The sequence below is a fragment of the Mucilaginibacter sp. P1_D10 genome (genome assembly GCF_056406215.1).
On record NZ_JBFUAP010000021.1, the window covers coordinates 1 to 57,671 of the forward strand.

Sequence of the window (57,671 nt, forward strand, 5' to 3'; positions counted from 1 at the left end):
ATTTCTGTCCGTCGGACCGAGAATTTGCCGCCGGCTTCTTTCAGATTCCTCCTCACGAAGGACACCCTTGCCTTAAGCTAACGCTTCCCACTACCAAGGCGCGCTCGGGACTTGCACCCTATAGTTTGCRCCCATGCCGGGCACACAACAATAAAGGCCACCCTTAAACGGATGGCCTCTTCTTTTTATGTTTGTATTTTCGAAAACTTCGGCAAGCTGCTTACATCACCGCTTTAACCTTCAGCTGCCCGCTGGACAAGGTGCGGATAATCAGCTTTTCGCTGGTGGGGTAAATGGCCATGATATCCATGTCGCGTATGGCAACCTCAGGGCGGATATTTTTATTGGCGTTGCCGGCAATTTCGGTTTGTATCCTGGTTTTGCTATCGGCAATAAACTGGCTTAAATTATAAGCAGCCTTTTGGCGTATCATATCGGTTATTTTGCCGTTGAACATCCACTTGGCGGCTTTAAGCATCCATGCTTTAGTCTGCAGGTCGAAGGTAAGATCGGGGAACGACAGTTCGTGCGTGGCGGCGTTGTAGGTTGGCGTACCAACCAGGTAAATGGTGCCGGTGTTCGAACCTTTAAAATCAACCTGCATGGCTATCTGCTTTCCAATGCCATATATTTCGGTATTGTCTACAATAAAATCCTTACCCGCTATCTGTGCGCTTTGGCCAACGATTTGCTTGTTTACCACATCGGTAAGGTGATTGTAATTCTCCAGCAGATCAAGGTAAATGCTAAAACCATTTGCCGGGGCATAGGTGGTTAAATTAGGTAATGGCTTAAGCGGCAGGTTTGCGCTTGCAGTGGTTACCACAGGCTTTGCAGACAGGCCCACCGAAAAATTAAGCACTGAGCCATTCACACTGAATTTACTTAACCTAACCGTTTGCGGGTTGATGGAAAGGTATCCCACATCGCCAATTTTTACTTCGGAAGCCATATTTTTCCATATCTGTTCAACCAAAGGCCTGATGTTGTAAGCCGCAATTTTTGCGTCGACCTGTTTACCAAGGTCATTTAGCGGCCCGCTCACGTATTCTATCAGTTTATTGGTTACATCAATATTCCCCATTAAAATATTGCATCGGTCAATTGGTTTAGGGGCAGGATACAACACGGTTTTAGAACTCAAATGAAAATCGGGCGAGATGCTGAAGGTTGATTGGTAAGATATCTCCATTTTTCGTGGAGGTTCGGTGCCCCATCCGCATTGCGCAGATAGCGTGGGCACCATGCACTTTGTGTCGCCGCCAAACAAACTACCGCATTTGGCACAGTAGGATGCATTGATACCATAGCTGCCCACGAATTTTAAATTGACAACATTGCTGCTGCCCGTAATATTAAAGGGGCTACGCGTAAAAGTATAGGCGTATCGCAAACCCTCGCAAGGCTGCTGATTATCTGTGTACTTAACCGGTACAGAATTTTCGGCCTGCACAAAATAGCTTTTCAGGTCTACACTAACGGGAACTTCTATATTCGATACGGGCTGTATAAGTTTAGGGATGTCTTCAGCTGCGAGGCTTACGGGGGCAGGCGGTTTTACCACGGAACAGGAATAAAACATAAGCGACAGCAACATGGCTGTAAAAAGGGGTTTAGGGGCAAACTTCATGTGAAAGGTTAAAATATTTAATACGGGAATAATCAATGCGGCAAAAATAATAAAGCAATTGGGCATTCCCGTATATTTTTGTGAGGATAGTTGGGATCCGGTAAGTATGGATGCGTGGCTACACATTATTGTATTATCAACATAAGCGTTCAATCTTCGTTATAAATAGTTAAGCCCCGCACCTCATCGGCGCGGGGCTTAATCTTATGTATCTTTTATTTATTAAAACTGGAAATAGATAAACGATTTGCCCGATTCCTGGCTGAGGACAATCATCACCAGCATAAAGCCCCATACCATCGCCACGCCCCACCAGGGCATTTTAGCTGCGGTTTTTAACACGCTGTTTTTGCGCATGGTCCATTGCACTACCAGCATCAGCGTAATTACTACTGCTACTTTAATGATGGCTATACTAGTGAGCAGCGGTGTAAGGCCCGCTTTGGGCGCAAACATAGCATTGAGCAGTCCCCAGGCGCCGCCAAAAGTAGCCGAGCATTTAAAGTATAGAAAATCCCCCCCCCCGAAAACCTGGCCGAGCTGGAGCAATTTAAATCTATGACTTAGGGTGCTCAGCAACGTTTTCAGGTTTGCTTTAGACGGCGATATGCGCGCCGTCAAGCTCTATTTTGAAATGGTAGGCAGCATCAATGAACAACACGCCAACAAAGTAGTGACCGACCAAAACAACTCAACATCCAAATAAACAACACAATCCTAAGGCAGGAAGACATTAATCGGTCCAGCATCGAGCAGCTAAACCAGATAGAAAATATTATCAGGAAAGAGGTGACGGCGAGGATTGGTTAACTAACTCCCCTGTAAGTGACGCAAGTACCCTGTCCTGATCGGCTGGGGCTACTCTCTCATACTGAGGCAGTCATCAGCATGTGCAGCGGTTGCCATCGCTGCATATGCCAAGGGGCTTTTGTTTTTGATATGACATGGTTACAAAAATCACCTCATTTTGCAGTTTTAAGGCTTTTTATCAAATCACAATTATTTTCGTTTTATTTTTTCGTCCGGCATAATTGCATCTTTAGTAGTACTAACTTCTTGCTGTTTTTTTTGTTTTTTCTTTATTAGATGAGTAATGTTTTTTTTGCTTTGGTCATATTCAAATATTAGTTTGGAATTAAACCTTACATCACGATTAAGGCTGTTTGTAATATCAATTATTTTTTCATACATATTATCTGATTCTGTTGAAAACTTAGCAATAATATTAGTAGACTGCGCTGTAATATAAATTAAAGGAAAAGACTCGAGACCTTCAATCCTAGACCAAAATTTAAATTCTTCTGATTCTTTGAACTCTTTCATCTCTTGGTTAGCTATTTCCACATAATAAAAATCCACATTTTTTGCAAATTTAGTATTCTCTAAATGTTTTTTCAATCCTTTACAAGGAGCACACCAGTCTGCACTAATTATAAAGACAGAAATTTTTCCAATTTGTGATATTTGACTCACTGGAACGATTTTTCCATTGGTATATATTTCTTTAAAGACAGTTTGGGAAAAAGATTTTGCTGAAAAGAATACTAAAAAAATTAAAAAAAATGTCCGTGTCATGACTTAAATTCTTTAATTGTAAAATTCCTATTGCATGGAGAATCTACCTGCATTTTACAGGGCAATATTTCTGTAAATTTTAAATTTGTGGGAACACCATCATGAACTCTTTGACCATACGAATTTGTCTGTGGATTCCTCTCGCAGAAGACATTGTAATAAAATTCTTTCTCCGCACGATCGTAAATGCTATCTCCTTCATAATAAAACTTTTGAGTCACATATTCTTGAGAACAGAATTTACACCGTGACGCATATGGATGACTTGACGGCCTGCCATAACAAAAATATTCTTCTAATTGAGTGTAAAGTATAAATGCGCTATGACAGTAATAAAGTGTCGCCCCAGAATGGATTAACTCGTTTGACTTATTCTTAGTTATAAGTTGAGGTCCGATAAAAATACCACTTTCTTTATTATTCACATCTTGAAAAAGCCTTCCCTTGTTTGCATGAGGAAGATTTACATTGTTTTTTGTATTCGCATTCTTTTTTTGTTTAAATGCTAACGCTGGAGTTATAGGAGGTGACGATCGCTTTCTCAAAACCTCGTCTATTGCGCCGGCATAGTAATCAGTCATAACTCTATTTGGAATATCACCGACTTTTAATTGATAATTTATTGCATCAGAGATTTTTATTTTTCCAGTATTCAACTTATCTTGATAATCTTTTTTGTAAGTCTCAAAGTCAATGAAGCCTGAATCATTTTCAGGAAAAAGATATTTTGCAAAAGTCAAATTCGGTACTAACACTATTCCTGCACCTATAGTGAATGAATTGAGTAAAAAGTTTCTTCTTTTCATTGTTTCACTTTTTAAATTAATATTTTTTTAATTCATCAATAAGATTATTGAGCGAGTCTTGTATAGTCTCTCGTTTGGGGTATAATTTGTAAAAATTAATTAATTCTGTTATAGATTGTTTTCGAATTTTTTCAGGACAAACAGGAATGCTTTTTTGATTTTTTAATTCGTAAAGCATTTCAATACCTCTTCTAGCATAGTTATAACTGAGTTCGACTTCATTATCGTTAACAGGCCCATTTTTTAACAAAACGTCTTTACCCTTGTCTAAATATTCCCGGGCTTTAGTCAATTTATCAAACGAAGCCGTGTCAACGTAGTATTGATAGCCACCAAATAAAATCCCTACTATTGCAATGATACCAGGTATTGCAATTTTCAACCAAGTTTTCATATTCATGATTTATTAGTTTTTTTATTACTGCCGAATCTTATATCTATTATTATAATCTCAATAAATATAAACAATAAAAAACGAATAAAAAAACGTATAAATACCTGATTTTTATCTATTTTTAAACATCATTAAATGCACGTAATTTAGCCCATGGTCGGTGTTATCACCGCACCATTAACCTACAAAAACACGAGGTACAAAAACCCTCGCTCTTGGCCGTGAGCATCCGCGCTGACCTTGTCAAGCACTACTCGCACCCAAGCCGCCCGGCGTTTGTTACCGTCCCGTCCCCCCCCTACCCAAAGCACGCCAAATTCCTTACTTAAGCATGATAATCAGCATTTTACCTTCCCTTATTTAGTACTTACCTTTATAGTACTAAGAAAATATCATAAATACAGAAAAATCCATTTTGGCCGCTGCCTGTTTTTTGGGAGTAGAAGAACTTTTCAGGACCCAGCGCGGCGTTATATCAATAGCACCCGGTTTATCTACAAAAAAGCCCCTACGGTTATAACTGCCTTTACGAAAGGCCGGAGTGGGTGTTGGGATAATCGGCCCGTCAACAAAACATCAGTATAAAACCCTGTAGGTATGAGAGGGCTTTTTGCTTTCCAAACGTTGTTATCAGTTCCAAACTCACATTAGTATAATATAAGCCAGGTATACTTTCATTTTACTTTTTAATTAATTTTTATAAATAACCAAATATATAAAACATTGGAATATAGTTATTTATAATAAAATTCAAAACACAAAAGCGTGTCTTAATTATTATTTAATATTATTCGAATGGCCGTTCAGTTGCTGAAGACTTATTGTATCACAAATCCGTTACAAAGACTTTCAAAAAATAATAGGTGTTAAAACATGAATTTGCCTCCTGGCGGGCTGACTCAGCCGACGAGCCGGCCCAATTATTTATCGTTGCGCCGCCTTTATAAAAGCTAAATACAGCTAAATTAGGCCGTTTAAAATATATTGCCTTTATGGATACTATTTGCCTGGTTGAGGATAACGAGAAGGTGTCGTCGTTTATAAAAAAGGGGCTCAACGAGCATAAATACAATGTAGACGTTACCGCCACCGGCGAGGCTGCCCTGGAAATGCTGCTGCAAAAAAACTATAATCTGCTTATATTGGATGTGATGCTGCCCGGAATGAGCGGTGTAGAATTATGTCGGCAAATACGCAAAACCCAGCCCCTTATACCCATCCTGATGCTGAGCGCCCTCGGCACCATAGACGACAAGGTGAATGGCCTGAAATCGGGTGCGGACGATTACCTGCTCAAACCTTTCCATTTCAACGAGCTGCTTGCGCGCATAGAGGCCCTGTTGCGCCGCAAAAAAGTTGCCGACGAAGAAGAGCATATCCTTAGTTTCGGCGGCCTCAAACTAAACACCTGGACCAAAACCGCCGAGCGCGAGGGCCAACAGATCATCCTCACCGCCAAAGAATACAGCTTACTTGAACTTTTCATACAGCACCCGGCCAAGCTGCTATCCCGCGAGTTTATTATGGAGAAAGTATGGGGCATCAGCTTTGATACGGGCACTAATATGGTTGATGTGTACGTAAATTATCTGCGCAATAAAATACAGAAGGGTTTCGATAAAAAACTTATCCATACCGTTATCGGCATGGGCTATATACTGAAAGATTAAGTCACACCATGAAAATAAAAACACGCCTTTCCTTATACTTCACGCTTATCAGCTCCGGTGCCTTGCTGCTGGTGCTGATTGCCGTGTACGTGGCGGTTTTCTCTTTCTTCAATGCCGATTTTTACAACAGGCTGCGCGAACGCGCCAAGCTGGCCTCGCAATTCTACCTAAAAGCCGATGAGCTGGCCACCGATTCGCTGGTGCGGGTGCAGCAAAAATACCTGGAAAAACTGCCCGACGAGGTCATCCGCATTTATGATGATTACAACCTATCGGCCTTCAACACCAAAAACAACGTGTACTGGACCAAGGAAATCATCGAACAAGTACGCTTGGATGGCAGCATACAATACGAGGAAGGCCGGCGCAAGGTAGTAGGCGAGTACTATAAAGATAACCAGGGCAATTTCGTTATCCTGGTATCTGCAGTTGATGCCAACCTGGAGCACCGCACCTGGGTGCTGGCAAAAATCACGGGCGTGCTGTTTCTTATTTTCGGTACCTGCTTATTTTTTGCCGGCCGTGTATTTGCGCAGCGGGCATTATCGCCCGTAGATAAAATTATAGCCCAAATAAATAATATACAAGCCAGCAACCTGCATTTACGTGTCGATCAGGTGAACAGCCGCGACGAGATTGCCGAACTGGTAAACAACTTTAACCGCCTGCTGGAGCATCTGCAGAACGCCTTCGAACTGCAGCAAACCTTTGTGGCCAACGCTTCGCACGAACTACGTACCCCGCTTACCAGCATCATGGGCGAGGTGGATGTGGCCCTTACCAAAAAACGCAATATCGTTGAATACGAGCGGGTACTGCGCTCTATCGCCAACGATGGCGGCCGCCTGCAGGAAACCATTACCAGCCTGATGGAGCTGGCCCAGGTAGACCTCAACTACACCCGCGCCGCCCTTACCCCCGTGCGCGCCGACGAGCTGATATGGGAACTGGAAGAATACTGGGCCACCAAAAAAGGCCCCGGCATGCTCAGGATACAATTAGGTACTTTGCCTGAGGATGAAGAACTGCTCACCCTGCCCGCCCATAAATCGATGCTGTACATCGCCTTGAATAATATTATCGATAACGCCTTTAAATATTCTGACAACCAGCAGGTTACATTAAGTTTCCGGGCAGATGTGGCGCGTATCAGGATAGCCATTGCCGATAAAGGGCAGGGCGTCAGCGCAGCCGATGCCGAAAAAATTTTCCTGCCATTTTTCAGAGTAAACAAAGATAAAAGCATATCAGGCAGCGGCATAGGCTTGTATATCACCAGTAAGATCGTCGAACTATTCAAGGGCACGATAAGGGTACAGTCGGAGTTGGGTAGCGGCAGCACCTTTATCGTCGAGTTTTTAAAGTAGCAAGCGCTTGCTGCAATTCTAATGCTAATCTAATTTGGTTTTAATGCGTCTCTAATTTGAGTGAAATAGGTTTGTGTCATCAAATTCTATTGAACTCATGATACGCAGCTATTTCCGAACCGCCCTCCTGTTGGCCCTGCTCATTGCGGCGGGCCAGGGCGCAAAAGCACAAACAGACACGCTCAAAATCACCTTTAAAGATGCCGAAAAGGCCTTTTTAGACAAAAACCTAAGCCTGCTTGCTCAAAAATACAATGTAGATGCCGCCCAGGCATTAGTCAAGCAGGCAAAGCTTTGGGACAACCCCGTACTGAGCACCGATCAAAACATCACCGATGCCGGCCATAAATACTTTGCCCACAGCAACGGGCAGGGCCAGGTTTTGGTGCAGTTAAGCCAGTTGATAAAAACAGCAGGCAAGCGCGGCAAGCAGATACAGATAGCTCAGGATGGCGTGCAGATACAACAAGCACAATTCAACGATCTGCTGCGCAACCTGCACTACAACCTCCTGTTAGATTTTTCGCAGGTGGCCAGCCTGATGGAACAGCGCAAGGTGTACCAAACCGAGATAGCATCTGCCACGGCAATGGTAAACGCTATCGAAAAATCGTACCAGGCGGGCAACAACTCCCTTAAAGATGTTATCCGTTTAAAGGCCTTGAATTTCGGCTTGCAGAACGATTTGGTAGAGATAGACCGCCAGATAAACGATTTGCAAAGCGAACTGAAAACCCTGCTGGCAGCCAACGAAACCCAATTTATTGCGCCGCAGGTTACCTTCACCAATACCGATACCACCTTAAACGCAGCTGCCCTTTCCGAGCAGGCCAAAGCCAACCGAGGCGATTATCTGGCAAGCAAATACCTGCTTGATCAAGGCAACCACAACCTGGCCCTGCAAAAAGCACTGGCTGTGCCGGATATCACCATCGGTAGTACTTACGATCAACATAGTAGCTATGCCAGCAACTACGTGGGCCTGGAGATTAGCCTGCCCCTCCCCTTCTTCAACCGCAACCAGGGCAACATCAAAAACGCCAAACTGAGCGCGCAAAGCCAGGAAGTTACCGTGCAAAGTAACGAGGTGCAGTTAAAGAACGAGGTGTATTCGGCAGTAAACCAGTACAACCTTAGCCAGCAACTGCTGGGCAACAACCAAACCGACTTTTACAGCAAGTACGACCAACTTTATGCCAGCATGCTCAAAAGCTTCCGCGAAAAACAGGTTGGTTTGCAGGAGTTCATCGATTTCTTCGACTCTTACCGCGAAACCAAACTGAAGATATTACAGCAGCAGCTTAACCTGCAAAAAGCTATCGCCGATCTTAACTACGCCGTAGGTACCACCGTAATTACGCCATTATAACACACAGAACAAAAAACACAGCATATACAGCAATAACATGAAAAAGGGACTAATATATATCGCGGCAGCATCCATAGCACTTGCATCCTGCCAGGAAAAGAAAACCGGCACTATGGCGGTAGAACAGGTTTGCGTAAGCGATTCCATGGCCAAACTCATCCAGATAGATACCGCCAAAACCACCCGTATGGAAGACGAACTGGCACTTACCGGCCAGGTATCTTTCGATGAAAACAAAGTAGTAAAGGTGTTCCCCTTTACCAGCGGGCAGGTAACCGAAGTAAAGGTTTCCCTGGGCGATAAGGTAAGCAAGGGCCAAACCCTGGCTATACTGCGCAGTGCCGACGTGGCAGGCAGCTATACAGACCTCAGCTCTACCAAAGCCGACCTCGCCATAAGCAAACGCCAGATGGAACAGGCCGAATACCTATACAAAAACGGCATCTCCAGCGAACGCGATTACATAGAGGCAAAAGAAAATTACAACAAGGCGGTAGCCGCAAACAGCAGAATACAGCAGCAGATAGCCATCAACGGCGGCGGCAATACCAATGCCAGCGGTACGCTTATCATCAAAGCACCTGCCGATGGCTTCATCGTGGAGAAAAACATCAGCGCGGGCAACTTCATCCGGCCAGATAACAGTAGCAGCCTCTTCACCATATCAAACATGAAGGATGTTTGGATATGGGCCAACGTGTTCGAAACCGATATTGCTAAAGTAAAGAAAGGCTACGATGCGCACATCACCACCCTGGCCTACCCCAATAAGGTATTCACCGGCAACGTAGATGAAGTAAGCACAGTATTAGACCCCGACAATAAGGTAATGAAAGTGCGCATAGCCCTCAGCAACAACGATATGCTGCTGAAGCCCGAGATGTTTACCAATGTATTGATAACCAACAAGGAGGCTTCAAGCTCGGTAGCCATACCCGCGTCTGCCGTGATATTCGACGATAGTAAAAACTTCGTGGTGGTGTACAACAGCAAATGCAACCTGCGCGTGCAGGAGGTAAGCGTAATTAAAACGGTAGATAATATCACTTACATATCTATGGGGCTTAAACCCGGCGACAAGGTGATATCGCAGGGGCAGTTGCTGCTGTATAACGCACTTACCGAAGAATAAGCCGCCCCTTTTCGCAGCCACAAAATGACTATACACAGCAAACCCTTACGGGCGCTATCATCACATAAAAATATATCATGAACAAGCTCATTAAAAATATAATACACTTCTCGCTCAGGCGCCGGGGGATGGTATTCTTCCTTACCGCCGTGCTGGCCGTGCTGGGCGTATGGAGCTACTTAAACACGCCTATAGAAACATTTCCAGATGTTACCAACACCCAAATCATCATTATTGCCCAATGGCCCGGCCGCAGCGCCGAAGAGGTGGAGAAAATGATAACCATCCCGATGGAAACGGTGCTGAACTCGGTACAGAAAAAGGTAAACCTGCGTACAACATCGGCCTTCGGCTTATCGTACGTCCGCATTATTTTTGATGACGATGTGGATGATGCGTTCGCACGCCAGCAGGTGCTGAGCCGCCTGGGCAATGCCGACCTGCCCGATGGCGTAAAACCCGAAGTTGAGCCACCCTACGGCCCCACCGGCGAAATTTACCGCTACACGCTTAAAAGCAAAACAAAATCCATACATGATTTAACGGCGATACAGGATTGGATACTGGATAAACAGTTTAAATCGATAGAAGGCGTAGCCGATGTAAACAGCTTCGGCGGCGAAGAAAAAACTTATGAGGTAAGCGTTAACCCGTCATTACTTCAAAAGTACGGGCTCACGTCGCTGGATGTTTTTACTGCTATAAACCGAAGCAACATCAACGTAGGCGGCGATGTGATAGAGAAGAACGACCAGGCCTTCGTGGTGCGGGGCATCGGCCTTATCAACAATATCAGCGAGATACAAAGCATCATTATCAAAAACGTAAACAACGTACCCATATTGGTAAGCAGCGTTGCCGACGTAAAAGAAGGCGGCCTGCCCCGCCTTGGCCAGGTAAGCCGCGATAGGCAACAGGATGTAATAGAAGGCATCATTGTGATGCGCAAGGGCGAGAACCCCGCCAAGGTGCTGGATAAGATACGCGCTAAAGTTACCGACCTGAACGATAACATATTGCCAAAAGGTGTTAAGATAGATACCTTTTACGACCGCACAAACCTGATGGATTTTTGTACCGAAACGGTGATACACAACCTGTGCGAAGGCATTATATTGGTGACGGTTATCGTGTTCCTGTTTATGGCCGATTGGCGCACTACATTAACAGTGGCCATTATTATACCGCTGGCCCTGCTGTTTGCTTTTATATGCATGCGCATCAAAGGGATGACGGCCAATCTACTATCTATGGGCGCTGTAGATTTTGGTATTATTATAGATGGCGCGGTGGTGATGGTAGAGGGCATCTTCGTCGCCCTGGACCATAAAGCCAAAGAAGTAGGCATGCAAAAGTTCAACGGCTTAGCTAAGTTGGGCCTGTTTAAGAACGTAGGTGCCGAAATGGGGAAAGCTATCTTCTTCTCCAAGCTGATCATCATCACCTGTTTGATTCCGATTTTTGCTTTCCAAAAGGTAGAGGGCAAAATGTTCTCTCCGCTAGCCTATACCCTGGGCTTTGCCTTGCTGGGTGCATTGTTGTTTACGCTTACGCTTGTGCCTGCGTTATCCAGCATCCTGCTGCGGAAAAACGTTAGCGAAAAACATAACCCGGTGGCTATCTTTTTTGAAAAAGGTATTATGCGGATGTTTAATTTCACTTACAAAAATCAAAAACTTAGCATCATCATTGCCCTTGTTTTTATGGCGCTCACTTTCTTCTCCGCCAAATTCTTAGGCACCGAGTTCCTACCAGACCTGAACGAAGGCGCGCTTTGGGTAGAGGCCGAATTGCCCATGAGCGTTTCCTTGAACCAGGCAGAAAGCATCAACCAAAAAATGATGCAGATACTGGAGAAATTCCCCGAGGTAAAGCAAACGCTTGCACAAGTGGGCCGCACCAACGACGGTACCGACCCTAAAGGATTCTTCGACGTACAGATACAGGTGGATCTTAAAAACAAAAAGACATGGCCAAGCGGCCTTACCGAAGAGGCGCTTATTGACCAAATGGACCAGCAATTGCGTAAACTACCGGGCATTGTTTACAACTACTCGCAGCCTATCCGCGATAATGTGGACGAAGCCGTAGCCGGAGTAAACGCCAGTATGGCCGTAAAGATCTTCGGTACCGATTTTGACGTTCTGGATAAAAAAGCCGATAAAGTAATGGCGGTATTAAAAACCGTGAAAGGCGTAGACGACCTTGGCGTACTGCGCAACCTGGGCCAGCCCGAGTTTAGAATAGAGCTGGACCAGCAGAAGATGGGTATTTACGGCGTTGCTACCGCCGATGCCAACTCGGTGATAGAAATGGCCATAGGCGGCAAAGCGGCAACCCAATTGTACGAGGGCGAGCGCAAGTTCGATATCCGCATACGTTACGAGAAACAGTACCGCGATACCCGCGATAAGATAGAAAACCTGATGGTGCCTACGCTCAACGGCTCAAAGATATCCATCAAAGAAATATCTACCATCAAGGAGCTTACCGGCCCGGCGTTCATCTTCAGGGATAACAATACGCGGTATATAGCCGTAAAATTCTCGGTCCGCGGCCGCGATTTGGGCAGCACCATTGCCGAAGCACAACAAAAAGTAAACGAGCAGGTAAAGCTGGACCATGGCTACGCTTTCACCTGGAACGGCGAGTTCGAGAACCAGATACGCGCATCTAAAACCCTATCACACGTGGTACCGATCTGTTTACTGGTAATCTTCCTGATACTCTACATCATGTTCGGCAACGCTAAAGATGCGGTGCTGGTAATCTTCAACGTACCGTTCGCCTTAATTGGGGGTATATTGGCGCTGCACATTACGGGCATCAACTTTAGTATATCTGCAGGTATCGGTTTCATCGCCTTGTTTGGGGTATGTATCCAAAACGGGGTTATCCTTATCTCGGTATTCCGTAAAAACCTCGAAGAAGGTAAACATTTGGACGAAGCTATCATGACCGGCGTACTATCCCGCATCCGCCCCGTGGTGATGACGGCCCTGATGGCTGCCATAGGCTTGATGCCTGCGGCATTATCAACCGGTATCGGTTCCGAAACGCAGAAACCGCTGGCAGTGGTCGTTATCGGTGGTTTAATGACCTCCACCATACTTACCTTGCTCATATTACCGCTTATTTATGCCATAGTGCACAGGTTTATCCATAAACGGGAAAACCGCAAAACACTAAAACGGATAGGTGCAATTAACTCCTAAACATTTACTTTTGGCCGCAGCGCCCCCCTGCGGCCAAAAGTTTTTTTATGATAAAAGCCTACAAACTATACACCGGCCCCGATGGGCACTCGCACATCCAAACCGGCACGGTTAGCCGGGGCGTGCTTAACCAGGCCTCAAGCATCCGTTTCCAGGAATCTCCTCCGCATTCGTTTTACGATTGGCACAACGCCCCCACCTGCCAGTATGTAGTTACCCTTACAGGCACCCTGGAGTTTGAAACCTTCCCCGGCGAGACCTTTGTTTTACGCCCCGGCGAATTGCTCATAGCCATGGATACCACCGGCACCGCCCACAAATGGAAAATGCTTGGCGACGAACCCTGGCGGCGTATTTACGTAGCCTTCGACGAAAGCCAGCCGGTGAATTTTGTGGAGGATGAGGTTTAGATGTGCAGATATGCAGATTTCAGATGTGCAGATGAATAGGATTGATACGCAAATCTCAGATGCAAGGCACAATCAATCTCCGAATTTATTCTCCTCCTCATCTGCACATCTGCACATTTGAAATCTGCACATCTAATGATGAGCTATTTACATAGCCGTCCCACGCTTTTTTTTACCGCATTTCTTCATAACTTACCGCATGAATAAACATGCCGTGCTCATCGTACTGTTCTTCATTGGCCTTATCCTTTCGGCCATCAACCCGCACGATTATTTTACCTGGATATTGGAAGTCTTCCCGGCCATCATCGGCTTCGTGGTGCTGGTGCTTACTTACAAGCGTTTCCAATTCAGCTACCTCACCTATGTGGCCATATTGCTGCATTGTTATATCTTGTTCATCGGCGGGCATTATACCTATGCCGAAGTACCAGCATTCAACTGGCTGCGCGATGCCTTACACCAAACCCGCAACAACTACGATAAAGTGGGCCACTTTACACAAGGGTTCGTGCCTGCTATGATTGCCCGCGAGCTGTTTATCCGCTGTGGAGTCATCCTCAAAAAAGGCTGGGTAGCATTCTTAACCGTATGCGTTTGCATGAGCATCAGCGTAACCTATGAATTTATCGAGTGGTTCGTATCAGTAACCTCCGGCTCCAGCGGCGATTCTTTTTTAGGCACGCAGGGCGATATATGGGATACCCAAAGCGATATGCTCTTCGCCACCATCGGGGCTATTTGTATGGTGGTGCTTTTTTCGAAACTTCAAGACAAGCAAATTGAGGCGCAGATAAAGAATTAGATGTGCAAATGCCGGGGAAAATCCCCCATCGTCCTTGCGAGCGATAGCGTGGCAACCATCGGCTGGCAGGGCCGTTTTGCAGAGCAGACTTACTAAGCGGCCCTGCACAACCGACCTGCTTCCTGAGGATTGCTTCGCCGCTTCGCTTCCCTCGCAAAGACGATGGGGTTATCTGCACATTCGCCTAAAAAGCCCCTCGTTCCCCGGAAAGCTCCTCATCAACTCCCCCTTCTCCGCCATCTCAAACTCGCTGAACTCGAATCCCGGCGCTACGGCGCAGCTTACCAGCGTATAACCTGTTTTGAAAGGTATCTCGGCGGCAAACCATAAACCGGCGGGCACTATCAAGGACAAACTGCCATCGGGCTGGTCTGATAGCTGCCAGGCCTCGTGTTTGCCTTGAGCGTTTATGACGTGCACCGTCAGCGGCACACCCTGGTGGAAGTACCATATCTCATCAGATGCTATTCGGTGGAAACCAGAATAATCTTCGCCCTCGAGCAAATAGTATATGGAGGTGCATGCCTGCAGCGTTTTTTCGTCTCCAACCCTATTTACCTCTTGTTTCGAACGGAACACCTCCTTGTAATAACCACCTTCGGGATGTGGTTGCAGGGATAATTGTCGTATCCAGTATGCGGCATCTTTTTTTTCCATAATAAAATCCTACCAGCTAATGTAGCAGTTTAGGATGTGTTTTAAAGCAACAAAACCCGGCTGCGGGCCGGGTTTTGCTATTAAATGCGCGTAATTTATTTACGGTTTGGGCACCAGTGTGCCGTTAAGCCCGTTTACTACACCGTTGGCACCTATCAAATCAAATAAAGTAACCTGTGCTGAACTGCCGGCCGCATTAGTAAGCTGCAATTTGCTGCCGGCTAACGATAGGGTGAGCGGTTGCCCGTCTAAGGTAGTCACCGTTGCTTTGCCTTTACCTGCGGTTAATGCTGCTACAATTTCTTTTTTTCCATATTTACCTGTAACCACATGCCCTTTTAGCAATGTTGCCAGCTTTACAGGGTCTTTCATCAGGCTGTCGAGCTTGCCGGCAGGTAAACTGCTGAAAGCGGCGTTATTGGGCGCAAAAATAGTGTAGGGCCCGCCTACTTTTAAAACAGAATCGAGCTTGGCTGCCTTAACGGCTAATAATGCGGTGCTATAATCGGCATTGCTGGCCAGCGCGCCTACTACATCGCTTGCGGCATCGGTAGTAGTTGTTGTGGTGGTGGTCGTTGTGGTCTTTTTAGTAGTATCTTGTGTTGTTTGTGCAAATACGCTGCTTGTGGTAAAACCAAATGCGATTACCGCTGCAGCCATAAAAATGGATCGTTTCATGTTTCTCCTTGTTTTTAGATGTATAATAATTAAGTGTTGTGTAATTATTTATCGCATAGTAATTTTTTATTAACTATTGAATAAGCAAATAAATAGAAAGATTGTTTAAGGAAATTTGAATTTGTGGACCGGCGACCGTTCTATCGCACATACAAGGCCCATTGATACTGCAAACAAGAACACGGGGAAGCAAGAATATCCTCCGGAGAAAGGAAAAATTTAAAACATGGCTGACGAGCCGGCGTTAACTATTTTTAAATAAATTATTAAATCAGAGATCACTATTCGTAATCTAGCGTTATATCCAGATTTTCTACAGATTAATAACTTAAATAGCAACAATTTTAACTCAGCTTATATTCTTTGAAAAAGATAATCCTCATACTCCTTTGCATAGCATCTTTAACCGCTAACGCCCAAATAAAAGTTAGCACTAAAGATTCCTTAAAAACGGATTCGGCAAACCTGCTGGCCCTGCCCGATACGGTTAAACATTTAAAAACAGCCTGGCAATCGTTTATCCCCCCTGCGGCATTTATTACTTATGGTGCACTATCATTCAATGTAAAAGCTATCCGTAACTTCGATTTTTACATCGACAGGGAGGCGGAGAAAGACCACCCCGGCAACCTCTACCCGGTAGAAAATTACTTACAATATGCCCCTATTGTGCTGGTATATGGTTTGAATTTTGCGGGCGTGCACGGCAAAAACACCTTTATCGATAGATCTATACTGCTCGGCTTATCAGAAGGTATATTCGGCCTGGCTACTTATGGTTTAAAACGCTCGTCAGATAGACTACGGCCCAACGGCGCCGACCGTAATTCGTTCCCCTCGGGGCACTCGGGCAGTGCGTTCGTAGCAGCCGAGTTTATAGCGCAGGAGTATGGCGGAAAATCGCCATGGTATGGCGTGCTTGGCTACACGTGTGCTACTGCTACGGCAGTTTTAAGAGTTTATAATCATAAGCATTGGTTTAGCGATATTGTGGCCGGCGCCGGTTTTGGTATAATAAGTACAAAAGCAGCCTATGCCATCTATCCGCTGTTCAGGAACAAGCTTTTCCATGATGATAAATCTAATAAGCAAACTTTAATCATGCCAACTTTTAGCGATGGCGTGGTGGGGTTTGTTTTTACTAAGCAGTTGTAAGCTAATCGGAGGCTAATTTGTTAACCCTGGCCTGCGAGCGTATTTAAAAAACGTTTACAGGCAAGCTAAAGGATTGTTACAGGATCTGTCTCACCGTGTTTTACTACCAAGCAACTGGATATTATAATGCTTCCTGGGCCTACAAAACACATCCTCAATATTTTGAGCTGGGGTTAAATCTCCATCTACAACATCAACATCTGCTAAAAGGTGAAACGTTTTTAAATTCTCAAGGTGGTGCAGAAAGTTTATTGAATTGATTTTTCCACTATCGACGATTCGCAAATCCTCCAACTTTGTTAAGGCATTTAAAGGCTGATAATCCTCTATTCGACGACACATATCGATTTTGAGCGACCTAAGTTCTGTCAAATAAGAAATATCCGCTATCGATGTTAATGACCGACATGCGCCCAAAAGCATTGTTTGAATATTTATTAATTTCTCGACACCTTTTAACGACTTGATAGAAGCTGTTTTAATCACTAATTCAGTTAGACCAGTCAATTTTTCTATAGGCTTTAAGTCTTGTTCTTTGTATTCGCTTAAGAATAGCGATTTTAGGTTTTGGCAATTTTCTAAGCCTTTCATATGCCCTTTTCGCCATTGGATACTCAATTTTTGCAAGTGAGTTTGAGCACTTAAATCAATAATACTATCTCCTTGTAGAGTGAGGCTTAACCCTTTCAGCTTATCTAAACTCTTCAAAAAACTAAAGTCTGCATCGTCAACACTGGTTATACTTAACGATTCCAAGAAAGTAAATTCGCTTAAAAATTCAAAGCCCTCTAATCTGTGTTCAGGTAAATCGGCAAATATTCGTAATCCGTTCAATTTCTCCTTTCTTATGGTCGATTCAATGAAGTCTTTACTATAATCTTTTTTATAAACCAGCATGTTCCCCGTTGGGGAAATCTGAAAAGTCTTTATATTACCAGAGGAGTGTTTCATCCTATCACTTACGTTGTTTAATAGGGCCTTAAAATTGCGCAAGATAGTGCCGCCGGTCATATTAGCCTCAATTAGTTACCGTGTAATGATACGTTCCCGAACCAAGCTCTACCAATACATAGTTTTCTTTGCTGTTAGCAGGCTGGTAAGGCTTGCCGTTTTGCAGCGCTTTGCCATCGTCCATCACGCTTGCTGCATCTTTGGCGGGGATATACACCGATGCCGTGGTGTTTACCGGTATCTGTACATCCAGGCTTAGTTTGCCGTCGGCTATCTTCCATGCGGCGCTCACCGTTCCGTAATAAGTTTGCAAACTTGCCGATGCATTGCTGAAACCGCCACCCGGGTGCGGCATTATTTTGATATGCTTATAGCCCGGCGCATCGTTATAAGTATCCAACCCTACCATGGTGCGGTACATCCAATCGCCAATGGCACCGTACGAGTAGTGGTTAAACGAGTTCATGGTAGGCGTTTCGAAAGTTTTATCGGGCTTTATACCGTCCCAACGTTCCCAGATGGTTGTTGCGCCCATTTTTACGGGGTACAGCCAGCTTGGGTAAGTATCCTGCAATAACAACTTATAGGCCACATCGGTATAACCAAACCTGCTGAGCACCTGGCAAAGATAGGGCGTACCCAAAAAGCCGGTAGTGAGGTGGTTGTTATAGGCTTTTACGTTAGCTGCCAGCCTTGCCGCAGCCTGCGGGCGAAGGTTCTCGGGCAGCATATCAAAATTAAGAGCAAGCACGTAAGCCGTTTGCGTGCCCGATACCATCCTGCCGTTGGCGGTTACATATTCGCGCATAAAGGCATCCTTGATGTTCTTCAGCTGCTTGCCGTAGGTTTCGTAATCATCGGTTTTGCCTAATACCTGTGCTGCATTGATGAGCAACTGCGTAGAGTAAGCATAAAAGCACTGAGCTATGAGGTATTTATCGGTAACTGCTGAGGTGCCGTCGGTATCGTCGTTCACGCTGTAGAACAGCCAATCGCCAAAGTGGAAACCGGTGTTCCAAAGGTCGTTTTTGCTGTTATTCTTCATATAATCTACCCAGGCTTTCATGCTGGGGTACTGGTTAACCAACACCTGCTTATCGCCATAGGCTACATACATGTTCCAAGGGATAACGGTTGCGGTTTCGCCCCAGCCTGCGCTGCCTGCTGCGCCCTGGCCCAGCACGTTGGGTATCACGAATGGCACCGAACCGTTACTCAATTGGTCGGCCGCTACATCTTTGAGCCATTTGGTGAAAAAGTTATCTACATTCATATTGAAGGATGCCGTGCGAGAGAACACCTGCGCGTCGCCCGTCCAGCCCAGGCGTTCATCGCGCTGCGGGCAATCGGTAGGTACATCTAAAAAGTTGCCTTTTTGCCCCCATTGGATGTTATGTTGCAACTGGTTCACCAGCGCATTGGATGAGGTAAAAGTACCCGTCGGTGCCATGTCCGAATACAAAGTCACGGCCGTAAAATCGTCGGGGTTCAGTTCGCCGTTATAGCCTTCCACTTTGATGAACTGGAAACCATGGAACGTAAAGTGCGGCTCGAACACTTCCACATCGTCGCCACCAAGTATAAAATTATCCTGCGCCTTGGCCGCCCTCAGGTTATCGGTATAAAAGTTACCGTCCTTATCCAATACCTCGGCATGCGATATGGTAACTTTCTGCCCCTTTTTGCCTTTAAGCCTTATTTTTACCCACCCTACCAGGTTCTGCCCAAAATCAACAATATGTTCGTTCTTCTTGGTTTTGATTACGCGCAGGGCCTTAAAAGTCTCGTGCTTGCGTACAGGCTCGTTATAAGTAGCCAGCAGGTTCTTCACGCCATAATCCATCACCTGCACGCCGCTCCAACCACTATCGTTGTAGCCATTTACGGCCCAACCCTTTTTTATCTTACGGTTATCTATCGTTTCGCCGTTGTATATCTCCGAGTAGGTGATTTCAGCGGTGCTCGATTTCCAACTATTATCCGTTACAATTACTTCCGATGTGCCGTCGGAATAGGTTACATGCAATTGCAGTAAAAGGGCAATATCCTTACCAAAATAATTCACGTTGTTATTAAAGCCAATAGTGCCGCGGTACCAGCCGCTGCCCAATGTAACGCCAATGGTGTTGCTACCGGTAGCCAGCAGGTCGGTAACGTCATAAGCCTGGTATTGCAGGCGTTTGCTGTAGCTTGTCCAGCCCGGTGTAAGGTAAGCATCCCCTACCCGGTGGCCATTTATTTGAGCTTCGTACAGGCCGTGCGCAGTAATGAATGCGATGGCCGAGCTTACTTTTTTTGTAGAACTGAAGCTTTTACGGAAAATTGGGGATGCGCGCAGGCTATCTTCCTTATAGCCGGGAGCAATCCATTTGGCCTGCCATTCGGTGGGTTTAAAAAGTGACGTAATCCAATACCCGGTTTCGCTCCATGCCGAGGCTTTTTTGGTGTTATCCCAAACGCGCACCTGCCAGTAATATTTGGTGTGCGATGCCAGCGGTTTGCCCTTATAGGCCACATGTACAGATGAATCTGAAACGATTTTTGCAGACGCCCAGATAGGTTTCCTGAAATCGGGATAAGTGCTTACCCTCACCTGGTAAGCCGTTTGGCTAACATTGCGCCCGGCAGAGGCCAGTTCCCAGGTAAAGCGGGGCTGCACCACATCAAGCCCAATGGGGTTGCTGCGGTTTTCGCATAAAATTTTGTTTACGGTAACCTGTGCCTGCGCAAAGGCGGCAATTAGGGCAAAGACGGTAACAAGGAGTAAAAATTTTCTCATTTTTTTTCAATAATTGGCGGTAATAGGGCCTGCCGGGATTTATACATTGGCGAACAAAAAGTAATATTTATTAATGTGCGTTACAAACACATTAAAGATGGTCTCGGTACATTTTCAACATGAATTACAGGTTAAAAGGTGGTTTTATGTATGGTGCGACTAATGTAGAAAAGATGAAAGCAACAACTGTCCTGAACTGTCATGATAACATGGGTTTTCAGTAATTTTTTTATACGGCTATAGGTGTAATAATAGCGGGGGAAAAAAGAGAATGGATGAATGTATGATGCTTTCCGTTTGAAAGGAGCAGGAAATGGTTGACAATACCCTATCCAGCTATCTCGGCGCGAATACATGCACAAACTTCAGTTCTATTACGCCACCACCGGGGATGGCATCAAAAATAATGATGTCTCCCTTTTGCTTAAAAGGTACCTGTTTTTTATTTTGCACGATGCTTTTGGCAAACAGCCGATTGGTGCGAAGGTTGATGGTGAGCGGCTGGTTATAGTTTCTTCGGTTACTAAGGGTATCGGTAAGGCTCAGCTTCCAGCTCCAGGCCTTCTTTTCTATCAGCTTAAGCGTTGCAGAATTACGCTCCTTGTGATATTGAATAACATTCTTAAAAGGCGCAATCCAAACAGAATCCTTGCGCTTTTCTAATTCCATTAAATGCTGCGCGAAAACTTTTCCGGGTGTAATGATCCAGCCATCTTCAATGCCATGATAGGTAGGGCAAAACCAGCCGCCAACGGCGATGGTTTCGTCGAGGTACTTACCGAAATTGGCCATAGATGCCGAATCGGCTATCATCTTGCTGTTTACGTTGTAATAATCGTCGTTGGTTTTGGCAAAATCGTAGGTGTTGTAAGCGTAGGGCTTGTTTTGAGTGGCCCTTGCACCTATAAAGTATGGCGCAACGGTTTTACGGATGGCTTTATCTTTATCAGTATTCGCCCCGCCCTCGCCGAAGGGGTAAGCATGGGTAATCATCCGCTGCGAGGGTATCAGCGCGTCCATCTGTTTGTTGGCTTCGGCACACTCCATGGCAATGGTATCTAAAGCAATTTTAATAAAGTGCGGATGGGTTAACGCGTGGTTGGCAATCTCGTGCCCTTCAAGCGCAGCATTCCTGATGAGCTGCCAACTGATATGCTGCGCGTTTACGATGGAAACCGACATAAAAAACGTGCCCTTGAAGCCGTATTTATCCAACAAGGGCACCGCAACGGCATATTGCCCGGGGATGCCGTCATCAAACGTTAAGCTCACCGCAGCCTTTTTATTGCCATACCACTGCGCAATGGTGTAATTAAGTTTTTGCTGTGTTTGCGCAGCAGCCATCATAGGCAATAGGCTAGTGGTTAGGGCAACCAGCCCAATCATTATGCGTTTATAATTTCTCATATTGTTTAGCGGCATCATCCAGTATCAGCACCCAATCCTGCCCGTAACCGGTGGTGGGTGGTTGAAACCTGTAATTTTGTGTATTTGATATTGGCGGCAGCTGTTGTGCCTTGCCGTTGCGAGGGTTAAGCCAACAGGCGTTCAACTTATCGCCTTTTATTTTACCGGCCACAACCGTAAATGGCTTGCCTGCTACGGTGTAAACAAATAGGTAGTCGCTGCCACGGGTAGCTTGTATCCTTTCGGCGGGTCCATAATTATTTTCAAGTATGGCAGATTGGTCGGGCACCCTATCCGTCAATGGGCGAGATTGCATTAGTTTGCTTAGGATACCCATCTGGGTGGCTCCCGGCAAATCGAGCGCATCGTACCAAAACATGTGCGGGCCGTTTAGCGGTTCGTATCTTGGTGAATACATCTGCCATACGTCATGGCAGCCATAGGTGTGCCCAAACGCGCCGGAAAACAAATCGAGGTAGGCATATTTGCGCACATCATAAGCACTGGAGGTACCCAAATCTGCCACATTGAAACATACCGGGTGGTCTTCATAAATGGGCTCGGCATCAAGCACGGGCTTTAATGGCAGGGTGTTGTAGCTTGTAAAAATCTTATCGTAAACCGGGGTATCGCGGCAATGCCCGTTCTGGAACATATTGAAGGAGAACCAATCCTCGCCCCTGAACCACTCGGCAGAGCCTAATTGGTTGGGCTGGCAATGATAACTGATAAGCGCTTTGCCATCGGTAGCTTTCATGATAGCCTGCCCCATGGCGCGCCAAATGGCCAAATCGGCCTGGCCGCGGGGCTGGCGGTCGCCGCCCAATACCCATATAATGTTGGTTCTATTTTTATACCGTTTGGCCAGCCAGCCTGCATAGGCAGCTGCGTTTTGGGGATTGAATATCTCGGGCCCGGCACCCCATCTATCCTTGAACACTTTATCTCCCCAGGTTGGCAACAGGGCTATGTTGAGGTTGTATTCGTTGGCCTTATCTATTATATAATCAACATTGGCAAAATACTTTTCGTTGGGCTTTTCGGGGTCGTCGTTTATCAGCGGTTTTTCGCCGTAAGCATTCGGCGTATGCAGGCCCTCGAGCTCGGCCAAACCAACGGCCTGTATAACCGTAAAGCCCTGCGCGCTGCGATGTTTCAGATACCTGTCGGCTTCTTCCCTATTCAGCCGGTGGAACAGCTCCCAGGCCGTATCACCGAGCCAAAAGAATGCCTTACCCGCTTTCAGGATATAATGCCTATTTGCAGACACGGCGAATTGCGCGAATGAGGGCGTTGCAAACGCGAAAACGAGCACCAGGAGCAGGAGTTTTTTCATTACAGCAGCATTTACAATCGGCGCTGTAAATTATGTATTTTTTGCCTATCGAAATACCCCTACATCCTTAAAAAAAACAATTTAGCAACAATTATACTTTCAAGTCGGCAACGTTATCCAGCAAAAAGCTATGGGTGAACCTCGTCATGCCGGTTTTGGGGTAATAATCTACCGCCGCAGGCGCAGCCAATAGTATAAGTTTGGCCAATGGGCTGTGTAGCTTGGTTTCTTTTATCAGCCTGATGCCGATGCCCTGGCGCTGGTATTGCTCATCGACCGCCAAATCTGACAGGTAGGTGCAAAAAGCAAAATCGCTCAGGCTGCGGGCAATGCCTACCAGCTTGCCGTTGTGGCGCGCGGTAACAAACAGGTTGCCGTTCTCGCACATCAGCTTTATGCGTTCTATATCGTCAACGGGGCGGCGCTGGGCCAGCGTGCTGCGTTTAAGTACATCAATAAATTCTTCGGCATCCAGGGTATCTTCGCGCTGGTATGTGATTTCGGTGTTGGCCATCTGTTATCGTTTTAAATACTGAAGGTAAATATTATCAGCATCCAAATGTTAGCAATGCGCACGCAAATTGAATAGGCCAAAAAACATAAATGGCGTAGGCCAGGTGAAAGCAAAAAACGCCCCGGCATCACACCGGAACGTTCCATTATAAACCACAGATCAGTATTTCTATTCATAAAACGCGGGAGATATCGCCATTTCCAGCAGTGTTTTCTGGTGTTTGTCGAACAGTTTCTTCCACCAGAACTGGTAGTTGCGCGGGTACACCACCTGCTCGGAGTTTTGGCGTTTAGGCAAATTCTCCAGCGCGAGCAGCTTGAACATCACTTTGCGCGAATGATCTACCACCGCGTGCGATCGTTGCGTGTAACCGAAAAGGCTGTTGATCTCTTTGTTTGTTTTGCCCAGCAGTATCATCATAAAAATTTGGATGTGCAGGGTAGAGAAACCTTTGGTTTTAAGGTTAGGCCTGGTTGGTGCAATAGCGTGTACTTTCATAATGATTAAAATAAAAGGTTTATACGTTCGTACCTGGGTTTTTGCGCTGCTACGATAATTGGTTGCGTTAAATGATGCCGCGTATAATTAATAGTTGCGCCACGCATTTAGTTTTAACTTATTACGAGCATACGTTCAATAAAACTGTGTTCATTTTGTTCATTGTAATAGAGCGACACATAAGCTTAAAGTATTTGATAATTTGCCGGTAAAAAATGCCCCAGAGGGCTATATTTACCGCGTTATCCCCTTAAAAGGTCATATTATTAACCGGGGATAAATCCTTAACCTTAGCATACAAAGAAATTAACCCAATCCCTCAATATTAACTTTTAAACAATTCATGAGCAACGAACCCAAAAAACCCACAGACGGCACTATCCCTTTAGCAACCGGAAAAGCATGGGCAGCAAACTGGCGCAGCCATTTATCTAATACCGAAGATGTTTTTCAGGTGAGATCTTTTTATGTCCCAATCGCGTCTATAAACACTTTGCTTACCAACAGCCCCAGCCTGGAAGGCATAAGGACTTATATGGCCCTTGAAGATTCCGGCGACATGACGACGGCCAAAATGGTAATGGTAGCGATTGTTGACGGCGAAGAGGTACTTACCCTGCCCGGCGAACACGGCAAAGTACATAGCGGCACCGTAGACATGTTTACCCCCTGCCCTCCGTATTGCCCAACCGGCGGCGGCCCCACTTTAGAAAGCTAATTTAAATTTCTTCCGCGGATGTTTATAAGCTTTAATATCTTTAAGGCTTATAAACATCAATGGAAAAGTTTTTCTTTATTTACACCACGTTCATCGCTCCTCCCACCGCATTAATCCCTATAGTTTACGCATTTATTAACTACCGGCATTTAAGCCAGGCGTTTAAAATACTACTGGTCTTCATTATTTTTTCGGTGGTTATGAACACTACAGCTACTGTTATGGCGCGTGTTTACCATTTGCCCACGCTCTGGCTGTTCCATATCTATACGCCTTTTGAGTTTGCCTTTATTATCGCCTTTTTCGCTGAATTTTTTAGCAAACGTATAAGGTATATCATGTACGGTGTTGCCGTAGCGTTTGCGTTTTTCTGCTTGTGCAATACACTTTTCTTCCAAAGCTTTAAGCAATTAGATGGCTACTCCCGGTCGGTAGATGCGCTTATCCTTATTGCCTGCTGCATGTTGTTTTTCTCTAAAAACAATAACGATCTTGACCATAAATGGGGCGACTTTGCAAGCAACTGGATTGTCGCCGGCGTGTTGCTTTATTATAGCAGTTCGTTATTTATGTTTATTTTCTTTAACATGATGACGGTAGCCGGCACTATACAAATGATTATATTTATAGGATACGCCACTGTTTTAGCAATAGAATATATTTTATTTGCGATAGGATTCAACAAATGCAAGGCACAACAGACAATATCTACATCCAAATGATCCTGGGGATGAGCGGTGCCGCCATTTTGGTGGTATCGTTCATCCTATTTTCCATCCGTAACCAAAACAGATTGCTAAGGCAGCGCCAGCAGTTTCAGCAAGCCGAGATTGCGCACCAGAAAGATCTGCTGCGGGCGGTGATAGAATCGCAGGAGGCGGAGCGTAAACGCATAGGGCAAGACCTGCACGACGATGTGGGCACCAGCCTTTCGGGTCTGAGGCTGCTGATAGAAATGTTTAAGCCGGCCCAAAAAGATCAGCACTACGCAGATTTCCTGCGATCGAGCAAGACCACGATTGATAAGATAGTGAAAGATGTAAGGCATATATCGCACAACCTCTCCCCGGCTACGCTTGGCTACTACGGGCTGGCAGCTGCCATAAATGAGCATTGCGACATCATCAACCAATCGGGCAAGTTAAAGATAGATGTAGTGAACGATGCCGAAACAGCACTTGAGGAACTGAATATAACTGTTGCCACCGCGCTTTACCGCGTGCTGGAAGAATTACTTAACAACACCATCAAACACTCGGGGGCCAGCACGGCGGTAATTGCGTTTGCAACCGGCAGCCAACAAATAACCATAGATTACAAAGACAATGGCAAAGGCCTGCCTGTATCTGCCGATACGGGCAGGAAGGGAATGGGTATGCAAAACATCGAGAGCCGCTTGCTCAACATAAATGCTACATTTGTATTGAGTACCCAGCCGGGACAGGGGTTTGGTATCAACATAAACTACCCCCTGGCCTAAACTATTGATGATGGAAAAGATAAGCGTAGCAATTGTTGACGATCAGAACCTTTTCAGGCAGAGCCTGGCTATGCTTATCAATTCGATAGATAACCTTAACCTGGTTACCGATAGCCCCGGCGGCCAGGAACTGCTGGATACGCTTAAGGTATTAAATACCGGCGTAGATGTTGCCGTGATAGATATGGATATGCCCGGTATGAACGGCATACAACTTAACAAACTATTGCACGAGCTTTACCCCGAAACCAAGGTAATTATATTATCAGTGCATGTAAATGAGGCGCTTATCTCCAAAATGATCAATGCCGGTGCAGCCTCATACCTGGCCAAAAACTGCGATAAAGACGAGTTGATAACAGCCATAAACACCGTGCATGAAAAAGGTTTTTATTTCAATAACGAGGCCCTGAACGCCATCAGGAATAGCGGCAACCATAAAGGCTCGGCCCATACCCTGCTTAATGCAATACCCGTAGCTTTAACCAAGCGCGAAAAACAATTGCTTTTGCTGATTTGTAAAGAGTACAACAACGCCGAGATAGCCGCAGAGCTTTTTTTGAGCGTGCGCACTGTAGAAGGGCATCGCAACAATCTGCTGATAAAGACAAATTGCCGCAACACTGCCGGCTTAGTGCTTTTTGCTATTAAATACGGCGTTTTTGAGGTGCATTTTAACCAGGTAATTATACCTGATTTTAAAAACGAGTAGAAACACCAATTTCCCCCAATTGGTGTATTTTTAATTTATTTTATTAACTAATTAAACATATTGGTAAATTTCAAGTACCTTTATAATTAAAATTAACTAATAAGAAAAATAAAATTAACAGCCCATGTTGGCTGCGAAATTCCTTACAACTTAATAATTATATTTACGTATTAGAAAACATTCGATTAAGTTGTAAGATGGACATTGTATATATTAGTAACCAAATTAAGTTTGATATACTGACAATATGCGGGCAACCGGCAGCGCACCCCTACAATTTGCTGACGGATACCCCGCTGCATGCTATGGGCTATAACGATGACGGAGAACTGTGCCGCATGCTCGAAAACAGGCTGCAGCTTGTAGCCGAGGAATACAAAACCGGCAAGAGTATAACGGTTGGTTCGGTCTCTAAAAACCTTACGGTGTGGCAGTGTATCCAATTGGTTATTGTTTAAATATAGCTTTCCGTTCCTTCGATATATATTAGCTATCCATGACCGCCTTCTTAAATTATTACCTTGAGATACTTAAACAAGCCGTACTATCCAAAACCGGCCTCAAGAGTGTTGCCCCCGGCGATTGCAAGGTAATATCGTTCAAAATATTCGAAGCTACCAGACAAAGCGTAAGTGAAACCACGCTGAAACGCGTTTACGGGTTTGCGTACAGCAAGTTCCGCCCATCGTTATTTACTATAGATGTAATGGCCAGGTATTGCGGCTACGAGGGCTGGGACGATTTCCGCCTGCAACAGGAGGGTATGGCCAGCAAGCAATCGGCAACCAACGCCAATTGGGAAACATTAAAGCAAAACGCTGCCAAAATAACCAACTTTACTTTGCATGCCTTAAAAAACAAATCGGGCATCCCTTATAACCAAACCATAAAAAGGCAATTCATCAACCGACACCTCAACGAGTTTTTGCCGGGTAATTATACGGCAACCGTATTGGCTGCGCCCGCCGGCTATGGCAAAACCTTAGCGATCTGCCATTGGGTGGAAACCGCTCTGGCGCTCAATTCAACGGGCGAGAGTAACGATATCATCTTGTTTTTCAGCAGCAGCGCGCTCATGAACGTGTTCCTGAGCGGACGCGACCTTAACGATTGGCTACTGGGCTTGCTGGGCTATTCTACAGATAAAGACCTGCGGGCATTGGTTGACAACGGCGGCGGACAGGACGGCAATTTTTTCCTGATCATAGATGGGTTGGACGAACATTCATACAAATCTGAGCAGTTTGAGCTGTTGATTGATCAGGTGATCGACATACTGGCGCTATACCGGGATACATCATGGTTTAAGCTAATCGTGAGCATGCGCTCGGCTACCTGGATGAATAATAAACACCTGTTGCTGCAAAACCACCCCGAAAGCTGGCATACAGGGCTTTGGAACGAGAACAGTAATGTGTGCATAAACGTGCCCCTGTTTACCGTGGCCGAGATAAAAGAACTGTGTCTCAATATCAATCCCTTTATTAAAAATTTTCTGGCGATAGACCTGGCCGAAAACTTTAACCATCCGCTGTACTTCCAGTTTTACTATAAGGAGCATAAGGACAATTTTTCGCTTAACGACCTTAACCATATTTGTCTTTATGAGCTGATTTCCAACTTCGTACTCAACAAAATGTACCTTGGCCCGCATTCCGACGAAAAAATGCTGCTGCTTGATGAATTAGTTGGGCTGATGGATTTTGAGAGGGGTGGATATGATATAGACAAGCTAAAGGTAAGCCGCCTAATAAAACAATACCATCATGCATACCACGATTTGGTAAGCATTGGCTTTTTGCGCGAGATAAACACCAGTACCAATCTGCATTACCAAACCATAGTGCAGTTTGGTAACAACCATTTCTTGAATTTCGCTATCGCCAGGGAACTGTTGCTTAAAAACGGCGGCGCTTTTGATGATAAGCTGATAGCCTTCGTAAACCAAAACTTCGGGGATAAGGCGCGTAAGCTGCAACTGATTAAATGGTGCCTGCTGCATGCCGCAAAAACATGCGAGCAACCTGATATAGAAGCCCTGAAGCTGATGGACTTAGACGAAGACGACAAGGCCGATCTGTTGGTTTTTTTGAGCGAACTGGAAGAAAAAGCCCGGGCCAAACCTCAACTATACAAGCAAACCAGCTATCAGCTAACCTGGAATTGAGGCAGAAAAAAAGATAACCACCAACTGCAACACGATGTTGCCATATACGCCGGCCAGTACATCATCCATCATAACGCCGGTGCCACCCGGTAATGCCTCCAGCTTGCGGATACCAAGAGGTTTTAAAATATCAAAAAAGCGGAACAGCACCAAACCGGCCAGCAGCAAGTACAGGTTTGCCGGGATGAATAGCATGGTTACCAGCATACCCGCTACCTCATCAATCACCACGCGGTAGCTATCCTTACCCCACTCGGGCTCCACCTTGTTGCCTACGTAAATACCCAGGAAGGTAATGATTACCGTAACTATAAATAAAATATAGGCAGGGTAAACAGGCAATTGCCATATGGCCCAAATAAGCGGGCAGGTTACTATTGCGGCAAGCGTGCCGCCTCCTTTTATGTATCCTATTCCAAAAATGGATGCGATGAGTTTATTCATAGCCCGGTTTAGCTTTTATTCAGCACATCTTCTGCTGCTTCGGCAACTTCAGGTTCTATGGTATGCTTTTTAGGGAAATTGAACAGCAGTGAAGTAACTACCGGTATCAGGAATATGGCTACGGTAAATACCGATACGGCGATATCCGCCGTTTCGCCTTCCATAAATTTGGAGAAGGGCGTTTCGGGCTGAAAATGGATGTATAAAGATGAAGTGAGCTTGATACCCAATACCCCTATCACAATAAACGCAACCGTTTCTAAAAAGGTGAATTTCTCCATCAGTTTTACAAAGGCCTGCGCTACAAAACGCATAGCCAAAATGCCGATGAATACGCCGGTGTAAATCAAAAACACATGGTCGGTAAAGGCAACGGCGGCAAATACGTTATCTATGGAGAAGGCAAGGTCCATCAACTCTACCAAGGCAACGGTTGCCCAAAAGGTACCAATCAGCCCAACGGTAGATTTGTACAGCCAGTTTTTCTCTTTATCTACAGATTCTTCTCCTCCGTCGGCATCTTTTTCCTTTAGCTTACCTTTAAAATAATCAAATGCCAAATACATCAGGTACAAGCCGCCCAGTGGCTTCAACCACCAAATTTTCACCAACCATGCTGCTAAAAACAAACATACACCGCGTAGCACATAAGCGCCAATAATACCATATTTAAGTGCCCTGCTGCGCTGTTTTGGTGGCAGGTCAATAACCATGGTGGCCAGCACGGCGGCGTTATCTACCGATAGCAAACTTTCAATTACGATTAAGTTGAGGATAATGAGTAGGCCTGCTTTTATATCTTCGCCAAGCAGTTGGTGTAAAATGTCCATATCGGTGTTAAATTAAGTCGGTATTAAGCATTGTTTTTAAAATGTTCGCTTGCACGTCAAAGCTATTCATATGTTCTAAGAAATCAACATCGGCAATTTTTTTATAATCCTCATCCAACAGGCTTATCACTTCGGCTGGCAAATGGGTTTTCATTACCCCCGCCTTGCTTTGCAGGCGCACGTTCTTATCAAGCAGTTCCTGCATTACGCGCTCTTTTTTTGATAATTTGCTATCTGTCGCCGCGTTTCCAATTTTGGCTACATCGCAAAACAGGAAGATGTTGTTAGACGGTGAATATAGAAAATACTCGCCTATATCGATAATTTTATAAACCTCAATAGTTACATCGGCACACTTTACGCCGGCGTAAAACTCAATTTTAAAGCCGTGCTTGTTTAGTTTGCCCATCAGCTTGCGCTGTATGGTGGCATATTTATCGGTGTAAAGGTCGGCCGGGTTGTAACGCAGCAATTCGTCCAGTACTTCTACCGGTATCTCGGCAAAGTAATCGGGTGCGTAGCGCGCGCTAAAAAGGTTTATGTTTTTGGCGAAGGGGTAATCCTCCAGGTCGTTTGATAACACATCAAACAGCTTGCGCAGGCTTTGCGCCATTTTTAGCGCCTGCCGCTGCTTATCATTACTAAAATCATGCTCGCTGAACACGGTATCGTCCATCTGATCGATGAGTTGGGTATTCAGCGCAACCTCGTCTAACAGCAGGTCGGCCCGGCTCTCGTTGTTCTTCTTTATTTTTTTAAGCAGATCTATCAGGGTGACGGTAAACTGCAGGTGAAACAGTTCCAGTTTACCGGCATCCAAATCGGGGTTGGTTGCAAATAACTGGTGGATAACCTGGGTACGCAGGTAAATTTTATAAATGATGTCGTTGTTGAAGAACACCGTAAGCAATTGCAGCTTGCTGATGGTGCGGGTACTATCATTTAAAATATTTATCCTGTTTTCATCCATCAACCGTAAGCCCATTTAAAATGTAAAAATACAAAAATACTATCGTAGGCACTTATCAGATTTTAAATAGCAAAAGAGTGGCTAATTGAGCCGGATTAATGTAACTCCTCGCCCCCTTGTCATATCGAACGAGCGATAGCGAGGAGATATCTTGTTAGACTTGCAAGGCTCGCCACTATGCAAATCGGCTATGCATGCCCACTTTGCATAGCCAACAAGATCCTTCGCTATCGCTCAGGATGACAAAAGGAAAAATAAAAACCTGACCTATCGAACCCGCGATTGAGATGGTTGAGGCGTTGCGTTGCATGGTAATAAATATGCGAACGTTTTCCGACATTGCAAAAGTGTTGTTGTAAGCGGGACGCTTACATTTGCTTTGGTATCGAATATCAGCGGCATCCAATCATCTATTTCGTTCTCGAATTAGAAGAATATATTTTCCACCTTCGGTTTTCATAGATATCGTGTCTATATTATAGCGTATGATTTTATATTTAACACCAAGACCGATTTCTAGAACGCTATCTCTGCTATTAAAGGCCCATTCATAGTCACTGGAACTTTCAATATTCATCATTATAGGAGTTCCCTTTTTCTTAGGATCGAAAGAGACTAAGCATTTTGCCAATTCATTCGGATAAAATACCCATTGTCTATTTACATAAGCAAAATGATTATTGGTTATTCTTTTTTTTTCTACCCAAAATGACTGTTCGTTGTCCAAGGTTAAAATGCGCACAAAATCAGTTTTGTTTGCACAACCTATGAGGAGCAGAACAATAACAATAACTTCCTTTTTTTTCATATGATTTTAATTTCCCCCTCGCCGGTTCAAGCGTCCCGCTTGAACCCAAACACATGTCAGCGTCCAGCTGACGTAACGAAATGATTTAGCGGGTGTTCGGTTGAGGCGTTGCATGATAATAAATATGCGGATGTTTTCCGACATTGCAAAAGAGTTGCTGTAAGCGGGACGCTTACATTTGCTTTGATTCAAGCGGGACGCTTGAACCGGCGGAGGCAGTGGCTACAAAAGCTACGCAAACGTTAAATGATTTGATTAAAAAATGAATTAATTATGAATTCAACATTGAAAGCCATAATGTTGGCGGTTATAACATTTGTAATAGTCTTTTATGTAGATAGAAAAATAAAATGCTATGATATGTCATTTTACCAGGGAAAGGATGGTGGCATTTCGGCACGTATCAATTCGATTATTTTTTTAAGCTCTTTACTCTTTCTTAGTTATGCAAAGCACCATAGATTAAGATCGGGTTTAATTGGTGCACTTGTTGGGTTTATATCGTCGATTTTAGGATTTATACTTAGTTATTGGGTGTTTAATGAATATGAATTAGCTTTTCATATGTTTTCGTTAAGCCTGGCGGTTTTGATTTTTATTTGGTTTAGATATCTTGAAAATCCAAAGACGGATAATTAGTAAACAGGTTGATACTGTTTACATAAAATGATCAAATCCCATTGCTGGCGCACACGTGCCGCGTGTGCTATGGCCACCATAAAAGCCGATATCTTACAGGCCCTTTCCTTCCGAATAAAGCTACAGGATTTTAATGATATTTTGCTTTGCATGGTTGATTAGGAACGCGCGACACGCGCGCACCAGCATGGTGCCTGCGGGGACAGAAGACAAAATTGAGGTATAGGAACTTGAACAAATACGCCGACTAAGAGAAAACGGTTAATCACACCTAAATTACCATTGCTGTATTCTCACACCTAGTTGTGCATCCATTAATGCAAACTCTTTTGCGCCCCATGGCCTAAGTGTAACTACTTTCAAGTTAGGATGTAAAAGTTCGGGATGTGTTGCTGAAATCTTTTTGTAAACTTCCTCAATATCAGTCGTTACCAGCCTTAACTCCGGATTATGTTCTTTAGCCAATTTGGCATCTTGAAAAAGGTATAGCTGTAAATTACCTTTTTCAAGGACACAAAATGGCGCTTTTGTATTGAGTTCGCTATGTGTAACTGCAAACTCCAGGCAGTCTACAAAAAGCTTTAATCCATCATTTATATCCTCATAAAAAACACTGGGTACTAACTTAGTAAAGTTCATATAATAGTTTCTTGGTTAGCAAATATGTAGTAATTGCATTAAAATCGCACTTGATCAGGATCAAGAAATACTATACTGATGCCCGCACCCTGCTCAATGTTTCGGGAGTAATTTTTAAATACGAAGCCAAGAATTTTAACGGGAACGTTTGTATCAGCTGCGGTTTATTTTCTAATACATATTTATATTTCTCCTGCGGGGACATAGCCAGATCAAAGAAAACAACTCGAAACCAGCCAGGTTGCAGTATTTTGCCTAACTGAAAATATACAGGTGATTTACCTATCAATTCATGTATAGATTGTATGGTAAGCGTCAACAATTGACAATCTTTAAAAGCTTTAATGCCCTCTTCTGAAGGTTTTTTAAAAAACAAACTTGATGGACTGACGACACAGTCATAATCTGCATAGAGTTCAATTATTACTTCCGTTCCCTCAACATCCTGGTATTGATAGGCAGCACCCTTAATCAAAAAGTTTATAGCATTACAAACCTCGCCGCGTTTAAGCAGGTAGCCATCCTTTTTTATCTCGTTAAAAGTACAGTGTGCAAGTATATCTTCCAGTTCTGACGACGTAAACAAGCCAATTCTTTCTAAACATTTATGCAGAAATGTTTGCAGTTCCAGATTCATTAGCACTAAATTACATAGAATATCCTGAGTTTATTTATTCCAATGTTGTATCAAATACTAATTGAAAACATTACTTAAAGTTCTCTGTCTCGCGCGAGTGTGTAGCGCGGGACAAAAGAGGTGGAGCATTCCCCCGCCGGTTCAAGCATCCCGCTGACGCAATGAAACGATTTTTAGCGGGATTTCCAGGCTACAGGCTGCTAGTTAGGGGACAATTAAAGTTCGTCGGTTGAGACGTTGCGTTGCATGGTAATAAATATGCGGATGTTTTCCGACATTGCAAAAGTGTTGTTGTAAGCGGGACGCTTGCCTTTGCTTTGATTCAAGCGGGATGCTTTAACCGGGGGGCTAGTCACACGGTAACGGTACAAAGTTTAGGCACAAAAATCAATCTCAAGGATTATGCAACGAGTTAAAGTTTTTTGTAAGTATATTGTTGGAGCAGTCTTTTTAATAGTCTTGGGTACTAAGCCTATTTGTGCTAGTAAAGCAATTAATTCTGAGACATCCTGCCTGCAAAAAATGGTTTTTTTTGCAAACGAAATTGATTTAGATCGTCCAGCCGATTTAGATGCTGCAATTAAATTAGGGGACAGGCTTGGCATTGGGAATTGTGATTTTAGGGCTTGTAGGGGCGTATTTGCCTACAAAAAGTCAATTTCCTTAATCGTATTGAAGCTAATGCGATATTTTAAAAAAACCGAGCCAAATGTAGCATTGGACTTATTGCCTATAATAACTGCATCAAATGGAACAAAAAAAATCGTGTATGAGTTTTTCTATTTAGCCAGGAAAGAAGAGTTTCGAGGATTTCCACATCAAGAGATTCAATTTTTTAGCCCTTTGGAAGTACTTTCTTATATTCAAAATGATAAAGGATTAAAAAAAGACCCGGAGCTTAAAAGATGGATAATATTGCAAGATCAAGTTCCTTATAATCCTAAATTTTAGCCCACCCTGGCTCTAGTATGCAGCACGGGGCATGCTGGCAAAGGCGTACTAGTGCCCAACTAGTTGCAGGCAAGCGCTCCAACTCGCGCGAGTGTGTAGCGCGGGGCTGAAGAGGTGGAGCACTCGTGTGCACAAGATAACGATAATGCATCTAATAATGATTCCCTTAAGCGGGTGTCAGTTGAGCCACGAGAAGCCATTGCCTCCTGGTCCCACCCGTCATTCTCGTGCCTGGTTGCGGGAGTAAATTAAGCTTATAAAGCTGAACTATAACTAATTACAACTTTACTGCCAAATCCTGTTTTTTCTATTGGCTTCCCATGTATTCTAATCAACTCTTCATCCAGTGGCTCACTAAAAATATAATATTGATAATTGCCCCAACCCTCTGGTTTGGAATAAATTTGCACAGGTTGTTTGTAAACATCAGATGTTGCTATAAAATCACAATCGATTTGAGACAGTTCTTTTTTTAGTTTTTCAACTGTTGCCAAAGTCCATCCCAATTTCTTTAAAGCTATTTTGAATGCTGGTGAATTTACGTCTAGGTTCTCTCCGCCTAACGCTGAGTTTTGCGGGTCGATTATTAAAGGAATTATTATCAAATTAATTTTATCATTAGAAGCCGCCCCAAAAACTACATTTTCTTTGATATTGATGTTTGATTTAAAAGTCGTTACTAATGCAGAAAATTCCTTTTCATGCGTGATAAAATTATCCACCAATTGGTTTCGAGTTCTTTTTCTATCAAAGTCACCATAAAAATAATGATGAGCGAAGAACAAATAACCAATTAATAATAAACCAATTACAAAAGCGACAATTACAGTTCTTTTTAAAAATCGATTCATAATCACATAATTTAATACGGCAATTTTCATTTTTTTGCTCATGAAAATATTTGAACCCTAACCCATTGCTGGCGCACGTGCCGCGTGTGCTTTAGCCATTATAAAAAGTCAATATTTATTAGGCCTTTTCCTTCCGAATAAAGCTACAGGATTTTAATGATATTTGCTTTGCATGGTTGATCAGGAACGCGCGACACGCGCGCACCAGCGTGGGGGCCGCAGGCAACGCCCAAATAGAAACCCTCTCGCCGGTTTGGGCAACTAATGTTTAAATTTAACGATTGAACCAGTCACGTATTTCTCCTTCGAGAGATTGTTTTTTATGAGCGTTGATTGATTTACGCACCAGCGTGGCGCGCTGTCGCCGCTATATACGCCTACCGGGATTTGCTTAAATATCAATCTTTTGATGTTTAAGATGTCTAAGCAAAATAAAAACTAAAATTGACAAACTAAACGAAACGATATGAAAAGTTAATCCATATTCATTAAACACCAAATAACTAAGTATAAATCCTAAAATCGACGATATAAACCCAACAAGTGCACCAATTAAACCCGATCTTAATCTATGCCGCTTTGCATAGACAAGGAAAAGCAAAGAACTCAAAAAAATGACCGACGAGGCACGTGCCGAAAGGCCATCATCCTTTCCTTGATAAAATGACATATCATAGCTTTTTATTTTTCTATCTATGTAGAAGATCACTACGAATGCTATTGTCGCCATGATAATTGATTTCAAAATTGCATTCATAATTAATTTATTTGTTTTTCAACGGCATCATTTAACTCCCGCCCGTCCAGGCATCCCTCGCCTGGACGCAAAAATTTTAAGCGTCCACGCTTAAGTTACCCAATTTTTTAATATCCCCCTATTTAATTCCCTGGCATCGCGATGCCGCAACCGCTAAGTTTATACTCACAAGAAACCAATAACGACCGGGTCGCAGGCCAGGCGCAAAGGTTTGGCCTGGTAACGTTAACTGCGGGATGCTTGTCGAGGGTTATCTATTAACACCCGCCAGCGTGGACGCTGAAAAATATCCTCAGTCAGGCGAGGACGCCTGCCAGGGCGGGCCCCTTTCTTTCAGAATAAAACTACAGGATTTTAATGATATTTTGCCTTGCATGGTTGATTAGGAACGCGCGACACGCGCGCACCAGCATGGGGGTATTCGCACCAGGCTAGGGCCCGATCGGGCGGGTTTGTTTTTGTAGTTCGTTAAAATGAATTTGCAACTTTTCTAAAAAATAACATGGAGAGTTTTTATCACAATTCAACACTTCATTGAGAAAAAAATTTCGCTCTTTATTTACCTTTAAATATCGTATAACATATTCGGTTTTTGTAATCCCTTTGCAATTGCACTTACTATAATCTTTAATCTTTGCAACTTCTCCCAAATCAATATTGTTCAGCAAATCCTTTAAACCATTATTCTGTATTTCCCTTGCATTTACCGGAAGTTTTTTATAAGTCATCAACAAACTATCGTTTGCTAAAAAATATACTTTTCCATTTACAAGTGCTATACCTGTTACACTTTCATACAATCGTTCATCATATTTTATTTGATAGACAAACATATCATAATCATTTTCAATTACTTTTTTATTCTGTGCAGATTGACAACTGCAAAAAAACATCATTAAACCAAATAAATACTGCCTCATTTTATGATTAATTTGTTCTTTTCCCTTGTTCTGTTCGTGTCCTACCTCGCCGGTTCAAGCGTCTCGCTTGAACCCAACCGCCTGTCTGAGGCCTGCCTACCACTCAAGCCCCGTGCGGGCGGCTTCCCCTTTCAATCCCCATTGCGAATGCAGGTTTAGCTAAATAATTGGTCATTTAACTAAACCTGCACGTTGCAATTGGTTAAGAACGCGCGACACGCGCGCACCAGCAGAGGGACAACACCAACAACGGCGAAAAATCAAAGCACCCATTTTATAATAATAATTGGTAGTAAAATGACCCCCATTGTGAAAAGAAAATAACTTAAATAGAGTTTGCCATTCTGATACTTGTATCTTTCAATAATCTTTAAATAGCGAGCTCTATAAAAAATTAAAAAATAATTTAAAATCAGAAATGGAGCAAGAAGAGTCAATAGTGAAGAGCAAACTGTATTTAAAAATTGGCTACCAAATACGTTTATACTTAAAAATAAATTAATTTTGATATTAGTAATACTTGAAATAAAAACATATAAGGTAACCATATTTAGACCCTGAAACATCGAAATTGGGATAAGCGTGTATAGCTTCCAATTTCGCCTGCTTCCATTATTTGTTTGCTCAAAAACGATGGCGTCAACCCAAATTTTATAATATAATTTTAACATTATTGATGTGTTTCTTGATAAATAAATCAACCTCGCCGGTTCAAGCGTCTCGCTTGAACCCAACCGCCTGTCAGCGTCCCGCTGACGTAACGGAATGATTTTTAGCGGGTTGAGCGAAGATCTCTTGGTCACAACAACTACAAAACCAGCAAAATGCAAAGGCTTTTCGTTCAATAACGGCACCGCGTAAGTTATTGGTGCCAACACCAACAACGGCAAAAAATGTCACATTTTAAGTTTGCAGCAATCGCTAAAAAATGCAAGGGCTTTTCGTTCAATAACGGGACAGCGTAATAATTACCACAATCTTTGAGGATCTATCGTAAGATCAATCTCCTTTTTAGTCTTGCCCTTTATTAATTTGTACACATAGGACCCTCTGACTCTTATGACCGAGTCGCCCACCTCTATCTGATGATCTGTATAATAACCAGCATCGATAGAATAACTTACGTTATGGATTTGAATTGTTGGAAATTGCTTAATATCATATTCAACGCGTTCTACCTCGCCGGCAAATTCAACATCAAGGTACTTCCTATCCTGCCTTTGAAAATCAATAGCCCAATAAATTAATGTAGAAATAATAATTGCTGTGAAACCAATCACTACAGCGATCCTTTGTTTTGGATTATATGGATAATAATTTCTCATTTAAATATATCTGGAAATAACCAGGCGCCGCGCCAATTGTCCTCACTTGGCGCAAAAACATTGGTAAGCGTCCACGCTTACCCTGCTCAAATGCAAAGCTCGTTAACTTTCGCATAATTGACCCAAATACTACATCCGCAAGCGTGGACGCTTGCCATTTCCTTTCGTCAAGTGTGGACACTTGACGAGGCTGCAGGAAAGATAAAAACATGAAAGCCACAGACTTTTACTGCGTTTAACCCAGCAAAAGCTCTGTGACCTCCGTGCAAACTCTGCGGACTCTGTGTTTAAATAACCGCCAATGGTGGCAGGTTGGTTTAACTCACATTAGCCACGTTCTTCTTCAGCTCCGATTCCAAATTTTGCAATTCTGTGTTCAGTACCCTGCGGTTTTGCGTGCCTTCATCGTGTATGCGTTTCACTTCGGTAAGCGTTTCTATCAGCGAAGCTGTGGTGCGTTTTAGCGTTTCTAACGACACTACGGTTTTTTCGTTCTCCCTCGCAACTTCTATGCTGTTTTGCTTTAGCAAATCGGCGTTTTTTTGCAAAATGGTGTTCGTAGTGTCTGATATCTTCTTCTGCATCTCCACGTTTTCCTTTTGCCTGTTCAAGGCAACAGCAATGGTGAGCTGATTTTTCCAAACCGGGATGGTGGTAGATACTATCGACTGTGCCTTCTCGGCAATGGTTGTATTGTTATTCTGCACTACGCGGATCTGCGCCAGCGATTGCATCATAATAAAGCGCACCACTTTAAGGTCGGCAAGGCGTTTATCCAGGCGGTTCACAAAATCGCGCAGGTCGGCAATTTCATAATCCTCGTAGGCTGCCGGGTTGCCATCCATTACGGCAAGCTGCTCGTTCAGTTCGTTGTATTTCAACTGACCCGAGATGATCAGCTCCTCCATCTGGTGGATGTAGGTAACATTGCTATCGAACATGGTTTGCAGCGATGCATTATCCTTAAGCGAGTTTACGCGGCCGGCCTTAACCTTGTTTACAATTTTATCGATGTTGTTCACCACCGTATCGTACTTGGCAAACAATTTTTTAGTATCCATTACGATACTTTTCAGGAACGGAATGGCAGATATAAATTTAGTGAACGCGCTTTGGTTCAGCTCATCAACGTCGATGTAATTCAGCTCATGAAGCAGATCGGTAATCAAGGTACCCACCTCGCCCGAGTTGTAGGTACGTACCGATGTAAGGAAGGTATTGCTATACCGCTCCATCGAATTCTGCACCTCGGTACCGTAGTTCAGTATGGAGTTTACGTCTTTAGGGTCGATGGTTTTAGCAATTTCCTTAAACTTGGTTTCCTCGGCCGGGGTAATAGTGGTCAAATCCACCGTACCATCTTTAGCCAATTTTACCGGCACGGTGGTTCCTGCCTGCGGTTGTGGCGGCAGGTTCATGTCCGGCATGTTTAAATTCAGTTCGTTATTGCTTGGGTTGGTTTCCATTTTGCTTAATGTTGATGCTGATTACAGCTTATAAATAATTTTGTGTAACCGTTTTTACGGTTTCTTCCAGCTTGCGGTCTTTAGTTGGTTCGCCAATGGCGTTAAATTTCCACTCGCCGTTCTTTTTGTAAAATACGCCCAACACCATGCTTACATGGCCTTTAAATGCGGCATCATTGGCGATATCATATTTTGCAAAAATTTCGGTAACCCGTTTTGGTGTACCCTCATAAATGCGGATAGACGCGAAAGGTATGGCACCAAAATCCTGCCCGCGGAAGCTGTTCAATACAAAGGCCACATAGGTTACTGCCGTGCTTAAGCGCGAAAAATCTACCGTAATAACTTCGTTGTCTATTCCGTCATCGCCGCCCATATCGCCGGTTAAATCGTCGCCACTGTGGCGAACAGACTGGTCTTTAGATTTTAGGTTACCGAAGTAAACCACCTCTAAAAGACGTTTTTGATCATCGTATAAAGCGCAGCTGGCATCAAGGTCTACCGCTTCTTTAGTGCTGCCAAAGCCGAACAAGCCTTTCTTTTCTATAGCACCCCAGTTAATGCCTACACATATATTTTGCAGCTTTGCACCGTCGGTTTTTTCGAGGCTGATGCGCTGTCCTTTTTGAAGATTAATTGCCATTTTTTTAAAGTTAAAAGTTGAAGGTTAAAAGTTGAAAGGTTTTTCTCAGTCAAAAGTTGAAGGTTAAAAGCTTACTTTTTTTAACCTTCAACCTTTAACCTTCCAACTTAATTGTATTTATTCAGATAATCCTGCAGACCGCCTTTCATGCCGGCGCCTACTGCTTCGAATTTCCATTTATTGTCGCGTTTGTAAATGCGGCCAAACTCTACGGCTGTCTCTATCGAAAAATCCTCCTCCAGTTCGTATTTCAAAATATCAGCACCCGTACCTGCATCGGCAATACGGATGAAAGAGTTGCGCACCTGCCCAAAATTCTGGCGGCGTGCTTCAGCCTCGTGTATGGTTACCACAACACAAATTTCGGTAACGCGCGGGTCTGCTTTGCTGAGGTCGATCTTGATCTGCTCATCGTCGCCATCGCCGGCACCGGTTAAGTTATCGCCGGTGTGCTCAACAGCGCCATCCGGAGATTTCAGGTTGTTATAAAAAACAAAAAAATCATCGGCCACTAATTTTTTGTTATCGCCCATAACGAAGATAGAAGCATCCAGATCGAAAGCCGACCCGGTTGATGAACTGTTGGTATCCCAACCTAAACCTATCGTAAATTTAGGGGCGTCGATAGCTTCGCGCTGCCCCTTTTGAAGACTAATTGCCATATTCTATTAATTTATAATTATCTAAAAGTAAACGTTTTTTGATGTGGATAAGGTTTTGGGCATAGGCATCAATGGTATGGTAACCGTTGCCTAAGGCCATGTTATATAATTGAAGGGTAAATGTATCATTTTGCCTTTGAATGAAAACACAAAAATTATCGAAATCGTAATTAAGCAAATATTTCACTATCCGTGTATTTATACAGAAATCGGCGCCGTTTATTATATCCTCTAAATGAAATATCGATTTTACGTGATGGTAGTTGAGCTGATTCTCCACATTAGGGTGGATGTTTTTATTCACCAATTCGGCAAAGTACAACATATGGATATCATTAGTTAGGCCGTACTCCCCCACCATTTTCATAATCATGCGCTCGTGACTGCCCGTTATGCGGATATCATCCAAAAAAATCAGCGTTTTGCCCGCCAGGAAATCCTTATCTATATGGAATTGATCGTTGCCTATGAGCCTCATGCGTTGCTCGGCATCCAATTCGCCGTAATCTTCTTTATAGGTAATGGTGCGGTGCACCTTGGCCTCCTGCACTACAGGGAAGTTGTGCTGCGCCAGCCAGTGATTCAAACGGTACACAAACCAGTTCTTCATGGCGAAGGTGGCTGTTGGGATAAACGAGTACGGGCTTGATATCACCACAATTTGCTTGCGGATAGGGTTTACGGCCAGCCTTTGAGTAATAAAACCATCTGCCAGCGCGGTACCGAAGGCTTTGGACACCAGGCCATCGCCAAACTTAAAGCGGCTGTAATCATCGGCGCTGAAGCCGAAATCATCAGCACTGTTGATATGATGCAAAGAATAAGTGCTATGCATTAGCTGATGAGGTTAAGGATGGTTTGCTGATTGGAATTGATAAGCAGGCTGCTTATGCCGAATGCATCTGCGGCTGCGGTATCGTTCCGGGGATTATCGCCAACATGGATGATGCCGGCCAACGGGATGCTTTTGCCCGGATTACAGATGCTGATATTATTCAGCATTACGCCAAAAAATGCCGCGTTCGGTTTCGACATGCCCGTTTCGTCTGAATACAGCTGAAAATCGAAAAAATCGCCCAGCTGGTGTAATGCCAATACTTTTCTCAATGTTTTCCCGGTGATGTATCCTGTATTACTTAACAAGCTAAAAGTGCCGCCACTGTTTTGTTTTAGATGCATAAGCGTCGAAAATGTTACATCGCTGTAGAGTAGCGGTGGATATAGAAACAACAGTTCCTCCATTTTGGTTTGCAGATGAGGTAGGTCCACCTCATCCAGGTTAAGCTGCCCATCGTGTATCGAATCGATTACCATCAGGTACATCTCGTCGGCATCGATGTTCTTGCCGGTCTTTTCGTTTATGGCGTTTACCATCAGATCTACCCGACGGAATATCGCGGCTATCTCCTCTACGGATTTATGATGAGCGTTATGGTGCCGGTGGAAATATTTGGCCCGCCCGATCTTAAAATCCGGATTGGACTTGATTAGCGTGAGCCACAGGTCGAAAGAATAATGCTGGTAGTAAGGCATTAGCAGATGCTTTTGTAAGTATAGATGTTTTGGTAAAGTACGAACAAAATTCAAAACTAATGTTGCTTTTGCTTTTTTGCGGCGTAAAGAAATTGTTAAGAAAAACGGTCTTTGTAGCCTGCAGTTTTAATGTTGCCGATTGAGGTTGCTTTTTTGAGAAAAACATCCCTTTTTTTTTCCGCATTATGGTAAAAACACGGAGATTTTCGACAGTGATTTTTAAGCTTTTTTGCCGGTTAGCGGATATATGAAGCAATATTTATGGCAAAAAAAGAGGAAAAACAATGCAACTTTATTGCATCTTGCTGCACTTAGGGCACAGCCCCGATGCGTAAACCGTAAAGCTGCTCGGCTGAAAACCAGCAGGCAGATTGATGGTGGGCAGGCTCAGTTCGTTCAAGCAAAACACACCCTTGCAGGCGGTGCAGTTAAAGTGCAGATGCTCATCATGATGTTGGTGCTCGTGGCAGCCCGATTGGCAAACGGCATAGTTGGCCGTGCCATTCAAATCGAAAACCTTGTGGATGATGCCTTTCTCTTCGAACACATTGAGCACGCGATAGAGGGTAACCCGGTCTATATCGTGCATAACGCTTTCCAGGTCGGGTTGCGAGGTGGCGGTATTTTTGGCATACATCATAGATAGCACCCGCAAGCGCGCAGCGGTTTTTTTCAGCTGGTGTTTCGCCAGCAGATCCTCAAACTGGTAAGTGTTTTTTGCGGTTGCCATTTATTGATGCTTGTGTGTTACATGCAGGAAACTATCGCCCGATGTGCAGGTGCCTGCATATTTATAGTTTACGAAGTGCGCCGCTGCTATAGCAAGCCCCCCAAGAGGGACAATAACAGCCTCCAGCCAGCCTTTGGTAAAGATATGACCGAATATAATAGTAGCGAAACCTATAACCAATAGTACCAAAGGTAACGCTTTGTGATGCGAATTCAGGAACGAACCGGCAATAGACCACACGCCCACAACCAAGGCTACGATGATCATTCCCCACTCTACCCATGGGTTGGCCAAAAAGCCCAGGCCCACCAGAGGTAAACTTGTCAGGAACACAGGCACCGCCGCGCAATGGATGGCGCATAAAGTAGATGCCGTCATGCCAATATTATCCAGTCTCGTACTTACCTTAACCGATCTCATGCAGCAAATATAACCACTTAATGCAACATAATTGCGTTTACACCTCCATTTTTACGCATTTTTGACCAATTGGTAGGCATCCACCTCATTTACCCGGGCCAGTACTTCAAATTTCTTGCCCGCCTGTTCGTTATAGTTTTTAAAGAAATGCTCCATCTGGTTTAAAATTTGGTTAGGTGCCTTATACAATCCGTTTTGCTCTTTTTTTGTTTAACAGTTGGCAATATTATTTGTGCACCCAGGTTTAGCATTCTGCTTAAACCAATACTCATATTGCTTATCAAATTGCTTTTTTTGCAGCATTTTTAAGTTGCTTTATTTGATGTAATAAAGTTGATAAGCCGTATGTTTAAATCTTATTTCACACGCAAACCCCATCTGCCTTATGAAACTCAAACGCTTGTCCCTCATACTATTGGCGGTTATGATTTATATCCTGCCTGCATCGGCACAAACCAAATCGCTTACCGAACTGCAGCAAAACTTCGTGAACCTGAAGTTCGGCATGTTCATCCATTTCAACATGCCCACTTTCAATGATGCTGACTGGCCCGACCCGGATGCCTCCCCCGCCCTTTTCAACCCCAAAAAGCTGAACCCCACGCAGTGGGCAAAGGCCGCCAAATCGGCTAATATGAGCTATGGTTGCCTAACAACCAAGCACCACAGCGGTTTCTGCATATGGGATACCAAAACCACCGACTACAACGTAATGAATAGTCCGCTAAAACGCGATGTAGTGCGCGAGTATGTGGATGCTTTCCGCGCCAATGGCTTAAAGGTGATGCTTTATTATTCCATTTTAGATACCCACCACCGCCTCCGGCCAAACAGCATCACCCCGAAGCACTTTGAGATGGTAAAAGCGCAGATAACCGAATTGCTGAGCAATTACGGCAAGATAGAAGCCCTTATTATAGATGGCTGGGACGCGCCATGGAGCCGTATCTCTTATGACGACATCAACTTCGAGGACATCTATCACCTGGTAAAATCCCTGCAGCCCGAATGCGTAATTATGGACCTCAACGGTGCCAAATACCCCGCCGAGGGCCTTTACTACACCGACATCAAAACCTACGAAATGGGTGCTGGTCAACGCATATCCAAGGAAACCAATCGCATGCCTGCGCTGGCCTGCCTCCCTATCAACAGCGCATGGTTCTGGAAAACAAACTTCCCTACCACGCCGGTTAAAGACCCGGTTAAGCTGGTTAACGACGACATTATTGCCCTTAACAAGGTAAACTGCAACTTCATCCTGAACGTAGCCCCAAACCGGGATGGGCTGATTGACGATAATGCGCTCGCCGCCCTAAAGCAAATAGGCGAGCTTTGGAAAAACGACGGCCCCGCACCAACATTGGCGCCAACCGGCGAACCTATCATCTCTACCAACCTGGCCAAACACAAGGTATCCAACTCTAGCTGGAGCGAGGATATGGATATCATGGATTTTGCCAACGACGATGACTTCACCACCAATTGGACATCGAACGCACGGGTAGAAAAACCCTGGTACGAGATAGATTTCGGCCATGAGATACCCTTCAATACTGTTACCATTACCGAGCAGAAACCCAACATCATCAATTATCATCTGGAGTACCTACAGAATGGCGTTTGGAAACCCATCGTGGCTACAGAAAACACTAACCGCGTAAAGGTTAATCGTTTTGCCACCGTGTATGGTAACAAAGTACGTGTTTGGATAGATAAAGCCGACCACCAGATCTCTATCGCAGAGTTTGGGGTGTATAACGAGCGCGGAAGATAGGGCACTAGCGAATAGAGCGCGCGTCTAAAACTTTATCCCTGCTCACTTGTTGGTTCTTCATAAATCTAAAATTCAAACCGAATTGAAGAACCTTACATGCCGTTGCCCCGTTTTTAAAGCACTCTTAATTGTAGTAGCGATGCTGTTTTGTGTATCGCCGTCAAAAGCTTATTCCATTCTGGCGCATGAAGCCATTATTGATGCCTCATGGAAGTCGGACTTGCTGCCGCTGATCAGGCAAAAATACCCCAACCTTACGGGCCCCGAAGTAAAGATGGTGCACTCTTATGCTTATGGCGGCGCTATGGTGGCTGATATGGGCTACATGCCATTCGGCAATGGCTTTTTTACCGATTTACTGCACTACGTGCGCAGCGGCGATTTTGTACAGGCCCTGATAAAGGATGCCCAAAACGCCAATGAGTATGCCTTTGCCCTGGGCGCGCTATCGCATTACATGGCCGATCAATACGGCCATTCGCTGGCTACTAACCGCAATATCCCGCTCATATATCCAAAACTGCAACAGAAATTCGGCGATTTCATTACCTACGCCGACGACCATAAATCGCACAGCCGCATGGAGTTTTCCTACGATGTGCTGCAAACCGGCCGTGGCAGTTACACGACCGAAGGTTACCACGATTTTATCGGCTTCAACATCTCTGTACCTGTGCTGGAGAAAGCCTTTTACGAAACCTACGGACAAAAACTCGAAGGCATCTTCTCCAATATCAATGGCAGCATCAATACGCTGCGCTGGGGCATCCGCAATTTGTTTCCGGTGCTTACCAAATCGGCGTTCAAGGCCAATAAGGACACCATACTGAAGATGACCCCAGGGATGACGGCGAAAAAATTCCAGTATAAGATGAGCAAAAAATCGTTCAGGCTGGAGTACGGCAAAGAGCGGGTGAAACCAAAATTCTTTGCCAGGGTTGCGGTATTCTTCATTCAGATATTACCCAAAATAGGTCCGCTGAAAACGCTCAAATACATATCGCCCGGCAAAGAAGGCGAACGGCTTTTCGCCCGCAGCTTCGATACCATAATAGCCAAATACGCTGTGGCTCTGAAACAAGTGGGATACAACCGCCTCAGCCTGCCTGATATTGACTTTGATACCGGCCGCAGCGCCATCCTTGGTGAGTATTCTCTTGCCGATAAAACTTACGACCAACTACTGATAAAGCTGCAGGAGCAGCAATACAAGAACATTACCCCGCAACTGCAGCGGAACATCCTAGCCTATTACCAAAATGCCGACACCTCTCAAACAGCCACCAAACAGCGCAAGGAGTGGAAAAAGGCCGTAGTGTCTCTACAACAGATAAAAATGCTAAAGCCCACGGCACAAGAACCACTTACGCCGATAGCCGACCCATTGGGTTCAACGCAGTAAATCAACTCGCGTTTTGTCCAGTTTTTATTTTATAGAAATTTCGGGAAATAGGTGGAAATTTGAACCGGACAGAGATAACGCTTCCATGCCATTTGTTGCCACCGAAGCGGCGGAATTCCTCCCGAAAAGCCTGCAAAAACCCGCGTTTTTCTGTGTTTTTCGGTGTTTTTCTTAATATTTCTCATTTTTGTATAACTTTTTCTTTGCAGGCACTAAAAGGGCTAAATTTACTTGAAATGGCTGTTTTTGGCTAAATACGGAGTGTTGGGGGTCGAAAAAAATTTCCAGCTTTTTCCAATAAATCGCACCTTGTTACCTATAAATTCCAGGAATTTCCAGCTTAAAAATTTACGTCGAAAAAGCGTAACTGACGTATTTCATTCCCGGAGGCGATACTCGCCTTGTAATCATCAATCAGGTTAAAACTGTTTATCTTCCAATCCTTTTCTGCGCTTAGCAAAATTCCGGGCAGCTCATGCGCCCCGTCAAGCGATGGCGTTGATTTGAGGTGTTCGCCCAGGCCCTGGCCGGTGGCTTTGAGCAGGGCTTCCTTGCGTGTCCAGAGGGTGAAAAAATGGTCGTGCGAGTTTTCGCTGTTTATGAACTCGACTTCTTCCTGGCTGAAATGTTCGGGTAAAATATCCGCAAAGGAGAATGCTGGATCTATATACTCCACATCGGCACCTACCGGCGTATGCGACACCGCAAGTAATATCCATTCGCCGGCGTGGGTGATGTTGTATTGCAGGCCGGCACTACCTTTTGCAGGCAGATACGGCTTTTTGTTATCGCCCAATACAAATTGAAGCGCAGTTGCCGGTTGGTTAAGGTAACGGCCCAGGATATTACGTTGCGCTCCCCTGCTGATAACGAAACGCTGCCTGTCTTTCAGCTGGTGGTATTTGTTGCCTCGTTCAGTTTCGGATGGTGTTAGCGTTGCCGCGAATGCCGCCAGCCATTGCAGATTGCTACCGATGTGGATGCGGTAGACATGCACCTCGCCATCGTGCATAATAAAGTCTCCCGGCGCGGCGTGCTGCCAGTCCACTTCGTTTAAAAACCGAATATTAACCCTCCCCAAATCTCGCGCAGTTTATGCTGTAAGTTTATTTCTTTGCGGCGGCATCCAGACATTTCTGCAATATCCGTGCAAATTCCTTATCGTTCGGTGCCTTAAATATGGTATTATGCTCGCCGGGGATAATGTGGATGTTCACCCCTTTCAGTGCAAATGGCTTCCAGCCCATAAATTCGTAATCGTCCAGGTAAAAGGATTTCTTCTCGGCCCTGAACAGTTCTATAGCAATATCATAAGGCTGTATGCGGTAATATTTCTGGGCGATATCGTTCATATCATCGATGCGGTTGCTATAGCCAAAGAAGCCCACCTTTTGCTCCTTGCCATACCTCAGCCGCCATATCAGGCGGGTGGCCATCCTCGATACCGCCTTGGTGCGGTGCTGTATGGTTTCCTTGAATCCATCCTGAAACGTGACGGAATACCACAGGCGACGGCCAACATACATACCACGTTTTACTTTATTTACCAGCCAGCTATCGTAATACGGCGTGCGGTAAGCGTAGGTATCAAACATGCCCAGCATCTTCACCTCCAGGTTTAGCGCCTCCAATTGCCTGGCCATCTCGAATGCGATGATGCCGCCGAACGAAAAACCTGCCAACGCGAATGGCCCATCCGGATTTTGCGCACGGATAGACGAAATGTAGTGTGCAGCTATATCTTCTATACGACTAAGCGGCTCATCCACTCCGTTGAGTCCCTTGGCTTGCAGCCCGTACACCGGCTGATCGTCGTCCATATTGATAGCCAGCGCATTGAACAGCAGTACGTTAAGACCAGCGCCGTGCACGATATAGATAGGCATTTTGCTGCCTTTTGGCTTTATAGGCACCAACGAATCCCACATAATGGCCTTACCATCCATATGCAGTACCTGGGCCAGCTTCTCTATGGTAGAGTTCTCGAACAGGATGGCGAGGGGCAGGCGTTTGCCTGTTTCCTTTTCTATTTTTGCCATCACCTGCACGGCAATCAACGAGTGCCCGCCCAGTTGGAAAAAATTATCGTAAATACCCACTTTGTCGATACCCAAAAACTCTTTCCATATGTCTGCAACCATTTGCTCCACATCGGTGCGCGGCGCAATGTACAGGGTGTCATCGTCTGCCGGGAGCGGGCCAATTAGTGCTAATGCTTTTTTATCCACCTTACCGTTAGGCGTAAGCGGCATAGCATCAACCTGTATAAAATTATCAGGTATCATATAATCGGGCACCGAGCCCCTCAGTTCGTTGCGCCAGTAGTTGGTGCATTCGTTAAAGTCTTTGCATACAAAGCCATCGTTAAAGGCCACGTAGGCAACCAACTTGTCTACCCCGTTGATATCCGGTCGGGCAATTACCACGGCCTGTTTCAGGTCGGGGTCCTTAGCCATGTGGAACTCGATCTCGCCGGTTTCTATTCGGTAGCCGCGTATCTTCACCTGCGCATCAATGCGCGAAAGGTACATCAGGTTGCCATCGGGCAGGTATTTGCCCAAATCGCCGGTGCGGTACATCATGGCACCGGGTGTATCTGCAAAGGGGTCGTCTATAAACTTTTCATAATTCAGTATCGGCTGATCCAGGTAGCCTTTGGCAACGCCCTCGCCGCCAATATAGATTTCGCCTGCCGCGCCGGGCGCCAGCGGGTTTTGGAATTTATCGAGGATGTAGATAAAGGTATTATCAATCGGCTTGCCTATGCTGACTTGTTTATCCTCTGGCGTAATTTCTTTAATGGTAGACCAAACGGTGGTTTCGGTAGGGCCATAAACGTTCCAAAGCGATGATGCCCGGCCCAATATGCGCGTGGCCAAATCCATCGGCAAAGCCTCGCCCCCGCATATGGCCTTTATCGCCTCGGTTTCCCAACCGGCTTCCAGCATAATGCGCCAGGTATATGGCGTAGCCTGCATTGCGGTGATTTTTTCCTTTTTGATGATATCCAGCAGCGTATAGCCATCCTTTGCGGTGGCGGCATCAACCAATACGATCTGCGCCCCGGTAATCAGCGGCAGGAAGAGTTCCAACCCCGCTATATCAAAACTGATAGTGGTTACGGCCAGCAATTTATCCTGCGCGGTAAGGCCCGGCTCCTTTTGCATGCTGTACAAAAAGTTTACCATGTTGTGATGCGCAATCTGCACCCCTTTTGGCTGCCCGGTAGAACCGGATGTATAAAGGATATATAGCAAGTCTTTCCCATTGACGGCCACGTTTGGCTCCGTTACAGGTTGATCACCCATGTTAGCGATCATATCGGCGAGCAATAGCTCTTTCGCCTTAGATTCGTACTTGCCGGCGTAATCGGCAGAAGTGAGCAATATTGCTGCGCCGGAGTCGGCCAGCATATAGTTGATGCGATTGATGGGGAAAATGGGATCTAGCGGTACGTAAACGCCGCCTGCCTTGATGATGGCGAGCAAGCCAACCACCAAATCGGCCGACCTATCTACCGAGATGGCTATCTTGTCGCCTTTTTTAACCCCCTCGGTCACCAGGGACCAGGCCAGCTGGTTCGCCTTTTCGTTAAGCTGTTTGTAGGAAAATTGCTCGGTGCCGAACTTTAGAGCTATGCTGCCCGGATTTTTTGCCGCGGTTTCGCTGATGATCTGGTGCAGCGATTTTTCTTTCGGATACTCTACCCCGGTTTCATTCCAGGCTTTCAGTTGGGCGGTAAACTCATCGGCACGCATCAGCGGCAACTTGCCTATCAGCTTATCCGGTGATTGCACTATCTGCCTAAGCAAATGCTGGTATTCGTCCATCATCAGGCTGACGGTAGCCAATTCGAAAATCTGTGTATTGTACGACCACTCCAACACCAGGGCATCCTTATGGTCGGTTATATTGAGGAAAATCTCGAAGTTTTCGTACTCGCGCCCGGTGGTGATGTACCTGTGGCGCAGGTTGTAGAAATCTACCCCCTCATCCATCCCGATATCGATATTGAAAACAACAGGCACCAACGGCGCACGCGATGGATCGCGCGGGATATTCAATTTTTTGAGCAGGCTGCCAAAGGTGAACATCTGGTGATCGTAAGCATCCAGCACCTGGGTTTTGCGTTCTTTAAGGTAATCTATAAACGATTGCTCTCCTTTTGGGTGGCTGCGCAGGGCCAATAGGTTTACGCAGTGGCCCACCAGGCCATAGTTTCCTGTGGCGGACTGGCCCGCAGCGGGCAGGCCCAATATAATCTCTTCATGCCCGGTTATCTGCTGCAGGTAAATCTCAAAGGCGGCCATCAGCGTGGTTACGAAGCTAGCTCCCGCTTTGCGCGCCATCTGCCTTACGTCGGCTACCAGTTTAGCATCAAGGGTAAAATCGGCACGTTTGCTTTTATAGGTGCGCTGGGCTGGGCGCGGGTTATCGGTGGGCACATTCAGCAAATGCGTGCTGCCCTTAAACTGATTTACCCAATAATCTTCAATTTCGTGGCGTTCGGGGGTATCGATAAGGGCATTCTGCTCTACAGCGTAATCACTGTATTTTGGCGCAGGCGGCAGGTTTGGCCACTCGCCTTTGGCAAAGGCCGAGTACAGCTTACTTAGCTCTTGCATGATAACGCCTATCGACCAGCCATCGCAAATGATGTGATGCGCTATAAACGTGATATGATGTTCCTGGTTGCTTAGCTTCAGGATGGTGGGCTTAAACAGCGGGCCGTTCACCAGATCGAGCGCGGTAATGGCGTTTTGGCGGGTATAGTTCTCTATAAAAAGGTCGTTCTGTGTTTCGCTCTGCAAAGAAAGGTCGTGGTAATCGATATGCAGAGGCGGGTTATCGTACACCAGGAAACTCTGGCCGTCGGCGCTAAAAACCGTGCGCAGGGCCTCGTGCCGGTCGCTAAGCGCCTGCAGGGCCTTAAACATGGCATCTTTATCAAAAGGACCCGTTAGCAGCAACGATGCAGCATCGTTGTAAGCGCAGCTGGCATCAGCCCCGCCAATCAGGCAGGATGTCCATATCTCAATTTGCGGCTCGGTAGCCGGGGCCACTAAAGCAATCTCGGGCCCTGCAAACGGATCAAACTCAACAGGACTTACCTCGTAATTCATAACGCCGTTCAATTAAAAAACTATTTAACCTGCAAATACTTGCCGGGGTTCTTTTCATCACTGATGAACCATCCCGGATTACCGTCTTTATCGCGCCCTAATTTTGCACCAGGGACGGGCGGTGCGCCCATTGCATTTGGCGCTGCTACAGCAGCCGGTGCAGGCACTGCGGCCGGTTTAGCGATATCTGTGTAAGTAGGGATGAATTCGGCAGCAACCATCTCTGATATACTTTCTTCAAATTTCGCTATGATAAAATCAACATCCGCATCGGTATGTGCATCCGTCATAAAGCAAGGAAAACCGTCCATAATATGCAGGCCTTTCAGGCGCAGGTTGGTAAATATCAATTCACTATATGGGAACTCCTCGTGATATTTAACCTTCCATAACGAGCCGAAGTTGGCCACGTACATGGGTGTTTTATATTTTACCAGTACCTCGTTCAACGCAGCGGCCAGGCGGGTTGTTTTGTCGTTTAAGCCTTGCTGTAAAGCCGGGCCGCGTTCTTTCATGTATGTTAACGAAGCTTTAACCGCCGCCAAAGCCAAAGGGTGGCGCACAAACGTACCCGCAAAGTAGGTAACACCTGCATCCGGGCTCGAGTCGTCACCAAACTGCCATGTGCCGCCGTCAAGCGCATCCATATACTCTTTTTTACCAATGATAGCGCCCACCGGCAAACCGCCACCTATAACTTTACCATAAGTACCCAGGTCGGCACGAATACCGGTTATAGCCTGCATACCACCGGGGTGCATACGGAAACCAGTAATTACCTCGTCGAATATTAATGCCGTGTTAGCTTCTGCGGTGATCGCTCTTAGTTTTTTCAAAAACTCCAGTGGCAAAAATTCAGGCCGGCGGCTTTGTACTACCTCAACCAATACCGCAGCTATTTCATCTTTGCGTTCTTCAATGATCCTGAGGGATTCATCGGTGCCGTAATCCAGTATCAACATATTCTGCACGTTCTCGGGCATAATACCGGGGGCGGCAGGCACGGTACGTAACTTTTTGGTTCCGCGCACAATCACTTCATCAATAATACCGTGGTACGATCCACTGAATGCCACAATAATGGAGCGCCCGGTAACGGTGCGGGCAATACGCATGGCACCCAAAATAGCTTCAGAACCTGTGCTGCAAAGCGCGGCACGGTCAAAGCCGGTAAAATCACAAAGCATTTTACAAACCTCACCTGCAAGCTCATGCTGCGGGCCAATTTCATAACCTTTTTCTAACTGTTCGGCAATGGCGTTCTTTAAAACATCGGGCTGGTAACCTAACATGTTCGATCCAAAGCCATTCAATGCATCTACGTATTCGTTATCGTCAACATCCCACAAACGGCAGCCTTTTGAGCGCTTAACCACAATAGGATAAACAATCTCCTTGGTCAAGGGCTTAAAGCCACTCACCACCCGTGGATCGGCCATGTACGGACGGTGTTGTTGTGTTTGCGCCTTACTGGTTTTTGTCTTCTCGCTAAAATCAATAATCAGCTGATCTAAAAAGGCCTGCTGTTTTTTGTTTAAGCCGGTAATGTGCTTATCAATTTTGGCAGTTGCGCCAAAAGGTTTTTTAATTTCTATCTGTTCCTCAGGCGTAAGATCTGGCTGTAAAGAGGCGGGTGCCACAGGTGCGGTGACTTTTTCATTAGTAACCACGGGCTTTTGTATTGGCGGGGGCTGCAAAGTTACCTGCGTTTGGCTGACTGGCATGCCACCACCTTGCAGGGTGGCTAACTGACTGGCCAATAACTGTAATTGCTGCGCTATCATGGTCATGGCGGCGTTGCCCCCGGCTGCATACACAGGTTGCTGGCCGTTCTGATAAACAGGTGGCTGATATGTGGGTTGCTGGTAAACCGGTTGCGCCTGCTCGTTCTGGTAGGCTTGCTGGGCTGCCGCAGGTGCAGCGGCCTGCTGGTATTTATCTGCCGGTAATACTTCGTCGAGGTAATTGGCTAACAAATCGAGCGTGTTATGCTCTTCGAACAGTTTCCTGAAAGTAATAGGAACGTTGAACTCTTTTTTAAGATTGGTTGCTATCTGCGTAAGCAATAAAGAGTCGAATCCAATTTCAACAAAACCAGTATCAGTACTGTCGATATCAATACCTGATGCAACTTCAAAAACCTCTTTCAGCTTTTCTATCAGTGTTGCTTTTCTATTCGCCATAATGGTTGGTGTTTCTTGTGGGAAGTATTTTGGTGTTTCTGTAGGTGCTTCAAATGGTGGGGTTAGCACGTTTATAGGCGTTACCGGATCAACCCAATAACGTTTACGGTCGAAGGCGTATGTTGGGATGTTAACCCGCAAGCGCGTTTGCCCGGCGTAAAATGCTTTCCAGTCCGGCTCAATCCCGTTTAGCCAAAGCATACCCAAAGCTTTTAAAACCGAGCCATAGGAGGTAATATCTTTTGATTCTTCTATACCCGCAATAGCGGTAAATGTTTTACCGCCCGCCTGCTGCTTAACCAGGCCTGATAATACTTTACCCGGACCAACTTCCAGAGCAACACGGCCTTCCTCTTCGGCCAGCACTTTGGCAACATAGGCAAACCTAACGGTGCTACGCAGGTGGTGTGCCCAATAGGCCGGGTCGGTAGCTTCGGCATCGGTCATCCAATTGCCGGTTATGGTTGATATGATGGGTTTAACGGGCCTGTTTAGCTGAATTGTTTTCACTACCGCCTCAAACGGCGCCACAATTGGGTCCATCATAGCCGAGTGGAACGCGTGGCTGGTTTGTAGCACCCGGGCGGCAATGCCTTTTTCGGTAAGGATTTCTACAAATTTATTTACCTCTTCGTTAGTACCGGCCGCTACTGCAGCCAGGTTGCTGTTTACTACGGCAATGGAAAGGGTATCCGGCAAGATGGCTTTCAATTCTTCTTCTGATAAGCGTACCGAAACCATGCTGCCGGTTGGTGTTTCGCTTACCATTTTAGCACGGGTTGCTATCAGTTTAATCGCATCGGGCAAGGTAAAGATTCCCGCAAAATAACCCGCAACAAACTCGCCTATGCTGTGGCCGGTTAGCACGGTCGGCTCAATGCCCCAGCTTATCCAAAGCTTAGCCATGGCGTAACTAATGATGAACAAGGCGGGCTGGGTGTACAGCGTATTTTTTAAAGCTTCCCCGGCAGCGTCATCCTTGCTGTCGTGAAATATAATATCCAGGATATTTTCCTGTTCGGTCCCTTTTAATAACACAACGCATTCATCAACGGCGGCTTTAAATACCTGTTGATGATCATATAGATCGCGCCCCATATTCAAATACTGCGCGCCCTGGCCGGGGAACATGAAGGCTACCTCAGTTGCTTTCGATCCTATTTTTTTTGATGATGAAGCGTCGGGGGCTGCATTTAATTTAGCCAATAATTCTTCCTTGCTGCCTGCCACAACAAAGCTGCGATGGTTAAAATCGGTTCGGGTTGTTTGCAGGGTGTAGGCGATGTCTGCCGGGTCGGCGCTATCATAATTGGATATATACGATGCCAGTTTATCGCGGTAGCCGTTTATGCTGTTCCCTGTTTTGGCCGACCATGTAAACAGTTGCAGATCATGACCTGCCGAGCCTTGTTTAATTTCCTGCGGATATTCCTCCAGTACCACATGTACGTTTGTGCCGCCCACGCCAAAAGAGCTTACGCCGGCGATGCGTTTCTCCGCATTCCAGTCGGTAAGTGTGGCGTTCACATAAAACGGACTACCCTCGAAATCAATATTCGGGTTTGGCCGTTCGTAAAATAAAGAAGCGGGAATCTGTTTGTTGTAAAGCGCCAGAGTGGTTTTTATGAGCCCGGCTACACCAGCAGCGGCTGTTAAGTGGCCCATATTGCTTTTTATGGAGCCGATGGCGCAATATTGGTTTTTATCCTGCGGCCCGAAAGCTATGGTAAGGCCTTCCATCTCTATCGGGTCGCCTAATTTGGTGGCGGTGCCGTGTGTTTCCACATAGCTGATATCGGCAGGAGATACACCGGCGTTTTGTATAGCCATAGCGATAGCACCAGCCTGCCCGCTTGCATTTGGCGCGGTAAAGCTACCTTTATCGCCGCCATCATTATTTACACCAACGCCTTTAATCACCGAGTAAACGGTATCGCCATCGTGAATAGCTTCTTCCAGGCGTTTCAGCAGTACTACCCCTGCCCCATCGCTGAATACGGTACCGTCCGCATCGGCATCGAAGGAACGGCAGTGCCCATCGGCGCTTAGCATAGTACCTTCCTGGTACAAATGCCCGCTGTTTATAGGCGAGGTAATTGATGCACCGCCCGCTAATGCCACATTGCACTGTCCGTTACGCAAACTTGCCACGGCTTCGGCAATGGCTAATAGTGAGGTAGAACAGGCAGAATGCACACTCACGGCAGGGCCGGTTAAGTTTAACTCGTACGCGGTGCGCGACGATACGTAATCCTTTTCGTTAAGCGTGGTTACAATAAGCGCCCCTACATTACTTATGAGGTGCTGGTTAGGTATTACATTGTTGATAAAATAGGTATTCGCTCCTGTGCCCGCAAACACCCCAACCGAACCGTTGTACTGCGACGGCAGGTGACCGGTACTTTCCAGCGCTTCCCAGGCAATCTCTAAAAATATGCGCTGCTGCGGGTCCATCAACTCGGCCGCCTTGGGGTTTAAGCCAAAAAACATCGGGTCAAATTCATCCGCTTTATCAATAACCCCACGCGCTTTAACG

General features: G+C 45.2%; 53 protein-coding genes (1 of these 53 running past the window's edge). 20 read left to right on the plus strand and 33 right to left on the minus strand.

The window, feature by feature from the left end:
* Nucleotides 1-220 precede the first annotated feature (220 nt).
* Nucleotides 221-1,630 (minus strand): DUF4403 family protein, encoded by a 1,410-nt coding sequence (locus AC1DYT_RS23865; RefSeq protein WP_477472007.1) that lies wholly within the window; start codon nt 1,628-1,630, stop codon nt 221-223.
* A 222-nt stretch (nt 1,631-1,852) separates the two neighbouring features.
* Nucleotides 1,853-2,179: a hypothetical protein gene (locus AC1DYT_RS23870; RefSeq protein ID WP_477472008.1), complete on the minus strand. Its 327-nt coding sequence runs from the start codon at nt 2,177-2,179 to the stop codon at nt 1,853-1,855.
* 19 nt (nt 2,180-2,198) lie between these two features.
* Between AC1DYT_RS23870 and AC1DYT_RS23875 the strand changes: the two genes are divergently transcribed.
* A complete protein-coding gene (locus AC1DYT_RS23875) occupies nt 2,199-2,336 on the plus strand; it encodes a hypothetical protein (RefSeq protein WP_477472009.1) in 138 nt (45 codons plus the stop codon).
* A gap of 293 nt (nt 2,337-2,629) precedes the next feature.
* Here AC1DYT_RS23875 and AC1DYT_RS23880 read toward each other — a convergent pair whose 3' ends face one another.
* The 3 genes from AC1DYT_RS23880 to AC1DYT_RS23890 are packed head-to-tail and all read right to left on the minus strand — an operon-like array spanning nt 2,630 to nt 4,405.
* Nucleotides 2,630-3,205 carry a hypothetical protein gene (locus AC1DYT_RS23880; protein ID WP_477472010.1) on the minus strand — a complete coding sequence of 192 codons (576 nt, stop codon included), beginning with the start codon at nt 3,203-3,205 and terminating at the stop codon, nt 2,630-2,632.
* Complete coding sequence (locus AC1DYT_RS23885) at nt 3,202-4,011, minus strand: hypothetical protein (protein WP_477472011.1); 810 nt, start codon at nt 4,009-4,011, stop codon at nt 3,202-3,204. Before AC1DYT_RS23885 ends, AC1DYT_RS23880 begins: the two co-directional genes overlap by 4 nt.
* A gap of 16 nt (nt 4,012-4,027) precedes the next feature.
* Entirely contained in the window at nt 4,028-4,405 is a 378-nt protein-coding gene (locus AC1DYT_RS23890) for a hypothetical protein (RefSeq protein ID WP_477472012.1), read from the minus strand.
* Nucleotides 4,406-5,397: 992 nt separating this feature from the next.
* Between AC1DYT_RS23890 and AC1DYT_RS23895 the strand changes: the two genes are divergently transcribed.
* The 7 genes from AC1DYT_RS23895 (at nt 5,398) to AC1DYT_RS23925 (ending at nt 14,373) form a co-directional block, all read left to right on the plus strand.
* Entirely contained in the window at nt 5,398-6,075 is a 678-nt protein-coding gene (locus AC1DYT_RS23895) for a response regulator transcription factor (protein ID WP_477472013.1), read from the plus strand.
* Between the two features lie 8 nt (nt 6,076-6,083).
* Nucleotides 6,084-7,442: a HAMP domain-containing sensor histidine kinase gene (locus tag AC1DYT_RS23900; protein WP_477472014.1), complete on the plus strand. Its 1,359-nt coding sequence runs from the start codon at nt 6,084-6,086 to the stop codon at nt 7,440-7,442.
* A 97-nt stretch (nt 7,443-7,539) separates the two neighbouring features.
* Nucleotides 7,540-8,811: a TolC family protein gene (locus tag AC1DYT_RS23905; RefSeq protein WP_477472015.1), complete on the plus strand. Its 1,272-nt coding sequence runs from the start codon at nt 7,540-7,542 to the stop codon at nt 8,809-8,811.
* 37 nt (nt 8,812-8,848) lie between these two features.
* The gene (locus AC1DYT_RS23910) at nt 8,849-9,943 is read left to right on the plus strand and encodes an efflux RND transporter periplasmic adaptor subunit (protein WP_477472016.1); all 1,095 of its coding nucleotides are present in this window, start codon (nt 8,849-8,851) and stop codon (nt 9,941-9,943) included.
* Between the two features lie 77 nt (nt 9,944-10,020).
* Entirely contained in the window at nt 10,021-13,158 is a 3,138-nt protein-coding gene (locus tag AC1DYT_RS23915; protein WP_477472017.1) for an efflux RND transporter permease subunit, read from the plus strand.
* Nucleotides 13,159-13,205: 47 nt separating this feature from the next.
* Nucleotides 13,206-13,568 carry a hypothetical protein gene (locus AC1DYT_RS23920; RefSeq protein WP_477472018.1) on the plus strand — a complete coding sequence of 121 codons (363 nt, stop codon included), beginning with the start codon at nt 13,206-13,208 and terminating at the stop codon, nt 13,566-13,568.
* Between the two features lie 199 nt (nt 13,569-13,767).
* A complete protein-coding gene (locus tag AC1DYT_RS23925) occupies nt 13,768-14,373 on the plus strand; it encodes a DUF2238 domain-containing protein (RefSeq protein WP_477472019.1) in 606 nt (201 codons plus the stop codon).
* Nucleotides 14,374-14,541: 168 nt separating this feature from the next.
* On the opposite strand, the gene AC1DYT_RS23930 is transcribed toward AC1DYT_RS23925, so the two are convergent.
* On the minus strand, nt 14,542-15,030 hold the full coding sequence (locus AC1DYT_RS23930; protein WP_477472020.1) for a cupin domain-containing protein: 489 nt from the start codon (nt 15,028-15,030) through the stop codon (nt 14,542-14,544).
* 99 nt (nt 15,031-15,129) lie between these two features.
* On the minus strand, nt 15,130-15,708 hold the full coding sequence (locus tag AC1DYT_RS23935) for a fasciclin domain-containing protein (RefSeq protein ID WP_477472021.1): 579 nt from the start codon (nt 15,706-15,708) through the stop codon (nt 15,130-15,132).
* A 363-nt stretch (nt 15,709-16,071) separates the two neighbouring features.
* Here AC1DYT_RS23935 and AC1DYT_RS23940 point away from each other — a divergent pair, with 363 nt between their 5' ends.
* Nucleotides 16,072-16,863: a phosphatase PAP2 family protein gene (locus AC1DYT_RS23940; protein WP_477472022.1), complete on the plus strand. Its 792-nt coding sequence runs from the start codon at nt 16,072-16,074 to the stop codon at nt 16,861-16,863.
* Between the two features lie 90 nt (nt 16,864-16,953).
* On the opposite strand, the gene AC1DYT_RS23945 is transcribed toward AC1DYT_RS23940, so the two are convergent.
* The 6 genes from AC1DYT_RS23945 to AC1DYT_RS23970 all read right to left on the minus strand — a co-directional run bounded on the left by AC1DYT_RS23945 (nt 16,954) and on the right by AC1DYT_RS23970 (nt 24,348).
* The gene (locus AC1DYT_RS23945; RefSeq protein ID WP_477472023.1) at nt 16,954-17,814 is read right to left on the minus strand and encodes a leucine-rich repeat domain-containing protein; all 861 of its coding nucleotides are present in this window, start codon (nt 17,812-17,814) and stop codon (nt 16,954-16,956) included.
* 67 nt (nt 17,815-17,881) lie between these two features.
* Nucleotides 17,882-20,593: a family 78 glycoside hydrolase catalytic domain gene (locus AC1DYT_RS23950; RefSeq protein ID WP_477472024.1), complete on the minus strand. Its 2,712-nt coding sequence runs from the start codon at nt 20,591-20,593 to the stop codon at nt 17,882-17,884.
* Nucleotides 20,594-20,929: 336 nt separating this feature from the next.
* Nucleotides 20,930-22,000: a polysaccharide deacetylase family protein gene (locus AC1DYT_RS23955; RefSeq protein WP_477472025.1), complete on the minus strand. Its 1,071-nt coding sequence runs from the start codon at nt 21,998-22,000 to the stop codon at nt 20,930-20,932.
* Entirely contained in the window at nt 21,987-23,336 is a 1,350-nt protein-coding gene (locus tag AC1DYT_RS23960; RefSeq protein WP_477472026.1) for a glycoside hydrolase family 140 protein, read from the minus strand. The genes AC1DYT_RS23955 and AC1DYT_RS23960 overlap by 14 nt, the downstream gene beginning before the upstream one ends.
* A gap of 91 nt (nt 23,337-23,427) precedes the next feature.
* On the minus strand, nt 23,428-23,850 hold the full coding sequence (locus AC1DYT_RS23965; protein WP_477472027.1) for a GNAT family N-acetyltransferase: 423 nt from the start codon (nt 23,848-23,850) through the stop codon (nt 23,428-23,430).
* Nucleotides 23,851-24,018: 168 nt separating this feature from the next.
* Nucleotides 24,019-24,348, minus strand: coding sequence for a hypothetical protein (locus AC1DYT_RS23970; RefSeq protein ID WP_477472028.1), 330 nt, complete (start codon nt 24,346-24,348; stop codon nt 24,019-24,021).
* 343 nt (nt 24,349-24,691) lie between these two features.
* Here AC1DYT_RS23970 and AC1DYT_RS23975 point away from each other — a divergent pair, with 343 nt between their 5' ends.
* The 6 genes from AC1DYT_RS23975 to AC1DYT_RS24000 all read left to right on the plus strand — a co-directional run bounded on the left by AC1DYT_RS23975 (nt 24,692) and on the right by AC1DYT_RS24000 (nt 29,425).
* Entirely contained in the window at nt 24,692-25,066 is a 375-nt protein-coding gene (locus tag AC1DYT_RS23975; protein WP_477472029.1) for a hypothetical protein, read from the plus strand.
* A gap of 59 nt (nt 25,067-25,125) precedes the next feature.
* Entirely contained in the window at nt 25,126-25,788 is a 663-nt protein-coding gene (locus AC1DYT_RS23980) for a hypothetical protein (protein WP_477472030.1), read from the plus strand.
* Nucleotides 25,752-26,546 (plus strand): sensor histidine kinase, encoded by a 795-nt coding sequence (locus tag AC1DYT_RS23985; RefSeq protein ID WP_477472031.1) that lies wholly within the window; start codon nt 25,752-25,754, stop codon nt 26,544-26,546. Before AC1DYT_RS23980 ends, AC1DYT_RS23985 begins: the two co-directional genes overlap by 37 nt.
* A gap of 7 nt (nt 26,547-26,553) precedes the next feature.
* Nucleotides 26,554-27,258 (plus strand): response regulator, encoded by a 705-nt coding sequence (locus AC1DYT_RS23990; RefSeq protein WP_477472032.1) that lies wholly within the window; start codon nt 26,554-26,556, stop codon nt 27,256-27,258.
* A gap of 197 nt (nt 27,259-27,455) precedes the next feature.
* On the plus strand, nt 27,456-27,716 hold the full coding sequence (locus AC1DYT_RS23995) for a hypothetical protein (protein ID WP_477472033.1): 261 nt from the start codon (nt 27,456-27,458) through the stop codon (nt 27,714-27,716).
* Nucleotides 27,717-27,754: 38 nt separating this feature from the next.
* A complete protein-coding gene (locus AC1DYT_RS24000) occupies nt 27,755-29,425 on the plus strand; it encodes a hypothetical protein (RefSeq protein WP_477472034.1) in 1,671 nt (556 codons plus the stop codon).
* Here AC1DYT_RS24000 and AC1DYT_RS24005 read toward each other — a convergent pair.
* The 4 genes from AC1DYT_RS24005 to AC1DYT_RS24020 all read right to left on the minus strand — a co-directional run bounded on the left by AC1DYT_RS24005 (nt 29,411) and on the right by AC1DYT_RS24020 (nt 32,477).
* Nucleotides 29,411-29,869, minus strand: coding sequence for a phosphatidylglycerophosphatase A family protein (locus tag AC1DYT_RS24005; RefSeq protein WP_477472035.1), 459 nt, complete (start codon nt 29,867-29,869; stop codon nt 29,411-29,413). The two genes, AC1DYT_RS24000 and AC1DYT_RS24005, sit on opposite strands and share 15 nt — an antisense overlap.
* Before the next feature lie 8 nt (nt 29,870-29,877).
* Nucleotides 29,878-30,699: a TerC family protein gene (locus tag AC1DYT_RS24010; protein ID WP_477472036.1), complete on the minus strand. Its 822-nt coding sequence runs from the start codon at nt 30,697-30,699 to the stop codon at nt 29,878-29,880.
* A 7-nt stretch (nt 30,700-30,706) separates the two neighbouring features.
* Nucleotides 30,707-31,669: a hypothetical protein gene (locus tag AC1DYT_RS24015; RefSeq protein WP_477472037.1), complete on the minus strand. Its 963-nt coding sequence runs from the start codon at nt 31,667-31,669 to the stop codon at nt 30,707-30,709.
* Nucleotides 31,670-32,075: 406 nt separating this feature from the next.
* The gene (locus AC1DYT_RS24020) at nt 32,076-32,477 is read right to left on the minus strand and encodes a hypothetical protein (RefSeq protein ID WP_477472038.1); all 402 of its coding nucleotides are present in this window, start codon (nt 32,475-32,477) and stop codon (nt 32,076-32,078) included.
* 273 nt (nt 32,478-32,750) lie between these two features.
* On the opposite strand from AC1DYT_RS24020, the gene AC1DYT_RS24025 reads away from it, so the two are divergent.
* Both AC1DYT_RS24025 and AC1DYT_RS24030 read left to right on the plus strand, forming a co-directional pair.
* Complete coding sequence (locus AC1DYT_RS24025) at nt 32,751-33,116, plus strand: hypothetical protein (RefSeq protein WP_477472039.1); 366 nt, start codon at nt 32,751-32,753, stop codon at nt 33,114-33,116.
* A 27-nt stretch (nt 33,117-33,143) separates the two neighbouring features.
* Entirely contained in the window at nt 33,144-33,278 is a 135-nt protein-coding gene (locus AC1DYT_RS24030) for a hypothetical protein (RefSeq protein ID WP_477472040.1), read from the plus strand.
* Nucleotides 33,279-33,392: 114 nt separating this feature from the next.
* On the opposite strand, the gene AC1DYT_RS24035 is transcribed toward AC1DYT_RS24030, so the two are convergent.
* Nucleotides 33,393-33,755, minus strand: a complete 363-nt coding sequence (locus AC1DYT_RS24035) for a VOC family protein (RefSeq protein ID WP_477472041.1) — start codon at nt 33,753-33,755, stop codon at nt 33,393-33,395.
* A gap of 70 nt (nt 33,756-33,825) precedes the next feature.
* Complete coding sequence (locus AC1DYT_RS24040; RefSeq protein ID WP_477472042.1) at nt 33,826-34,392, minus strand: Crp/Fnr family transcriptional regulator; 567 nt, start codon at nt 34,390-34,392, stop codon at nt 33,826-33,828.
* A gap of 402 nt (nt 34,393-34,794) precedes the next feature.
* Between AC1DYT_RS24040 and AC1DYT_RS24045 the strand changes: the two genes are divergently transcribed.
* Nucleotides 34,795-35,343 carry a hypothetical protein gene (locus AC1DYT_RS24045; protein WP_477472043.1) on the plus strand — a complete coding sequence of 183 codons (549 nt, stop codon included), beginning with the start codon at nt 34,795-34,797 and terminating at the stop codon, nt 35,341-35,343.
* Between the two features lie 254 nt (nt 35,344-35,597).
* Here AC1DYT_RS24045 and AC1DYT_RS24050 read toward each other — a convergent pair whose 3' ends face one another.
* The 11 genes from AC1DYT_RS24050 to AC1DYT_RS24100 form a co-directional block, all read right to left on the minus strand.
* Nucleotides 35,598-36,224, minus strand: coding sequence for a hypothetical protein (locus AC1DYT_RS24050; protein ID WP_477472044.1), 627 nt, complete (start codon nt 36,222-36,224; stop codon nt 35,598-35,600).
* 1,158 nt (nt 36,225-37,382) lie between these two features.
* Nucleotides 37,383-37,871: a hypothetical protein gene (locus tag AC1DYT_RS24055; protein WP_477461428.1), complete on the minus strand. Its 489-nt coding sequence runs from the start codon at nt 37,869-37,871 to the stop codon at nt 37,383-37,385.
* A gap of 260 nt (nt 37,872-38,131) precedes the next feature.
* A complete protein-coding gene (locus AC1DYT_RS24060) occupies nt 38,132-38,716 on the minus strand; it encodes a hypothetical protein (protein WP_477472045.1) in 585 nt (194 codons plus the stop codon).
* Between the two features lie 123 nt (nt 38,717-38,839).
* On the minus strand, nt 38,840-39,196 hold the full coding sequence (locus AC1DYT_RS24065; protein ID WP_477472046.1) for a hypothetical protein: 357 nt from the start codon (nt 39,194-39,196) through the stop codon (nt 38,840-38,842).
* A 317-nt stretch (nt 39,197-39,513) separates the two neighbouring features.
* Nucleotides 39,514-40,662 carry a toxic anion resistance protein gene (locus tag AC1DYT_RS24070; RefSeq protein WP_477472047.1) on the minus strand — a complete coding sequence of 383 codons (1,149 nt, stop codon included), beginning with the start codon at nt 40,660-40,662 and terminating at the stop codon, nt 39,514-39,516.
* 28 nt (nt 40,663-40,690) lie between these two features.
* Complete coding sequence (locus tag AC1DYT_RS24075; RefSeq protein ID WP_477472048.1) at nt 40,691-41,305, minus strand: TerD family protein; 615 nt, start codon at nt 41,303-41,305, stop codon at nt 40,691-40,693.
* 107 nt (nt 41,306-41,412) lie between these two features.
* Nucleotides 41,413-41,967: a TerD family protein gene (locus AC1DYT_RS24080; RefSeq protein ID WP_477472049.1), complete on the minus strand. Its 555-nt coding sequence runs from the start codon at nt 41,965-41,967 to the stop codon at nt 41,413-41,415.
* The gene (locus AC1DYT_RS24085; protein WP_477472050.1) at nt 41,957-42,802 is read right to left on the minus strand and encodes a phosphoribosyltransferase family protein; all 846 of its coding nucleotides are present in this window, start codon (nt 42,800-42,802) and stop codon (nt 41,957-41,959) included. Before AC1DYT_RS24085 ends, AC1DYT_RS24080 begins: the two co-directional genes overlap by 11 nt.
* Nucleotides 42,802-43,500, minus strand: a complete 699-nt coding sequence (locus AC1DYT_RS24090; RefSeq protein WP_477472051.1) for an HAD family hydrolase — start codon at nt 43,498-43,500, stop codon at nt 42,802-42,804. The genes AC1DYT_RS24085 and AC1DYT_RS24090 overlap by 1 nt, the downstream gene beginning before the upstream one ends.
* A 292-nt stretch (nt 43,501-43,792) precedes the next feature.
* Nucleotides 43,793-44,230: a Fur family transcriptional regulator gene (locus AC1DYT_RS24095; protein WP_477472052.1), complete on the minus strand. Its 438-nt coding sequence runs from the start codon at nt 44,228-44,230 to the stop codon at nt 43,793-43,795.
* Entirely contained in the window at nt 44,231-44,650 is a 420-nt protein-coding gene (locus AC1DYT_RS24100; protein WP_477472053.1) for a MerC domain-containing protein, read from the minus strand. It lies immediately after the preceding gene.
* A 385-nt stretch (nt 44,651-45,035) separates the two neighbouring features.
* On the opposite strand from AC1DYT_RS24100, the gene AC1DYT_RS24105 reads away from it, so the two are divergent.
* Entirely contained in the window at nt 45,036-46,427 is a 1,392-nt protein-coding gene (locus AC1DYT_RS24105; protein WP_477472054.1) for an alpha-L-fucosidase, read from the plus strand.
* A gap of 82 nt (nt 46,428-46,509) precedes the next feature.
* The gene (locus AC1DYT_RS24110; protein ID WP_477472055.1) at nt 46,510-47,829 is read left to right on the plus strand and encodes a zinc dependent phospholipase C family protein; all 1,320 of its coding nucleotides are present in this window, start codon (nt 46,510-46,512) and stop codon (nt 47,827-47,829) included.
* A gap of 340 nt (nt 47,830-48,169) precedes the next feature.
* Here AC1DYT_RS24110 and AC1DYT_RS24115 read toward each other — a convergent pair whose 3' ends face one another.
* The 3 genes in view from AC1DYT_RS24115 to AC1DYT_RS24125 are tightly spaced (at most 58 nt apart) and all read right to left on the minus strand, a layout consistent with a single transcriptional unit that may run on beyond the window.
* A complete protein-coding gene (locus AC1DYT_RS24115) occupies nt 48,170-48,877 on the minus strand; it encodes a 4'-phosphopantetheinyl transferase family protein (protein ID WP_477472056.1) in 708 nt (235 codons plus the stop codon).
* A gap of 58 nt (nt 48,878-48,935) precedes the next feature.
* Complete coding sequence (locus AC1DYT_RS24120; RefSeq protein ID WP_477472057.1) at nt 48,936-52,952, minus strand: non-ribosomal peptide synthetase; 4,017 nt, start codon at nt 52,950-52,952, stop codon at nt 48,936-48,938.
* Between the two features lie 20 nt (nt 52,953-52,972).
* On the minus strand, nt 52,973-57,671 hold the 3' portion of the coding sequence (locus AC1DYT_RS24125) for an amino acid adenylation domain-containing protein (RefSeq protein ID WP_477472058.1). 2,279 nt of this gene lie beyond the right edge of the window; the window shows 4,699 of its 6,978 coding nt (coding positions 2,280-6,978); the start codon falls outside the window, past its right edge — the gene reads right to left on this strand; its stop codon occupies nt 52,973-52,975.

What these genes read in the sequence shown, in the direction of transcription:
- AC1DYT_RS23990 (WP_477472032.1), top strand. Translation starts at nt 26,554, where the DNA reads ATGATGGAAAAGATAAGCGTAGCAATTGTTGACGATCAGAACCTTTTC.
- AC1DYT_RS24105 (WP_477472054.1), top strand. Translation starts at nt 45,036, where the DNA reads ATGAAACTCAAACGCTTGTCCCTCATACTATTGGCGGTTATGATTTAT.
- AC1DYT_RS23915 (WP_477472017.1), top strand. Translation starts at nt 10,021, where the DNA reads ATGAACAAGCTCATTAAAAATATAATACACTTCTCGCTCAGGCGCCGG.
- AC1DYT_RS24065 (WP_477472046.1), bottom strand. Translation starts at nt 39,196, where the DNA reads ATGAGAAATTATTATCCATATAATCCAAAACAAAGGATCGCTGTAGTG.
- AC1DYT_RS24100 (WP_477472053.1), bottom strand. Translation starts at nt 44,650, where the DNA reads ATGAGATCGGTTAAGGTAAGTACGAGACTGGATAATATTGGCATGACG.
- AC1DYT_RS24085 (WP_477472050.1), bottom strand. Translation starts at nt 42,802, where the DNA reads ATGCATAGCACTTATTCTTTGCATCATATCAACAGTGCTGATGATTTC.
- AC1DYT_RS23980 (WP_477472030.1), top strand. Translation starts at nt 25,126, where the DNA reads ATGGAAAAGTTTTTCTTTATTTACACCACGTTCATCGCTCCTCCCACC.
- AC1DYT_RS23965 (WP_477472027.1), bottom strand. Translation starts at nt 23,850, where the DNA reads ATGGCCAACACCGAAATCACATACCAGCGCGAAGATACCCTGGATGCC.
- AC1DYT_RS23930 (WP_477472020.1), bottom strand. Translation starts at nt 15,030, where the DNA reads ATGGAAAAAAAAGATGCCGCATACTGGATACGACAATTATCCCTGCAA.
- AC1DYT_RS23935 (WP_477472021.1), bottom strand. Translation starts at nt 15,708, where the DNA reads ATGAAACGATCCATTTTTATGGCTGCAGCGGTAATCGCATTTGGTTTT.
- AC1DYT_RS24025 (WP_477472039.1), top strand. Translation starts at nt 32,751, where the DNA reads ATGAATTCAACATTGAAAGCCATAATGTTGGCGGTTATAACATTTGTA.
- AC1DYT_RS23975 (WP_477472029.1), top strand. Translation starts at nt 24,692, where the DNA reads ATGAGCAACGAACCCAAAAAACCCACAGACGGCACTATCCCTTTAGCA.
- AC1DYT_RS24090 (WP_477472051.1), bottom strand. Translation starts at nt 43,500, where the DNA reads ATGCCTTACTACCAGCATTATTCTTTCGACCTGTGGCTCACGCTAATC.
- AC1DYT_RS23970 (WP_477472028.1), bottom strand. Translation starts at nt 24,348, where the DNA reads ATGAAAGTACACGCTATTGCACCAACCAGGCCTAACCTTAAAACCAAA.
- AC1DYT_RS24020 (WP_477472038.1), bottom strand. Translation starts at nt 32,477, where the DNA reads ATGAAAAAAAAGGAAGTTATTGTTATTGTTCTGCTCCTCATAGGTTGT.
- AC1DYT_RS24045 (WP_477472043.1), top strand. Translation starts at nt 34,795, where the DNA reads ATGCAACGAGTTAAAGTTTTTTGTAAGTATATTGTTGGAGCAGTCTTT.
- AC1DYT_RS23905 (WP_477472015.1), top strand. Translation starts at nt 7,540, where the DNA reads ATGATACGCAGCTATTTCCGAACCGCCCTCCTGTTGGCCCTGCTCATT.
- AC1DYT_RS23890 (WP_477472012.1), bottom strand. Translation starts at nt 4,405, where the DNA reads ATGAAAACTTGGTTGAAAATTGCAATACCTGGTATCATTGCAATAGTA.
- AC1DYT_RS23950 (WP_477472024.1), bottom strand. Translation starts at nt 20,593, where the DNA reads ATGAGAAAATTTTTACTCCTTGTTACCGTCTTTGCCCTAATTGCCGCC.
- AC1DYT_RS23910 (WP_477472016.1), top strand. Translation starts at nt 8,849, where the DNA reads ATGAAAAAGGGACTAATATATATCGCGGCAGCATCCATAGCACTTGCA.
- AC1DYT_RS23985 (WP_477472031.1), top strand. Translation starts at nt 25,752, where the DNA reads ATGCAAGGCACAACAGACAATATCTACATCCAAATGATCCTGGGGATG.
- AC1DYT_RS23895 (WP_477472013.1), top strand. Translation starts at nt 5,398, where the DNA reads ATGGATACTATTTGCCTGGTTGAGGATAACGAGAAGGTGTCGTCGTTT.
- AC1DYT_RS24080 (WP_477472049.1), bottom strand. Translation starts at nt 41,967, where the DNA reads ATGGCAATTAGTCTTCAAAAGGGGCAGCGCGAAGCTATCGACGCCCCT.
- AC1DYT_RS23920 (WP_477472018.1), top strand. Translation starts at nt 13,206, where the DNA reads ATGATAAAAGCCTACAAACTATACACCGGCCCCGATGGGCACTCGCAC.
- AC1DYT_RS24120 (WP_477472057.1), bottom strand. Translation starts at nt 52,952, where the DNA reads ATGAATTACGAGGTAAGTCCTGTTGAGTTTGATCCGTTTGCAGGGCCC.
- AC1DYT_RS24005 (WP_477472035.1), bottom strand. Translation starts at nt 29,869, where the DNA reads ATGAATAAACTCATCGCATCCATTTTTGGAATAGGATACATAAAAGGA.
- AC1DYT_RS23880 (WP_477472010.1), bottom strand. Translation starts at nt 3,205, where the DNA reads ATGACACGGACATTTTTTTTAATTTTTTTAGTATTCTTTTCAGCAAAA.
- AC1DYT_RS24070 (WP_477472047.1), bottom strand. Translation starts at nt 40,662, where the DNA reads ATGGAAACCAACCCAAGCAATAACGAACTGAATTTAAACATGCCGGAC.
- AC1DYT_RS24050 (WP_477472044.1), bottom strand. Translation starts at nt 36,224, where the DNA reads ATGAAAATTGCCGTATTAAATTATGTGATTATGAATCGATTTTTAAAA.
- AC1DYT_RS23900 (WP_477472014.1), top strand. Translation starts at nt 6,084, where the DNA reads ATGAAAATAAAAACACGCCTTTCCTTATACTTCACGCTTATCAGCTCC.
- AC1DYT_RS23885 (WP_477472011.1), bottom strand. Translation starts at nt 4,011, where the DNA reads ATGAAAAGAAGAAACTTTTTACTCAATTCATTCACTATAGGTGCAGGA.
- AC1DYT_RS23925 (WP_477472019.1), top strand. Translation starts at nt 13,768, where the DNA reads ATGAATAAACATGCCGTGCTCATCGTACTGTTCTTCATTGGCCTTATC.
- AC1DYT_RS24095 (WP_477472052.1), bottom strand. Translation starts at nt 44,230, where the DNA reads ATGGCAACCGCAAAAAACACTTACCAGTTTGAGGATCTGCTGGCGAAA.
- AC1DYT_RS23945 (WP_477472023.1), bottom strand. Translation starts at nt 17,814, where the DNA reads ATGAAACACTCCTCTGGTAATATAAAGACTTTTCAGATTTCCCCAACG.
- AC1DYT_RS23960 (WP_477472026.1), bottom strand. Translation starts at nt 23,336, where the DNA reads ATGAAAAAACTCCTGCTCCTGGTGCTCGTTTTCGCGTTTGCAACGCCC.
- AC1DYT_RS23955 (WP_477472025.1), bottom strand. Translation starts at nt 22,000, where the DNA reads ATGAGAAATTATAAACGCATAATGATTGGGCTGGTTGCCCTAACCACT.
- AC1DYT_RS24035 (WP_477472041.1), bottom strand. Translation starts at nt 33,755, where the DNA reads ATGAACTTTACTAAGTTAGTACCCAGTGTTTTTTATGAGGATATAAAT.
- AC1DYT_RS24075 (WP_477472048.1), bottom strand. Translation starts at nt 41,305, where the DNA reads ATGGCAATTAATCTTCAAAAAGGACAGCGCATCAGCCTCGAAAAAACC.
- AC1DYT_RS24055 (WP_477461428.1), bottom strand. Translation starts at nt 37,871, where the DNA reads ATGAGGCAGTATTTATTTGGTTTAATGATGTTTTTTTGCAGTTGTCAA.
- AC1DYT_RS24040 (WP_477472042.1), bottom strand. Translation starts at nt 34,392, where the DNA reads ATGAATCTGGAACTGCAAACATTTCTGCATAAATGTTTAGAAAGAATT.
- AC1DYT_RS24000 (WP_477472034.1), top strand. Translation starts at nt 27,755, where the DNA reads ATGACCGCCTTCTTAAATTATTACCTTGAGATACTTAAACAAGCCGTA.
- AC1DYT_RS24030 (WP_477472040.1), top strand. Translation starts at nt 33,144, where the DNA reads ATGATCAAATCCCATTGCTGGCGCACACGTGCCGCGTGTGCTATGGCC.
- AC1DYT_RS23995 (WP_477472033.1), top strand. Translation starts at nt 27,456, where the DNA reads ATGGACATTGTATATATTAGTAACCAAATTAAGTTTGATATACTGACA.
- AC1DYT_RS24015 (WP_477472037.1), bottom strand. Translation starts at nt 31,669, where the DNA reads ATGGATGAAAACAGGATAAATATTTTAAATGATAGTACCCGCACCATC.
- AC1DYT_RS23865 (WP_477472007.1), bottom strand. Translation starts at nt 1,630, where the DNA reads ATGAAGTTTGCCCCTAAACCCCTTTTTACAGCCATGTTGCTGTCGCTT.
- AC1DYT_RS24010 (WP_477472036.1), bottom strand. Translation starts at nt 30,699, where the DNA reads ATGGACATTTTACACCAACTGCTTGGCGAAGATATAAAAGCAGGCCTA.